This window comes from Hylemonella gracilis str. Niagara R, assembly GCF_000600295.1.
Classification (GTDB): domain Bacteria; phylum Pseudomonadota; class Gammaproteobacteria; order Burkholderiales; family Burkholderiaceae_C; genus Hylemonella; species Hylemonella gracilis_A.
This window is the reverse complement of the sequence record NZ_JEMG01000001.1, coordinates 476,283-532,419: the sequence shown is the minus strand read 5'-3', so window position 1 is coordinate 532,419 and position 56,137 is coordinate 476,283. Positions and strand designations below refer to the sequence as shown.

The window sequence follows — 56,137 nt, the reverse complement described above, 5'->3', positions numbered from 1 at the left end:
TGGGTTGGGGCTCAGCAGGCGGACGTGCAGCCGGCACCGGTGCCACCGGCAACGCCGCCGTATGCGACTTTGGTGGAGCGCGACATGCCGCCACCGCTGGAGCAGCGCAAGGGCAAGGTCTGCGAGGAATTCTGGATGCGGCTGCCGAACGTGACCTGGGCGCTGTGCGAAGCCGCCCAGTTACGGCCGAGCGAGGGACGCAGCGTGCGCGGTCGGCCGATCTATGTGCGCGACGTGGCGCTCACCGCGGAACAGCGCCTGCGCGTGCTGGTGATCGGCGGCACCCACGGAGATGAGCCATCGTCGGCCTCCGTGCCCCTGCACTGGATCCAGTACGCGCAGGGCGAGCCGGAGCGGGGCATCCTCTGGCGTTTCATTCCCGCCTTGAGCCCGGATGGCTTGTTCGACCGGCCGGTGCGCCGCATGAATGCAAACGGGGTAGATCTGAACCGCAACTTCCCCACGCCCAACTGGACGCACGACGCCACGCACTACTGGACGGTGCGCACGCGCAAGGACCCGCGTCGTTACCCCGGTCCTGAACCCCTGAGCGAGCCGGAATCGCGTTATTTGTTCGAGGAGATGCAGCGCTTCCGGCCGCATCTGATCGTCACCATCCACGCACCCTACGGCGTGCTGGATTTCGACGGCCCGCAGGAAGCACCGCGCAAGCTCGGGCGCCTGACCTTGAATCAGCTGGGCGTGTTCCCCGGCTCACTGGGGCATTACGCGGGCGTGCACAAGGGCATGCCCGTGGTGACGGTGGAGCTGGTCAGCGCTGAGTTGACGCCACGCAACGTGGAAATCCGCCGCATGTGGGACGACCTGCAGCAGTGGATGGGCATCACGCTGGCCCAGGCTGAGGCGGACGAGGACGTGCCACCGCGCCAACGCCGCTGACCCGGGACGGAAACAAGCGAAGCCGTGTGATAACGCACGGAGAGTTCACTGGACAAGGCCGTAGCCAGCTCACCCAGTGGTTTTTCGAGTTTGCCGCGCGCGTCTGCGACTCATCACCGTGGTCCGGGGCGAACGTTGGGTAGCGGGTTCATTCCCAGGCGATAGCAGTGGGCGCCTATGCGCCTGGCAGGCGCATCGCTTTCATGGTCCTCTCGAAGCCCAGGATGCCAAGAACGCACTTGAAGTCGTAGGCCAGCACACTCAGGCTCCAGCGTAATTCCACAATCAGCAGCAACAAAGAGATAGGGCGCCACGCTGGATGAGCTAGTGCTCCAACCGGCAATAGCAATAAACGAACTGCTGCTCGCTACCCCACGGAGTGATATGGGTGCTGACGCTATGCTCAAGAAGCTGGAAACGCCCACCGAACTCGCCGTGCAAATCGCCGGCGTCATACCGCTGCACCGGCAAACCACTGCAGCGCTCCGGCCCTGCAGGACCAAACGTGCCTACGATGCAGTGCCCGCCAGGCTTGAGCGTGCGCAGCACCTGCTGGACGTACGCGTCCCGATCTGCTGATGAAGTCAAGAAATGAAACACCGCGCGGTCATGCCAAACGTCGATGGAATGCGGCGTGAACGAATGCCGCAGTACGTCCGCGGCAAGCCACCTGACACCGTCCGCACGACTGCCCAATCTCCGTTTTGAAACCTGAAGTGCCGTTTCCGAAAGGTCGAGAACCGCGACGTTGTCATAGCCTGCGTTCAACAGATCGTCCACGAGTGTGGACTCTCCGCCCCCCACATCCAGAATCGCGGCAGACTTCGGTGCACCGGTTTTCTCGATGTAGCCGAGAGACTCCACAAGATGCGGGGCATACCAGCTCACCGAGTCCGGAGCTTTGGTGCCGTAAATTTGTTCCCAATGCAATTTTCCAGTCATGCTGCTACCTCACCACGCGTCAGCAGGATCGTACCTTTGTCGAAGCCTTTCTAGGCACCAGCGTGGCTCGCAGAGGATGACGGGCTCGATGCATCCATGAAAGACGCAAGAATGGCGCACTCATGAGAGGCGTCACCATCGCACCTTGCCCTCAGTGCCACGAGCTGTCGGTCCAGGTCGCGGAGTGCCTTGAGACGCTGCCTGACCTGCGCAATGTGCTTGTCCAGCAAGGCATTGACGTTGGAGCACGATTGCGAAGGTTCCGCTGCAAAAGCCAGTAGCTGGCGGATATCAGGCAGTGGGATATCGAGTGAGCGGCAGTGCCGAATGAAGCGCAAGCGTTCAAGATCGTTCCCGACATAACGACGGTGGTTCGATGGTTCCCTTGCCGGTGCTTGCAGCAATCCCTCCCGCTCATAAAAGCGAATCGTCTGCACGTCGCATTCGGCCTTGAGGGCCAACTCACCGATCTTCATGGCAATGGCTCCACAAATTGTTTCTCTGAAAACATCAGGTCACCCTGCGCTGATCAGCGTGCGCAGATCCGTCGCGACGTCCTCGGGCGACTGCTCGTGCCGGATCGCCAAACGCAGTTGCCCCTTGGGATCCAGGATGTAGGTCAATGCCGTGTGGTCCATCGTGTAGGAGCTTCCCGCGGGCACCTTGGAATAATAGATCTTGAATTCCTTGGCGACGTCCTGTGTCGCCTGCATGCTCCCGCGCAAGGCGATGAAACTGGGATCGAAATTCGCGGTGTAGTTCCGGAGAAGCTCCGGCGTGTCACGCTCAGGATCGACCGAAACGAGCAGAACTTGCAGCTTCTCGGCATCTGCACCCAGCAGGCGCCGCACTTCGACAGCCCGAGTCAGCGCTGTTGGACATACATCGGGGCATTGGGTGAAACCAAAAAACAGCATCACATAACGCCCTCGGAAATCTTCGAGCGTGCGCGTACGACCCTCCGGGTCTTGCAAGGAAAAACCGCGACCGAAATCCGCTCCCGTGAGGTCGATGGATTTGTAGCTAGGCTTGGCTCGATCACAACCTGCCAGAGCGGTTGCCAGCCAAGCGCCACCGGCCAGCAAGCAGGTTCGACGTGCAATTCGCGATGCACCCGGAGAGAGGAAAGGCAATGGATTCATGGTGCTTTGCGGCTTCGTTCAACTTCACTTTTCACCAACTCACGCAATACGCGCGGGTCTGGTTCCGACAATGGCTTTCCATTGACAAAGAAGGTCGGCGTCGCGCGCACGCCCACGGCAGTCAGGTCGGCGACATCCTGTTTCAACACCTTCTCAACGTCGCCCGACGCGACATGAGCGCGGGCTTTCTCCATGTCGAGTCCTGCGGCGCGAGCAAACTGCCAAGCCCGATCGGCTGTCGGCGCACTGTGACTGGCCCAGACCGGCTGCGATTGCAGCAAGGCTTCCATCATGGGTTCGAAACGTCCTTGCGCCCGGGCTGCTTCCAAGATCTGCACCCCGATCACCGAAGGCTCCCGGTGGAACGGCACATAGCGAATCACCAGGCGCACCTCGCGCGGCCACTCTGCGAGGATCTGTTTGACATAGGGATAGAAGGCCCGGCAAGCTTCGCAGGCAGGGTCGAAGAATTCGACGATGGTGACCGGAGCGGCAATCGGCCCGACAACGGGCGAATGAGACCGCACCATGACGCCGAATTGCGCCGCAGCTTGTTGAACAGCTTGCTGCCGCTCGTGGCGCTGATAGAGAAAGACGGCCGTAACAAAGGCCGCCACGGCAATGAATGCCGTGAGGATGACGATAACGGTACGTCGGGTCATGAAGAAGTCCTTGAACGAGCCAGAAAAAGCAAAACGGCGATGGCGCCGAAGGCAACCAACGCCAGCATGGGCAATGGCAAACCGCCCAGGATGGTCATGTCAGCGCTGGTACACGATAGGCCTTGGCTACAAGGCGTGATGCGCTCGGGAATCAATCCCAGGTAAAGCAGGCTATGGAAGCCCGCCACCAACAGGCCGGCACCGGCCAATGGCAGCGCATAACGCCAGCCCCCCGCGTCGGCGCGCAAGCTCGCCACACCGAGAACGATGGCCAAGGGGAACATGAAAGCACGTTGGAACCAGCATAAATTGCAGGGTGCCTGCCCCATGACTTCACCGACAAAAAGCACCACGAGCGACGCCAGCAATGCAATGAGCCATGCAGCGAACAACAGTGTCCAAGTTGCGCGGCCATGATCAGCAGTTGTCGTTTCAGTCATGCTTGGCCTCCCCAACGCGAATCAGCCGCGACGAGTTGGCGAGGATGCCGATATCCGGGATCGACTGCAACGCTGCCGCGTAGATCGGTGGCAACAGGCCAAAAGCCGCTAGCGACAAACCCAGAAGGTTGTACAGAGCAGTAAAGCCGATATTGGAACGCACCACCCGCATCGTTCGCGTGGCGATGCGTACCGATTCGGCCACGAGTCGCCAGTCCTCGCGCATCAGCACGATATGGGCGGCTTCCATCGCCACGTCCGTGCCCCCACCCATGGCGATGCCCACATCAGCCTGCGCCAATGCCGGGGCGTCGTTGACACCGTCGCCGACCATCACCACGCGATGGCCTTGCCGCTGGAACTCGCGCACGATGCCGATCTTGTCCTCCGGCAGCAAATTGGCGCGCCACGCCAGGCCGAGTGGACTGGCAATGGCGGCAGCCGTCCTCTCGTTGTCGCCGGTCAACAGTTCGATCTGCTTGATGCCCGCGGCGCGCACCGCCACCATCGCCTCGGCGATCTCCGGACGCAAGGTATCTTGCGCCGCGAACAATCCGGCCACTCGCCCATCCACGGCGACGAACAACAGTGTCTTTCCCTGGGCTTCGAAGCGCTGCGCAATCTCGGCCACGGCGTGGGCATCCGTCCAGGTTTTCAGCATTCTGTCGTTGCCGATCTCCACCGTCTTCCCACCTACCAAGGCACGCACGCCATGCCCGGGCAGGGATTCGAATTGCTCTGGCTCAAGTGCTGCCGTACCCCGCTCCATGGCAAACCGCCGCACCGCCTCGGCCAATGGATGCTCCGAATGGCGCTCGGCCGTGGCGGCCAGGCGCAGCAACTCGGCTTCGTCATGCTGGTTCAGCGACACCAGATCGGTGACCTGCGGCCGCCCCGTCGTCAGCGTACCGGTCTTGTCCACCAGCATCACGTCGCAGCGGGCCAGCGCCTCGATCACCTTGCCGCCCTTGATCAGAAGACCCTGACGGGCGGCGGCGCCAACCGACGCCATCATCGCGATGGGCGTGGCCAGCGCAAACGAGCATGAGCAGGCCACGACGAGCACGGCCACGGTGGCCAGAAGGTTGCCGCTGAGCCACCAGGTCAGCAAGGCGATGGTCGCCACCACCGGCAAATACCAAGCGCTGAAACGATCGGCGACGCGTTGCACCCGGCCGCGATTGGCCTCGGCGTCTTCGACCAGTTGCAAGGCACGCCCGAAAGTGGTGTCGCGGCCAACACGCTGAGCGCTCAGTTTGACGTAGCCCAGCTTCGCCAAGGTGGCCGCATACACTTTGCCGCCGACCTCGACTTCCACCGGCATGCTCTCGCCGGTGATGGCGGCCTGGTCGAACGTCGCCTGCCCTTCCAGCACCACGCCGTCCACGGGCACGCGCTCACCCGGGCGCACGATGACGACATCACCAGGCACCACGGCTTCAATCGAAACCTCGCGCTCCACGCCCTCACGCAGTACACGCGCTGTCTGCGGTGTCAACGCGGTCATCTCCTTGAGGAGTTTGCGGGCGCGCTCACTGGTGTGGCGCTCCGTGAATTCGCCAATCCGCATGAAGAACACGACGATGGCGGCCGTGGCCCACTGGCCAATGGCCAAGGCCGCGACAGCCCCCACGGTCATCAGGGTGTGGCTGGTCACCTCGCGCCGCAATGCGCTGCGGAGCACGTCCAGGAAGATGGGATAGCCGAAAGCCAGCACCACCAGCACGCCAAGCCACATCGGCACGCGGCTCGTGAGCTCTTCAAACAAGCCCAAGCCTTCGCCGATCACGACCACAAACAGAATCGTTCCGAACAGGATGCCCAGGATCGTGAAGAGTTGACGTTGCAGCGCCTTGGCTTCCAGCAGATGCCCGGATGGTGCTTCGGCCGCGGCAGGCACGGCTTGGGGCACGGAAAAGCCAACCTTCTCGATCGTCGCCCGCAGCGCATCGGCTGTCGCCAAGCCGGCATCGAATTGAATGACGGCTTTCTCCGCAGTGAGCAAAACGTCGGCGCTTTGAACCCCTGGCACCCGCATCAGCGCGCGCTGTGCCTTGCGTGCGCAGGCAGCGCAGTCCATGCCGGCGACCGGCAACTCCAGTGTCTGAATCACGATTGCGCCGCCGGTACGTCAAAGCCCGCGTCTTCAATCGCGGTCACAAGCGCCTGACGGGTGACGCGGGCCGGGTCTATCTGCGCCACGGCCTGGGCTGTATCAAGCGAGACATTCACCTCGCCGACGCCAGGCAGGGCGCGCAAGGCCTTGTCCACACTGCGCACGCAGCCGCCGCAGTCCATGCCGACCACCGGCAAGGTGATGTTTTGAAGATTCGATGGAAGGGTCATCAAAGCTCTCCTGAAAGAGGAAAAGAAACTGGCGCGCTCACAGCCAGCGGCGCACAGCTGCGGCATAGGCATCGAAATCGCCCCCGAAACGCTCGCGCAAGGCGCTTTCCTCGGGCTTGATCTGGAACACGGTCAGATACCAGACGAAAAGCGGCAATCCCGCCAAGGCCGACAATTTGGCCAAGTACAGCGCCCAGGCCAACAAGGCGAGCAAAAAGCCCAGGTACATCGGATTGCGCGTATGGTGGTAGATGCCTCGCACGACCAGTGACGTGGCAGTGGCTGGCCGGGTCGGGTCCACTGTCGTGCGGGCCTGGCGAAAAGCAAAGACGCCAGCCAAGCAGATCGACACCCCCAGCAGCGCGATCACAAGGCACCACCAGACATGCCAGGACCCGAGACGCGGCAAGGCGACCACTTCGGGCAAGAGCGCCATGACTGCAGCAAAAACCGCAAGCAATATCAGCGGCGGCACCTTCAACGCCAACTTGGACCGGGTTTGTTTTTGCGAGTGTTCCGTACTTCCCATGGCACTTTCTCCAGACATCGACACTACCCGCGAAGGAAAACGGGCGTCATTCCAAGGAACAGGAATGGCTTGACCGAAGCGGCACCACACCTGTTTCACCGGGAGCGGGATCAAGCATAAAACCTATAGCTAATATAGATTCAAGCGACACCCCGAACGCCAAGACTGGCATCAGGGTTATCGAAATTTTTCTCAGCAGACGAGTAAACGGGCCATGCCGAGGCTCACCTCGCGCATCAGAGCCGATCTCAGCGGTAGTACCCCGCATTGAGCGGATGGCAATGAAGCATGGTGTGCACCACAGCATGGCCGCCGCCTTCGTCAGGTCTGCAACGTGGAAGTTGCTGTGACGGGGGAAGGCGAAGCTGGCTGAGACACGACCTCGAAATCCTCGTCTTCATCGCGGCGGTGAGCCAGACGGTAGAGCACGGGCAGAACCAGCAAGGTCAGCGCAGTCGAGGAAAGGATCCCCCCGATCACCACGGTCGCAAGCGGTCGCTGTACTTCCGCGCCGGTCCCTGTCGCGATGGCCATGGGAACGAATCCCAGCGAAGCCACAAGCGCGGTCATGAGCACGGGACGAAGTCGGGTCAATGCGCCCTCGCGGACCGCCTGCTCCAAACGCACGCCCGATTCACGCAGGTTGCGAATGAACGCGATCATCACCAAGCCATTGAGCACGGCGACGCCTGAAAGCGCGATGAACCCGACGGCCGCCGTGATGGACATTGGAATATCCCGCAGCCACAGAGCCAGAACCCCTCCCGTCAGAGCGAATGGAATGCCGGTGAACACGATCAAGCCATCCTTGGCATTGCCGAACATGACGAACAGCAGCGTGAAGACGAGCAGCAGAGCGACCGGAATCACAATCTGCAACCGTGCCGTGGCGGATTGAAGATTCTCGAACTGACCACCCCAGGTCGTCCAGTAGCCGGTCGGAACCTTGACCTTCTGCTCCAGTGCCGCCGCGGCTTCCGTGACGAAGCTACCCAGGTCGCGGCCACGGACGTTGGCGCTGATCACGATACGGCGCTTGCCGTTTTCACGACTCACTTGATTGGGTCCGGGCGAAAGCTCCAGACTCGCCACCTCGGACAGCGGAATGAAGTTGGTTCGGCCCGCCCCCGAAGCCGGAAGCGCAATTGGCAAGCGTCCAATGGTGGTCACATCACCCCGCAGGGACTCGGGCATGCGCACGACGATATCGAATCGCCGATCACCCTCGAACATCGTCCCGGCTTCCGTACCACCGATCGCCGTCGCCAGCGTCGACTGAACGTCGGCGATGTTCAATCCATAACGGGCGACTTTTTCCCGGTCAACGTTGATGGTTAGCATCGGCAGACCCGTGGTCTGCTCGACCTTGACCTCGGCCGCGCCAGGAACTTCCTTGAGAACCTTCTCGATCTGCGCAGCGGTACTGTTCAGCACGTCCATGTCGTCACCAAAGACCTTGACCGCCACGTCGCTGCGCACCCCCGAAATCAGCTCGTTGAAGCGAAGCTGGATGGGTTGCGAAAATTCATAGCTGTTACCCGGCAGCTTCGCGGCCTCGGCCTGAACAGTCTCCAGCAATTCCTCTCGGGTGCGCCGTGGTTCCGGCCATTCGCTTTCGGGTTTGAGCATCACGTAACCATCCGAGATATTGGGCGGCATGGCATCCGACGCAATCTCGGCCGTCCCTGTACGCGCGAAAACGCGCTCGATTTCGGGGAATTTCTCTTTCAGTTGCTTTTCCAGCCGCTGCTGCATTTCGACGGACTGCGTCAGACTGGTCCCAGGAATCCTCAGCGCTTGAATGGCGAAATCTCCTTCGTTGAGGCTGGGGATGAATTCACTGCCAAGACGCGTCGCAAGAAGACCGGAAAGCACCACCATGACACCAGCGGCCGTCAGCACCACGGCCTTGGTATCCATCACGCGATCCAGCAGAGGCGCATAGATGCGCTTGGCGGCCGTCATCAGCCGGTTTTCCTTTTCCGCCACCCGCTTGCCAATGAAAAGCGCCACGGCTGCGGGGATGAAAGTCACCGAGAGAATCATGGCCCCCAGCAGCGCAATCACGACCGTGAGCGCCATCGGGTGGAACATTTTTCCTTCCACGCCGGTCAGGGCGAAGATGGGCAGGTAAACGATCATGATGATGAGCTGGCCGAACAGAAGCGGACGGCGCGCCTCTCTGGAGGCGGCAAATACCTCATGAAACCGTTCGCTTCGGGTCAGCGGTCGGCCGTGATGCTCCTGCGCATGCGCCAGCCGCCGGACACAGTTCTCCACGATCACCACGGCGCCATCGATGATGATGCCGAAGTCTAGTGCCCCCAGACTCATCAGGTTGGCACTGACCTTCTGGCTCACCATTCCCGTGAAGGTGAAGAGCATGGACAACGGAATGACCAGCGCGGTGATGATGGCTGCCCGGATGTTCCCAAGAAAGAGAAACAGAACGACGATCACAAGCACCGCGCCTTCAAGCAGGTTTTTCTTGACCGTTGCAATCGCTTTGTCGACCAGCACGGTTCGGTCGTAGACCGTGACGGCGTGAACACCAGTCGGAAGACTCTTGTTGATCTCCTCCATTTTTCGAGCCACCGCCTGCGAAACCACCCGGCTGTTTTCACCGATGAGCATGAAAACGGTCCCCAGCACCACTTCCCGCCCGTTGTCCGTCGCAGCGCCGGTACGCAGTTCCTTGCCGATCTCCACATCGGCAACATCACGCACGCGCACGGGCGTGCTGCCACTGCTCGAGAGGATGACATTGCGCAGATCCTCGACGTTGCGTGCCTGGCCGGGCGCGCGGATCAAGTATTGCTCTCCGCGCCGTTCGATGTAGCCCGCCCCCACGTTCGTGTTGTTCTGCTCCAGCGCCTTGACCACATCGCTCATGGACAGGCCATAGGCCGCCAGCCGCTCCGGGTAGGGTGCGATCTGGTATTCCTTGGCATAGCCGCCGATGGTGTTGATCTCGGTGACGCCCGGCACATTGCGCAGCTGCGGCTTGATGATCCAGTCCTGGATTTCACGCAGATCGGTCGAGGTATAGGGCGTGCCGTCTTCTTTCTTGGCACCTTCCTTGGCTTCCACCGTCCAGAGATAGATTTCGCCAAGCCCCGTTGAGGTGGGGCCGGCAAGCGGATGAATGCCTTCCGGCAACTGACCGCTGGTCGACTGCAAGCGTTCGTTGACCAGCTGGCGGGCGAAATAGATGTCCGTGCCATCCTTGAAAATCACTGTCACCTGGGACAGGCCGTAACGAGACATGGAGCGAGTCTCTTGCAGACCCGGCAAGCCCGCCATCACGGTCTCGACCGGGAAGGTGACACGTTGTTCGGTCTCCAGCGGCGAATAGCCTGACGCAGGTGTGTTGATCTGAACCTGGACGTTGGTGATGTCAGGGACGGCGTCGATGGGCAGGCGCTGGTAGTTATAGATTCCCAGAGCCGCCATGCCGAAAACGGCCAGCATGACAAGCCATCTCTGTTCGATGGCGAATTGGATGATGCGTTCAAACATGGTGTGCGTTTCCTGCTTCAATGGGCATGGGTTGCCGAACCCTTGCCCTGCTCAGACTTGACAATGAAACTGCCTGTTGCGGCATAGGGCACACCGGCTCTGAGCCCGCTGACGATCTCCACACGCCGTTCATCGCTGCGGCCCAGTTGCACGGGCTGGGGAATGAAGCCACCCCGTGTCTTCACGAAGACAACGGGCTTCTCATCGATCGTCTGAATGGCCGACGAGGAAACGGTCACCGGAGCCATCTTCTCCTCGGCAACGACTTCCACATTCACATAAAGACCGGGTCGCCATGCACCCTGGGGATTGGCCAGCGTGACACGCGCGCGGGCCGTTCGTGTCTGCTCACCGATCAGGACACCGACGTAGGACACGGATCCTTTAGCAGTTGCGTCAAAGGCACCGGAGCGCACGACGACTTTTTCACCCACGCGCACCTGCGGCAAGTCACGTGCGGAGATGCTCATCTCCGCCCATACGGTCGACAAGTCCGAGATGGTGAAGACGTTGGAGTCCTCTCGGACAGCTTCACCCTGCGCGATATGTTTTTCCACGACAACGCCATCGAAGGGTGCCCGCAGTTCAAAACGCCCCAAGGCACTGCTTTCTGGCGCGGCACCCAGCGCAAGCAATTTCTGCGTGGCGTTCGCCACGGCGATCTCGGCCTCCCGCAAGGTTTGTTGTGCCTGCAAAACATCCTGCTGGGGCGATATCTTTTCTTCCCACAGCGACTTCTCCCGCTCGTAGGTGGTCTTCGCCAGTTCCCGGCGCTTTTGAGCAGCCTGCAGTTCCGCGCGCACCTCCGAAACGGCGGTGCTGGAGATCACGGCCAGTACCTGGCCCTGCTGGACCTGCTGGCCCAAGTTGGCGCTGACGCCGTCCACCACGCCACTCACGCGCGGAACGATGTGCGCGGTGCGGTCCTCGTTGAATCGAATCTCGCCAGGAAATTGCTGGGCAGTCCGAATGCGCGCGGCTGCGCTTGTCTCCACCGCGATGCCGGACGATTGAATCTGAGCATCGCTCATTTCAACCTTGCCCTCCTCCCGGCTGAAGGCAAATTTGAACGACTGCTTCGGCGTTCTCCCCGTCACCGCAGCCTCGAAGACATGCGGCTCGGCAACCACTTGTTCGCCCTCGAGCAGATCGCCTCTCGGGATCAGCTTGATCTCCTGGCGCTCGCCACTGGGGCGCGTCAGGCTGATCGAAACCGAGCTTCCAGAAGGAGTGGTGATTGTGTTCTTGGTATACAGCCAAGCCTTGAATCGTGGCTCACCGCCCTCTTCTGCAAGAAGCAATTCAAGGGCGAAATCACCGTCGACAAATCGCTGGCCACCATTGGGGCCTTTCGCCTGCGCCTCGGACTCGTGCTCGCCTTCCTCTTCCGAATGACCATGGCTGTCACCGCCCTTGCCCTCAGCTTCTTCGGCATGCTCGGAATGCTCCTCGGACGCGGGGCCGGAAGAGCCATAGGAAAGAATCAAGGCGCCAATGACGATGCCGGCGACAACCAGGGCGGCAATGGCAAAAAACTGCTTACGGCCGGACTTGCCGGCGGACAGGGATGAAAAAGAGGGTTTCATTGGCGAATCTCGGGAAGAGTGTTTGAACGGGTGCTTCCGGAACTGCCCAACAGGCGGTCCAGGTCGGCGGCGGCGCGATGCACCTCGGCAAGCGCACGCAGGTACTGCGCACGCGCTTGCTGCAACGTGCGCTGGGCATCCAGAACGTCGAGGTATCCGAACTTTCCGAGCTCAAAGCCCTTGGCCGCAGCATCGAAGGCGATGCGGGCGCCGGGGATCACCTCATCCTTGAGGGTCGCCACTTCGGCAACCGATGTGGCGTACCTTCCCACGGCGATGCTCGCTTCGGCCCTAAGCCGCAGTTCGGTGGCGCGCAGTTCCTCCTCGGCCATGTCTCTCTGACGAAGAGCCTCCAGCAGAGCGCCGCGGTTTGTATCGAAGAGCGGTAGCGGCAAGGAAATCCCCACCACGGTCTGATCGCGCCCCAACTCCTCCGCGCGCTTGACGCCCACCATCAACGTCACGTCCGGAATGCGCTTAGCCGACTCAAGATCAACCAGAGCGGTCAATCGGTGCACATTCAGCTGAGCCTCACGCAGTGCGGGAGCATCATTGATCAGACCGGGAATTGCATCGGGCGCAACAACCTGGGGAAGGTTCAAGGCATCGCCATCCAGCTCTGCCGGTAGATGTGTTGCCCCCATCACCGCCAACAGTTGCTGCCGCGACGATTGGAGCTCCCCGCGCGCCTGGACCAGCTCCACCCGGACACCCGCCTCGGCAACCTTGGCCTTGGTTTCCTCGATGGGCGATATCTTGCCCGCGAAGACCCGCTTGCTGGCCGCCTCACTGCCTCGTCTGGCGACCTCCAGCGAAGCCTGGGCAAGATTGACTCGATCCTGCGCAACCAGGGCGGCAAAAAAAGCAACCGTGGCGCCAGCGCGAACGTCAGCGGTCTTCGCCTCGAATCGAGATCTGGCCATCTCGACGGCACGTTCAGCGGCCTCAATGCGAGCACCACGCTTGCCGCCCAGTTCGAGTGTCTGGCTGAAAGAGGTCGTTCTGGTACGGGTTGCCCTGCGCTCATCCTCCAATTGAATGTCCAACACAGGATTGGGCAGGGCTCCCGCCTGTATCCGGGCTCCTTCAGCGGCTTCGACCTCTCGCCTTGCCGCGATCAGTTCGGGGTTGCCTTGCAGTGCCTGCTCCTGCGCCGCACGCAGTGTCAGTGGCTGTATTGCTTCGATTAGCGCGGACGCAAGCGCATCAGAGTTTCTTGGCGCAACTGCGGCTTGGACCCATGCCGCATGGCCGAAAAGCAACGCAAACCCCATCGCGTGGGGTGCGAATTTCCTAAGCATCAAATTCTCCAGTCAGTTACAAGACAAAAGAATCCGATGCGGTGGTGATCAGGTGTTCTATCTCCGTCACGAAACCGCACCGGAATACCGGTGCGGCGCCCACTGAGGGCGATCAATGCTTTCGTGCAATCCCGATGGGATGAGTTTCATGGCCGAGGCTGTTGGAGCCTGCGACGTATCCTTGGTCTGGAGTCGGCCTTCAATTACGGGCAATACCGCGGTACTGTGGTGGCAGGTACTGCATCCATGATGCTCTCCCCCTGATCCGTGGATTTGGTTTTCAGCCTTACCGGCCTGTAGCTGTGATTTCCGTTCATCACACGGCTCCAGTAACACGGACATGCTGCCAAGAGGACTTAGATTGGTCCCGTACCAACTTGTGACGGCCCATACCGCCTGTAGAGGCAGTACGGCAAGCAGGAAAGCCATCAACCAAAGTCTCACGAACATCTCACATCAGAGTCGATGGCAAAGCAAAGCCATCAGCGCCGCATTGTCATGCGGCAACGTCCATCCCGAAGCCTGCATTCGCAGGCTCGAACCGCGGAGGTAACGACTAACCGCCCCTGACTCATTGGAGCATTGAACAATCCGTTCAAGCGTAGGCCCTCTGTTCATGAACTTACTAGCAGTCTTTCAGCAAGAATTTCTTAAAAAGCCACCGAGCATAAAGCCTGTAGTAGGTACAGGTGCAAGCCAGAGGTATGGCATCGAGAAACACCTATAGCCTAAAAGGGAGATAAAGCCCCCTCACCCGGCCCCGCCAAGTGAGAGAGGCAGCGCTTTATTGGCCGGTGAAGTTGGTGGCGATGAAGTTGCCCGGGTGTGAGAAGAACACGTACAGGTTCTGCTTCGTCTTGTCGGTGACGGCAGGGTTCGTGAAGATGACCTTCCACTCCTTGCCCTTCTTGCCATCAATCAGCTCCAGCTTCTCAAGCTTGGCGCTTTGCCAGCTTCCCTCGAGCTTGCCGTTCTTGACCAGGGCATTGCGCCGCTGATTTGCGCAATCCGTGACGACGGCCTCAGTGGCTGGCTTCTTGCCGTGGAAGTGGCAACTGCTGCCTTCATCCGCCCTGGCAAGCGGGCTGAACGGCAGCAAAGTAATCAGGGTAGCGGCAAGGATGAGTGATTTCATGGTGAGTCCTGTAATAAATAGAGGTTGATTGAGGGAAAGATTGAGAGGGGTTAGAAGTCGCTGCGGCTCTTGTCTTCCGTGTTTTCCACATCCATGTCCTCATGCGCATGACGATGTTCGGCAGCTGGGAAGCGGAAGCTATCAGGATGGCTGTCGTGCTGGTAGCCGTGCAACTGCGTGAAGAGCAGGTAAACACCGCCATAGAAAAGCGCCAGGTTGGCGGCATAGCTGAAGCGCTTGAACGATGGGGTGTGGCGCCACAGCGTCAAGGCACCCACCATGACTGTCAGCGCCACGATCTGCCCCAGCTCGACGCCCACGTTGAAGCTCAGGATGCGCCAGAGCATCGCCCACGGATCGTCGCCGAGCGGCAGTTGCTGCAGGCGTGTGGACAGGCCAAACCCGTGCAGCAAACCGAAGCCGAAGACCGCCCAGAGCAGATTGGGCGAAGCCATCGAGAAATACTTCTGGAAGCCGCCGTTGTTGTCGAAAGCCTTGTACATCACGCTGAACGCGATGACGGCATCGACCAAGTAGTAGTTCCAAGTGACTTTGAAGTAGGTCGCGAAGATCAGCGTGATGCAGTGTCCGATGGTGAAAACGGTCACGAACTTGGCCACATCGCGAAACGTGGTCAGAAAGAACACCACGCCGAAGAGGAACAGCAAGTGGTCGTAGCCCGTGAGCATGTGCCGGGCACCCAATTCGATGTATCGGAGGTAACCGCCTTCCAGCATGCGCTGCTGGTCCGCGGCCGAGATGCCATGCGCCCAGGCCAACAAGGGAGTCAGGCCGACGGCCAGTGCGATCAAACGCCTGAAATCAAGAAGTTTCATCTGTGAAATGGAATTGGATTGGGGACATTGCGCAAGCGCCGCCATCCCACTGAACGGTTCGCGCGCGCGGCAAGGTTCGCCACAGGAGCGGCGAAGTCTTAGTCAGGAGGCCAGTCAAAAGGTCAATAGAGCATCCGCTGCGCCAGTGGCAGCAGGACATGCACGCGAAATAAGCGCGGACCTTAGACGTTAAGCGTGGGCGCAGGGAGGCCGCAGCAACCCGTCAAGAAAGACGGTCGGTGGCTCACTGGATTGCCTAGCCACAGGGGTACTGACCAGAGGCGGGATCTCGATGTGGGCGGCCCAGGCGTTCATCCCAGCCGGCTGAAACCCGTTGTCGGCATGCAAGTGCAAGGCGCTGTCAGTGTCCGATGACAGGTGCAGCGACTCATCATCGTGATGATGATCCGTCCCCTGTTGATGGACGGCCATGTGCGTGAACTGCTCGCTGTACGCCTGAACCGCGAAAGGGGTCATCCACGCCAATGTCTGCCAGAGCATGATGGCAATGGACAGGAGGGCCTTGCGGGAGGGACGCATCGGGTCATTATGGCGCATGGAAAATCGGATGAAAGCGCCGACCCAAAGTGCCAGAACTAGTGGCTGTGCCGATGATGAATGTCCGGGAAGTGAGGGTGGCTATGTGTCATCTGCGCGTGGTGATGACTGTGCGTGTGCGGCCCCCTCCCGTCTTCCCCCTCTTCGTGTTCATGCTGGTGGTGCTCGTCATGCACATGCCGGTGGCTATGTTCCCTGGGGTCATGCATGTGCTCATGCGCATGCCGCTCGGTCAGATGCAACCAGACGCCGAGACCCATCAAGCCTGCCGCAAGCCAGAACAAGCCATCGGTCTGCTCCTGAAAGACCAGCACGGCGAGGGCCGCACCTATGAAAGGTGCTGTCGAGAAGTACGCGCCTGTGCGGGATGAACCCAGCCCACGCAACGCCAGCACGAACATGACCAAGCTGAGGCCATAACCCAGCAGGCCAAGCAGCATGGCGGACGCGATCGCGCCAGTCGATGGGAATCGCGCACCCAGCATCACCGCCAATGCGACATTGACGGCGCCAGCCACCAAACCCTTGCTGCTCGCGATGAAGAGTGCATCCGAAGCGGACACCTTGCGTGTCAGATTGTTGTCGATGGCCCAGCACAGGCAGGCGCCGATGATCGCCACAGAACCCAGCCAAGTCGTTGCTCCGACGTTCCCGCTGGGCCACGCCAGCAGAACACCCCCGGTCACGATCACTGCCATACCGAGCACGATGCGACGGTCGGCGTTTTCCTTGAAGACGACCCATGCCAGCACGGCAGTCAGCACGGCTTCAAGGTTCAGCAGCAGGGAGGCCGCTGCACCCGTCGTGTGTGTCAGCCCGAACATCAGCGCAACGGGGCCGAGAACTCCGCCAAAACCGATGGCCCCCAACAACCAGGGCCACTCTCGTGGCTGCAAATCGGGAGACTGCCAGCCTCGATCACGTATCCATCGGACGATGCCCAGCCCAACTCCACTGCCGAGGTAGAGCAGTCCTGCCAGCAGCACAGGGGAAATGTCGCCGACCAGTGCCTTGGCAAATGGAGTGCTAGCTCCGAATAGCGCGGCGGCCAGCAGGGCATGGATGGCGGATGTATTCATGAGTGCCAATGATCCTGGATCAGTCCAGTCTATTGCACCAGGGACGGTCCAGAGCTAATTGATAGGCTGCAGCCAAGATTGGTGCAGTGCGCATGGGAACCATAACATTCAAACATAAATTAGAATGTTTGAATGAAAAGGCACGAGCTCAAGGACCTGCTCTACGAACAAGTCTCCCGCATCGGAAAAGCCGTCTCGAGTCCGAAGCGGCTCGAGATACTGGAAGTGCTCGGCCAGGGCGAGAAAACCGTGGAGGCGCTGAGTGCAGAGTTGGGCATCGACATCAAGCTGACCAGCGCGCACCTCAAGACACTCCGAGAAGCGCGGCTGGTCGAAACAACGCGCGCGGGCAAATACATCCACTACCGACTCAGCGGTCCCGATGTCGCGAATCTCTGGGTGCGCCTGCGCGAAGTAGCTGAAGAGCATTTGGTGGAGCTGCGCCTGGCGGTGGAGCAGATGGTTGCCCAACCCGAGAAACTTGCTTCAATGGATGGTGCTTCCCTCATGGAGCGCGCAAAGCGCGGCGAAGTCATCGTCATCGACGTTCGGCCGCAAGCAGAGTTTCAGGCGGCGCATCTGCCCTTCGCCAGATCGATGCCTCTGTCGGAGCTGGAAAAGCGCCTGGCCGAATTGCCACCCGGCTCCGAAATCGTCGCCTACTGCCGTGGACCGTTCTGCATGCTGTCCGATGACGCATTGCAGTTGCTTCGGGCCAAGGGCTACAAGGCCCACAAGATTCTCGGCGGTGTGTGCGAATGGCAGGCTGCCGGCCTGCCGCTGGAATCCACGTGATGCAGCACGTTCCTCTTACGAGCCTTGGTGACGAGAAGCTCGCTGTCTTTGGCGAAACTCCTCTCGATCCAATCCTGCCCAATTACCCGTGAATAACCCATCCTGAGGTTCCCATGCTCGCCAAACCCATGCATCGCCAAGTCCTGCTGCTCGCCGTGACACAGGCACTTTTCCAGACCGCCTCCGTAATGGTGATGACCATCGGCGGACTCGCTGGCGCAACGATCGCCGCGGACCCCAAGTTTGCAACACTGCCCATCGCAGCCATGTTCCTCGGCACGGCGGTCTCCACCATCCCCGCCGCAGCATGGATGGCGCGTGTGGGACGGCGCACCGGATTCATGCTTGGCGCGCTCCTTGGTGTCGCCGCAGGCTTGATTGCGGCAACAGGCCTTTGGATCGGTTCTTTGTTGCTTCTCTCTACGGGGACGTTCTTGGTCGGTGCCTATCAGGCATTCGCGCAGTTCTATCGATTTGCAGCGGGAGAAGTGGCGGACGATGTGTTCCGTCCGCGTGCCATCTCGCTGGTGTTGGCGGGTGGCGTGGTGGCGGCCGTACTGGGGCCGTTGTTGGCTCGATGGGGCGGGCCACTGACATCAACCGCCTATGTGGGTGCGTTTCTGCTGCTGGCCGTTGTCTCGCTGATCGCGACTGGCGTGCTCCTCGGCTTGCGGATTCCTGCGCCAGTTGTCGGGACACAGCAAGGTGGTCGTTCGCTGGCGCAGATCATGAGCCAACCGGCTTACCTGGCTGCATTGTTCGGTGCGGCGACAGGCTACGGGGTGATGATTCTTGCGATGACCGCGACGCCTCTGGCGATGGTCCATCACCACCATGCGCTCTCCGATGCGACGATAGTGATCCAGTTGCATGTGCTCGGCATGTTTGTGCCATCGTTCTTCACGGGCTCACTCATCTCCCGGTTTGGTGTTCTGCGCGTCATGCTGGCAGGCATCGCCCTGCTGGCAGGGCATGTCGCCATCAGCCTCACAGGTACGAGCTTCCACTCCTTCGCCGGTGCACTGGTATTGCTCGGGATCGGATGGAATTTCCTCTACATCGGCGGCACGACCCTACTCACCACGACCTACACCTCGGCCGAGAAGGGACGTGCGCAGGCAGCAAACGATCTCTCCGTCTTCGTCGTGGGCCTGCTGTCATCCCTTGCCGCCGCACCGCTGTTGCAGGTGCTTGGATGGCAGAACTTGAACCTTGTGCTTCTGCCTTGGTTGGGAGCGGCAGCATTGCTGCTCAGTGGCTTGGGTCTCGTTCGCGCACGCGCAAGGTGAGATTCGCGACATAGGCGAATCCGTTCTATCTAGCGCGCATCCACCATCGGCGCATCGATTGCCTTTTTCTCTTCCAAGCCCGCGACATGCGCGGCCAACCGCGCCCGGTACTCCGGGTGTTCGGTGCCGCACCAACGATCCCACCAAGTGAAGTACAGGGCATAGTTTCCATATCCGTACGCGTGGTGCATTTCGTGATGCAGCGTGGTGGTCAACCATCGTCCCCACCAGCCCGCCAACCACCGGCGCGGAAGCAACTCGGTTCCGCTATGACCCATGACATTGCGCAATACCATCCAGATCATCCACGCGAAGATCACCGACTGGTGCGCCGGAATGACAAGAAGCACCACTGGCAGAAACAGCGCCTGGACGAATGCCTCGACCGCTGAGAACGAGTAGGCAGTCCAGGGTGTCGGTGCGACCGATAAGTGATGCGTACGATGGACATCGCCGAATAGCCTAGGCCAGTGCATCAAGCGATGCGTCCAATAGAACCAGGCGTCATGCAACACCACGATGACCGGAAGGCTGGCCACCAGCCACATCCAACCGTAAGCGAGAGGGTCTTCGTAGACGCGGTGGATTCCCAGTCGATAGCCAATGAACACGGACGTACCGACCAACGAGAAGATCACCACGGTTCGCAGCGAGCGCAGGAACTCGCGCCAGGGCTGACCAGCAATGACCCGGCGGATTCGGACCAGGCGTCGTTCAAGCCAATGCGCCGATGCCAGATCGAAAACGATGAGGATGGCGGCGACGCCGATCAGATAGCGCAGCAGATCCAGTAACCAGATCATGGGCCATGCCTGGACGGCCTGGGCAAATACTTCGTGGATGCACATGAGGGACCTTTCTGTGAGGCCCACTACCTTAGGTAACGAGCCTCGCGCAGTCTCGTCAAAACCGACGGATGTTTGCCGTTTCCCGAAAAAGGCCTGAAATTTCGAAATTCGGCGAGAAAGCGAGGCCGATTTGGGAGAAGCTAGCCACCTATGAACGTTACCCTGGATGTCCTTCTGCGCGTTGGTGGTGCCGCTGTCGGGTTGGTGTTCCTGATGGTGGTGGGGATGTCGGCCGGATGGCGACGACGCGCGGATCTGATCTTGTTGATCTTTTGCGCCGTTGCGTACCTGCTGTGTTCCTCGCCGACACGACCCTGCTGCGCGTCTCCTTGGGCTTTGCCACTCTTGATGGGAGCGGCTGGATTTCCGTTTGCGTTCTGGCGGCTGGCCAGGGTTGTGCTGGAAGATGAAACCACGATCACCCCGCAGGCCTGGGGCGGGCTGGCCCTGCTCCTGGTCAGTGCAATCATGACGGCTCCGGACTACCTCCAGATTTCCGAAACTACGAGGATAGTGGCGGCCATAGCGAACAAGGTGGCGGCGCTCGGCTTTGTCGGCTCCGCTCTTTGGAGGGCGTGGCGTAGTTGGGAGGGGGACTTGTTCGAACCGAGACGACGCCTGCGCAGATGGTTGATGGGCTACATCGGTGTCTATGGCCTGATGGTCATGGCAGGTGAGATCTACTTCCTCGGCGCACGGCCACCCGCATGGCTGGACCTGATCAATGCGGCAGCCATTGACGCCACGTTGCTCGCAACATTGCTGTTCTTCGTTCAGTTGCGGCCGAGGGCGATGGATACCTTGTTTGCACCGCGCTTGATTTCCGCATCGATCCTGTCGTCAGAGACCATTTCCGAGCCGAGGACAGCTGACCCATCTGCGGACGAGCGACTGCTAGGGAAACTGCATACGCTGATGAGCGACGACAAGTTGTATCGGGACCCCGATCTTTCCGTTCGCATGCTTGCCGCACGAGCGGCAATACCCGAGTACGTGCTGCGTCGGCTCATCAACGAGAAACTTGGGCACCGAAACTTTGCCGAGTATGTGAATGATTTCCGGCTTTGCGAAATCGAGACACGCCTGCAGGACCCGCAATGGACCCGACGGCCGATACTGACGCTCGCCTTGGAAGCAGGTTTCGGATCGGTTGGTCCCTTCAATCGTGCCTTTCGCAAACGCTACGGGAAGACTCCCACAGAGTTTCGAGCAGAGGGCACGGAAGGTCCCCGAACTGTTGCAGAGTCTGCCTAGTCAACGAGCGGCGCAATATCTATCAACCATGACGATATGGTTGAATGATTGAATTCATGAAACGGACCACCGTTCGTCACAGCGACCGCCCACTGCGGCACCATCTGCTTCACATGACCCGAGCCGAATCCCCTATCACCGCCACTCGCCCTGACAGAGGTAGTCCGTTGGAAGTGTTGCTGGCCTTTCTAAAACTGGGGCTGACCTCGTTCGGCGGCCCACTAGCGCACCTCGGCTACTTCCGTACTGAGTTCGTGGAGCGCAGGCGATGGCTCGATGACAAGAGCTACTCTGACCTGGTCGCACTGTGTCAGCTCCTCCCTGGTCCGGCGAGCAGCAAGATCGGCATGGCTCTGGGGCTTGGACGCGCTGGTTGGTGGGGTGCCTTGGCGGCATGGTTTGGCTTCACCATGCCGTCAGCGGTGGCGCTCATTCTGTTTGCCTATGGTGTTTCGCGCTGGACTTCGCTTGCAGAGGCAGGGGCTCTACACGGTCTCAAGATCGCCGCTGTTGCGGTGGTCGCGCAGGCTGTTTGGGGCATGGCCAAGGTGCTGTGCCCCGACCGCCTGCGTGCCGGCATTGCGATTGCGGCGGCGCTGCTCGTACTGGCCATGCCTTCGGCACTCGGGCAGATCGCGGCCATTGCTGCAGGCGCGCTTGTTGGACGGCAATGGCTGCATCTCGAACATCTGGCTCCATCGGGACATCGAGACTACGGCGTGAGTCGACGCATGGGCATCGCCCTCTTGATCAGCTTCGTCGCATTGCTGTTCTTATTGCCGGCCATCGGGGCCGCAACGAGTTCGCCGCTCTGGTCTGCCATCGCGGTCTTCTACAAGGCAGGCTCACTTGTCTTCGGTGGCGGACATGTCGTGCTGCCGTTGCTTCAAAGTGGAGTGACCCCGCCAGGCTGGATCAGCAACGATCACTTCCTCGCCGGGTACGGCGCGGCGCAGGCAGTACCGGGACCGTTGTTCTCGTTCGCGGCCTATCTCGGAGCAGTGATGCAAGTGCCACCCGGCGGCTGGCTGGGCGGACTGCTCATGCTGACGGCCGTCTTCCTTCCAGCCTTCCTGTTGATCGCCGGCGCGCTGCCATTCTGGGAAGCACTCAGGCAACGGGAGGGCATCCAGAACGGACTGGCCGGCACAAACGCAGCCGTCGTTGGTGTCTTGTTGGCGGCGCTGTACGACCCAGTCTGGACCAGCGCCATCCATGCGCGCGCGGACTTCGCGTTGGCGCTCGCCAGCTTTGGCCTACTAGTCTACGCGCGCGCATCGCCCTTGGTCGTCGTGGCGCTATGCGCTGCGGCCGGCTGGGCAATGGCCCTGTGAACGCGAACAGAATTCGACCATGTCATTCCGCTCCGCCGTTCCGGTACTTGCTGCAGCGTTCTTGTTCAGCACCAGTAAGCCGCTGGCCAAGCTACGGGTCGGCGAAATGCCGCTACCGCTGCTACAAGGAAAGCACTGACCGGCGCGTACTTCTTCGTTGCGCCATTCGTGGACGTCATTGTGTCATTCGTGATTTGGCCCGAGCCTCCACGCCTTTTCTTCTGGATGTACGTGAATGGCAGCTTCCGGATTATTGCGAACGCTTAGTGCAGCGAGGTATGGGTCTGCAATCGCTGCACAACAGCCGTTCGATTGATTGACGTCGACTAAAGGCTGACACATCAAATGTGCTTTTCTCAATTGGAATTCAGGACGCGGACGACAAGCGACTATTTCATTTATTCGCCTGATTTCGCCCAGCCGATATCCCGTAGCAGAAATCCAAACGCGTCCAAAGCGAGTTGAGCGTCTTCCTCGGTTGGAACTCGTAAATCTCTCGCGTGCTGTTCGTTTCCTTTCCCCCTTGAGTGAAGCTTGGCCACTACTTCCGCCAAGCGCCCTGCTGCGGTCATTGGACTTGACAGCCCAAGAGCAGCTTTCGCAACCTCTCCAAGGTCCTTCGAGAGGATTGATGTATCTGATTTTTCTTGTGCGATCCACCGCGCCAACGTCACCGAGATGGCATTTCTGCACTGGTCAATCACTGATATTGGAGTCTCTCTGAATGCCGAATCCAATGTTCGGTCCATCGCCTGTTTTACAGCTTCTCGATGGGTTGGATCGATTTTTTCTAAGTCGAGCTCCGGTAGGATTCCGAATGCGCTCAAAGACTTCAATGTAATCAGGATGCTTCGATCCGTCAGCATCTCCGTTTGGACGATGCGCCAGATGGAATAGGCAGATTCGGTGCCCAGAACGAGCTTCATGCCTTGACCGCGCCTGGGACTGCTGAGTAGCTGGCTGCAACCGAAGTATGTGATCAGTTGCTTTGGAACAATTCCGCTTAGGTGATATCCAGATACCGCCGGGCGATCAGAGGGATGTGGGGTAACAACGTACTGCCCGGATCCTGACGGGGTATAGAGCCGACCGCGGCGGGTTCGAGTCACTGGATCGAAGGTGTCTTCGCGAAAGATCTTGGCTTTTTGGGTGTCAGAGATGGTTGAGGCGAGACTTTTCCAATCTACCTCGCCCTCAATCAGTACGGCACGAGTGATGTAGGGGTTGGTAGCAATAGGATGGATGGGTTGATCGACTCCCTCATAGACAAACCCTGTTGTTTTGTCGATTCCAAGGTGCATGATGATCCTCGCGCTGGTGGGTTAGATGCTGATCAGCAGATTCGGATTCCAAGCCGAATTCTCAAACACAGCATCTCCCATGTCATCCGATTTCTGAATCTCAGGGCCATTCTGGATGTACCCCGTCGGGTTGGATACCACCCGGCATCGTCCAACCCGATAGTCAAAGCTGTCATGGCAATGCCCGTGCAGCCACAAGTCGGTTTGAAACAGGAGTGGTGTGAGGTCACTCACAAAGCATCCGTTGAGTGGGTCGCCGACAAAGCGCCTATGCACACTCAGCGGGTGCGGCGCATGATGCGTGATCACGACCGTCTTGCCTTCAAACGGCTTGGCCAATTCTGTTTCCAGCCACTTTCGGCTGATCAGATGGGCTTCCAGTGTCTGTTGCGGCGTGAGTTGGCCCGTACTGGTCTCAATCCGATAGAAATCAGCTAGGCGCTGACTGCCCGCCAGCATGCTCTGTTCCTGGGTAAGCCCGCGCTGCTGAAAGTCAGTCCAGAGTGTGGTCCCAAGAAAGCGCACCCCGTCGAGCACGAGTTCGTCGTCATCGAGGAAATGAATGCCGACTTCCTCACAGGTCTGTCGAAGCTCCAGACGGGTTTGTTCCCACTTCCGAGAATAGAACTCATGGTTGCCGGCCACGTAGATCACAGGCACTGGCCAGTCACCAAAGAGCTTCACCGCCTGTGAGCCGCGATGTATGTCCCCAGCCAGTACCAATACATCGGCACCGGGTTCAGGGTGAATGATCGTCTCGCGGCCGAGTTCGCTTTTATCTCCCCCAGACTGCTTGACCAGGACCTCCAGATGCAGATCGGACGCAAGCTGAATCTTCATGTTGTGTGACGGTGCCGATAGGTGAAGAGATTTCCAGGAATTCGCATGAAAACGCAGGTTTCTTCTTCGGGGGGTCTCGTTGGGGCCAGTTCAAACCCGGGCGATTCACAATTGTCATTGCGCGATCCAAGCGCGGGAGAATGCCAAGAGGTCTTTGTGCCGCGAGTCGATATGAGCCAGCAACTCACCGGAATTCGGAGAACCATTCACCTCGCGCGTGATGAGCGCCCGATGGATGCCGGCATCCACGCCGACGAAGTAGGGCAAATAGTCGTCGACAAATGCGACCGGCCTGAGCGCATTCAGAGTATCAGCCTTTGGGCTCACAGGGGTTGCAACGTTGTCCGTCGAGTGCACCATGTCGATCGGAAACCCATGGGCTTGCAGGTTGCGCTCGCGCGCCATACGGAACTCGTCTGGCAGCGCTGTCACGCAGACCAATTCGAAACCCGCGCTTGCGAGCAACTGACACGCTTCGATGGCTCCCGGAACCGGCGGTATAGCCGCCCAGAAGTTCGAGTCGAAGGCGCTGCGGAACTGGGCCAGCCGATCACCTTCCAGGCGCTCCACCTGCCACCGATCCATTGGCCAGTAGGCCAATGGATCCCGTTCCTGGGGATACACACCAAAGGCTTTCTGCCAGGCACTGGCATATGCCAGACCGTAGTCAAGAAGCACGCCGTCGGCGTCAAGTGCGATGATGCCTTTGCTCATGTACTGGCGTTTTTCGAGGGAGCCTTTTCAAGCTCGTGCTCAATTCAGTCTCGCCCTTTCTCGATCCAGCCCTTGAGTTCGGCATCGGATACGGGCAATGAGAGCGTTCGATCTTGCATGTACTGCAGTATGTCTTGGGCTGCTCGAGTTCGATCTGGCAAGTCTGACTTGCCTCGCTTGGTCAGAAGCGAGTGCTTGACCTCAGACATTCCCACTGTGGCCGGTCCGATCAGAACCGTCCAATCCTCGAAAACACTTCGATCCAAGCCCAGGGTACCCAATGAATGTTCCTTGTTCACGAGGAACTTGGGCGAGGCTCGCCTGGCGTCGTCGACCAGGCTCGCTGCCGGGTACACGTTCAACGACGTGCCAACGACGATAAAGACGTCTGCTTTGGACACGATCTCTTGTGCCACCGGAATCAATGGGACATCTTCTCCGAACCACACGATGAACGGACGCAGTTGGCGTCCGGTGGGTCCCAGGTCCTCGACCTTCAGAGGGTTTGCATAGGGGTAGGTCGCGCCCTTGTCGTGCTGTTCGCAGACCTTCATCAATTCGCCGTGCAGGTGAACGATCTTTGTGGAGCCGGCGCGCTCATGCAAATCATCCACATTCTGGGTGATCACGGTCACATCGTAGGCCTGCTCCAGCTCCGCGATGGCGTAGTGGGCGGAGTTGGGCTTCACCGTCTGGAGTTGTTTCCAGCGCTGGTTGTAGAACTCAAGTACCAGCGCCGGATCGCGCCTCCAAGCTTGGATGCTGGCGAGTTCTTCGGGCCTGTGGCTGTTCCAAAGGCCGTTCGCATCCCGGAAGGTGGCGAGACCACTTTCGGCAGAGATTCCTGCTCCGGTGAAAACAACGAGCGAAGGCTTGCGTGGCGTCTCCATCACGAGAATCCTTCCTGGATTTTTACCAGCACGCCTCCGACCGACTTGCGATCTTCAGGATTACTCATCATGTCGATAGGCCTGGTGCATCCCAAGGAAACCACCTCGGTACGCATCCACTTCTGGGATTTCTCCTTGGTCCCGAAAACTTCCTCGGCAAAAGCTTTCGGCTGGTCTACATCCCAGTCATCTCGCTCGCCAGAGAGTTCTTTCATGATCGATGAATGCGTTGAAGCGTGAGATCGCTCACTAGCCTTGCATCAGGCATGGCGTTGCTGAGCCGTTCTGATGGCCTCCGACTTGGGTGTGAGGCCGCGTAGATCTGTGCAGCCTGGATATGTTCCTCCGTCAGGAAGGAATAAGCCACAAGCAGGAACTCCATGTCGATGGATTGTTCTATCGAGCCGAGAACGTTGTCGATGGGAACCCGCGTCCCGGCGAAGCACGGGAGACCACCCATCACATCAGGATCTACGGTGATCATTTTTCTGGCTCCCAATATGGATCTTCAGGTTAGCCACGCACGCAGTGCGTCCTGGACGCGGGCCTCGGATAGTCCTCGTCGACCATCACACAAGATCAGTTCAGCCGGCGGCGGCTCTGGAAACTCAAATGCCTGGTCATCCAATATCCGGAATGACTTGACCCACGGGCGGCCTTTCGTCCATTCCTGGATTGACGGCCATCGATCCAGGGTAGGTTTCGTGACGCCTAGGTAGATATCTTTTCCGAATCCGAGGCGTGTACGCAGGAACTCCGCCGAAGAAGTGCGTCGATACGATGCGTGGACCACAATCCTAAGATCAGTATGGCTAGAGATGAGACTCTTAAGGATAGGCAACCAGACGAATTCACGCATGTTTGCACCTGGCCCCGAATTCGCGTGGAGTACACCATCGAAGTCCAAGAAAAGTATCTTCGCTTCAGTCATCCCAGTCTGCCTAGAGTGATGTAGTCACTGCAGAAACTGCCCCTCGAACAGACTTTCGAGCAGCGATGGATTACGATTCCGCAACAAGCGGAGAAATGGCCGCGTTATCTCCCTAGCCTGCACATTCCACTCGCGCACCCACAGATCGAAGACGAACGCAGCATCCAAGTCGTCCCGGGTGGGCCCATGGATCAGATACTGACGACCCGACTTAGTCGTGAACGAACCGGTCGCCAGATCTATGGTTTTGATCTCTGAGCAAGCCCTACCGCGGTTGGAGTGGACAGTTCTTCCAATCAGGTGCCGGGTCGTTCTTCCATCTGGCCATCGGACCCGGAACATCTTCCAGTTCACCAAATCTACCTTTGGGACTTGGCTAAGCGAAGAGGCCAGACGAACATCTCCAGACTGCAGGTAAAACCCCAGCGCATTCTGCTCGCTTGCTCCAGTGGACTGCGGTCTTTTTTTGACGTCCATAGTTATCCTCTTTTCTCAAGAAGAAGTGATTTCTTACGCATCGAATGCTGCACCCATATGAAGCATGAGAGCTATTACCAAACAAGCCTCATAAAAAACGGACGCTTGATCGCTTGATACAACGCGGAAGAATTAACTTGATCGCTGGAAAGCAGTGCATGCAGGACACGTGCCGCATCGCGTCGCCCCCATGTCCAGCAAATCAGGCTTGGCGCAATGAATAACAGCCAAGAACACACCATGCTGCCACCTAAGACGTTACATGCATTGAATTGGCAGTCGCTGAGTAAATCGATCGCTACTTGCACAGCGAAGAGGAGTGCAATCAAGCTAAGAAAAATTCCAGCTACCAGTCCCACTGCCGCCACGGGCAGGGACAGTGGAGCCGGCTCCAGACAGTCCTTCTCAATTCGGCAGCCGACAGAATGAAGTAGCCGCCAAGCATCGCGTGCTGTCAGCACCCTAGCTCTCAAAAACCGCCTTAGATGATCTGCCGACGCACGATCCACATGCAGGCCAAACTCGATCCGAGTCACCAATCGGTTCAGGCGATGCCAGTCATCTCTTTCCAACTGGGCAACGGACGCAACATCAAAACGACGCCTCTCCCGGTTGAAGCGCCACGCATGCCACGGGCTGCTCAAAACCTGCCACCAAGTAAAGCGGGTCTGGAGCAGGCCTAGGTACTGCTCCTGCATTTCATGCCGCTGAATATCGCGGACTTGCTCCAGCGCTTGAGTGGCCTCTACCGGACCTTCCACCCGGGCCCAAAGTGAGCGCAATTCAATCAGAACTGAGGATAGCTTTGCAGAATCCGCATCCTCTGGTTCTGACGGATCGTTCACTTCGTCAACTCCTCGATCAGCTTGTCTAGCGACTGCATCCGAATCTTGGAGCCGCTGGCTGAGCTATGAGCATCCTTCAGTACCTGCAATATCAGCCTCCCATGTACTTCTTCGGATGGACTGAAGTGATGCTTGTCCAGAAGGTCATCGATCACGGCTAGAGCACGTCCCAGCAGAGCTGCGTCATCGAGGCCCAAAACGACCATGCTCCGTTTTCCATCCAACACATATCCCACATCCACACCAACAGCCTCGACGGCGACCAGAAAGGAAAGCGTGGGCAGATGTGCCCCCCCCTCATACCGAAAAACGGTGATCTTGTTTGCTCCTGCCGCAACGGCCAACTGTTCTTGCGTCAAGCCTAGTCGCTCGCGCTCCGCGCGCAACCGAATTCCGATGTCATCAAGCTCCACTGTTGGCCCTTGTGAAAATTATCATTAATGTATATTATCGCACTCAATTATGTATGACGCAGCCGAGCAGATCAACGACCTTGACGAAGTTCGAAAAAAGTTCAAAGAGGACGGGGTCAGTGTTGCCTGCTGGGCGCGCGACCGAGGATTTTCGCTGCCGCTCGTTTACGCAGTTCTGAGTGGTCGCAATCAAGCAACTCGAGGGGAGAGCTACAGAATTAGTGTCGCGCTTGGGCTGCGGCCGGCGCCACGCCATGACGATTTCTTCCGGCCCAAGAGCGCCCGTTCGGGTGGGGCAAGTTCGTCTATCTCACTCGTGGAGAACACCATGTAGAAAACAAAACGCCGCTCCAAAGAACGGCGTTGCCGAGAGGCTGGTGAGCACTTCTCTTAGGTTTCGGACCCTGGGACAAGTATCCCTCCAACTTCCGGTGACGTCAAGTGCCATCACGTGGCGCTGGCGGGAGCCTGCGCCAAAAAGAAGCTGGAGATGTACTTGGATACCTCACCTGTGGGCAGCCACGCCCAATCTTCGACCGCGCCCGATGCACAGGCACGCAAGAAGGAGCCACGCGAACTGAAGTGGCAGCGCCAGAAAATTAAGCAAGGACGTGGGACAGGGAGTGGTCCAGACTATCTGCCATTTCTGCAGATCGAGCGAACCGGGTTTCAGTCCCATGGGCGCTCCCATCTCATTTTCAACCAGAAAATCGGGCGGCAACACCACCTCCTCAGCGATCTCGAACTCCTGAATTTTCTATTGGCCTGGTCACTGAAGCCGAACGATATCCGTGAACAGTTCCCGCTTCAGGCCTTTGACTTTGATCCGCAATTCTCCTTACTAACGCCGTCGGCAAGAGGATCAATACAGATCGCAAGGGATCTTGGTATTCGCCACCCTCAAATCACGAGGGACTGCCCGAGGGTTATGACGACAGACCTGCTGGTCTCTTTCGCTGATGGCTCTCACTTGGCAATCCATGCCAAATACTCGAAAGAGCTTTCGAACAGCTCAGACAGAGCCATAGACCTTCGGGCCATCGAGAGGCAATATTGGTTAGACCGCAAGGCTCAATTCATTGTAGTCAACGAGAACCGATTCACCCGGAGGCTTGCGGATCTGATGATGTGGGCGCTCGATGGAATGAATTGGGCAGAAGATCCGAATTGCCTAGAGGAAATCTTGGCAGTAATAGACCAAACGCCAGCACACCAATCACTTGGAGAACGACTGACGTACTGTTCAGCCAGGCTGGGCATGGGCAAAGAGATCGTCGTACGAGCTTTCAAGCATGCAATTCTCACCAGACGCTGGCGGCCACTGCATCTCGATCAGGAAATGGACTTGTCACGCCCCTGGCCTGGTCGGAAATCCAATGTTCAGTCTGCGATCACCGCACGCATCGCTTACGGGCCACGCAGATGATGAAGCCCAACCAGCTTGTCCTGGTTCCACCGGGAGTAGCCAATTTCAGATCCGGCTTGCACAGGATTGTCTTAGCCTCCCAGAAAGAGGACGCGGTCGCGTTGTTCTGGATTGGCAATAGCGCAGAAGACGGCTCTCTGAAACCCTTCACCCATTGCAGAAAGCCGCGCGTATACCCCTGGGATATCGTCGCCGAGAATTTGGGGAAAGGCCTGTTTCAGTCAGCGCCGGAAATCCAGATCGATGAGCCAACCAACCGACAGCGTGAAACCGTCACGATGCGCAAGCGGTATGAGGCTAACCGGGAAATCCTCACTTCACTCGTCGATCCTGAAACGCTTTCAGCAATGCTTTGCGGCGGCAGGTGGAATTCGAATATCAAAAAAGCTGCGACCAAACACCTGATCGACATCACGACTGTGCTTCGGCTTCTGGCTCGGTTCTTCACCTTGTGCATGGATGTTCATTGGGCAAGTGAAGACCGCTACTGGGTCAAGGGAAAGCGGCGAAATATCAAGCACAAGCTGGGCCGACCTTCTATGCGGGCAAAAAGCGAGCACCGCCCCTCCGCAGTTGGTCGCAATGTGACCGAAGACGACAAGGAGTCAATAAAAGTCTTCTACGAATCCCTCGAGAACCAATCAATTTCTCAGGCCGAGATGTACAGAAAGTACGAAGAGAACTTCAGGCCCAATAAAGTCCTGACGTCGGCAGATGGCGGATTCAAGGTCAGTTCGGACGCAACAGAATCATTTATCACAGAACGGCAGTTCCGGTACACACTCGCCCAGGTAACGGGACAGCTTGCGCTTCTACAGGCAGCAGCGGGGAAACGCCGCATACAGCTCTCTCATCGTCCCGCACTAGGCAGCGCACGGGACCGCATCCCCTATCCAGGGCACACGTACGTGGTGGACGCCACTGTGGGTGACATTTACTTGGTGAGTTCTTTCGATCGGCGACGTCTGATCGGACGGCCAGTGATCTATCTTGTCGTGGACGCTTTCTCTTCCTTGATCGTCGGCTTACACGTTGCCCTAGAAGGACCCAACCTTGATCAAGCACGGATCGCACTGTACCGGGCCATCGCTGATAAGAGTCGCTGGCTGGCCTGGTTGGGAGTGTCCGATTTGCATCACTTACTTCCCCAAGGCTGTGTTCCAACATTCTGGTTGGCGGATCGAGGTGAGTTGCACAGCAAGGGAAGCTATGGGGTGCAGTTGGAGCTTCGAACCAATCTCAGTATTGCCGCAGCTTACCGTGCAGATTGGAAGTCGCTAGTCGAACGGATGTTCGGAATTCTGAACACTCACATACATTGGCTGCCTGGTGCAGTTGTCCAGCGAGATAGAGAGCGAGGGACACGCGACTGTAGATTGGATGCTGTACTGACTCTGAAAGAGTTCACTCGACTACTCGTAAGGCGGATTGCAATTCTGAATCTCACACGCGACATGAGTCAGCATTTAAGTGCCACGTTCATGACGAACGACGTGACTCCGAATCCACTGGGGTTCTGGAACTATGGGATCGCCAACAAACACGGCAGTGCGACCTTTCTGGATCATCAAGCAGCAATGCGGAAAACGCTCCTACAGAAGGAAGCGATGCTGACCCGTTATGGGGTGCTGCATCAAAAAATCCGGCACACGGCCCCGTGGATGTTGGAGCATCCCGCCGTTCAATTGGCGGGCTTTGGCAATCAATTGCCTATCAAACTCATTGATTCGCCCGATGATCCCTCTACAGCGTGGTGCCTGCTGCCAGACGAGGCAGCCATGCGAGAGGTCCAGTTGCAGAAGCAGGTTCAAAATTACCGCGACTTTTCTTCTGAAGATTTTATGGAGATGAGCAGCTTTTCCAAGTCCCTTGGACAAGACCTGGCCGACGATACGGCGGACGAGCGGCTCGCGATCCAGCGGGCCAGTAGCAAGGAATTGGAGCAAGCACAAGCCGACACCGCCGCTGCAAATCGCGCGGCTCCAGTCAGTAAGCGTGCCAAGACGACGGGGGTACGTGCCAACAGGATGACCGAAACCGCGAGCAGGGGCATGGAAGAGATAAAAGATTCTCCAGCTCTACCAGTGCAGAACTCCACTGCTGACGCCGAAAAGGAAATTCCAACACCAACGCCCGTCTCCTCAGAAACACAAGAGTACTTCGAGCGGATGTCAGAACAGCTGAAGTCGTGGACTTTGAAATGAAAACCAAAGCCACTTATACGACTGATGGGTTGCCCGAGTTCTACCTGAACAACCCGCTGATCGAAGCATTGCCGTCAATCATGAGTCGTGATGAGCTCGAGTCAACGCTGCTAACACCACCTTCAGCAAGTGTTGCTGAAGCGCGAAGACTACCACCACATCTGCGGATCCACGCCATGTCTGCGCTGGACTCCTTATTCGTTCCTCGACCAGAACTGGTAGCAATCGAGTCAGAAATCGGCCTCCTGATGAGATCTGGGTATTTGCGGCGCAATCCCACCCTTGGGTCCACAACGAAAGAAATTTACACCGCGCGCGAGCGAATGCGAATGCAAGGAGGTCAGTTCTCACCTTTGCCCCCTTGTCTGATGGTGACAGCGCTCAGCGGTAGTGGAAAGTCGCGCAGCATCCGCTCCATTTTGTCGCTTACTCCTCAAGTCATCCGGCACACGCGATACGCTGGAAAGCCGTTCTCTCATACACAGATCACTTGGCTCTCACTGGATGCTCCTATCAATGGCTCCCCACGCGGGCTGTTGCTACGCGCCTTCGCTGCTGTAGATCGCGCGCTCGGTCTTGACGGCCCGGCGAGCTATGTCAGTCAGTATGGACGGGTAAAGATGTCCGTCGACCAGAAAATCGAGGAGTTCGCTCAGATTGCGACGACATTTCACCTCGGACTGCTGCACATTGATGATCTGCAGCGCCTGACAGAAGCGGGCAGGAAACAGGGAAGTCAAGTTCTGAATTTGCTGATTCAGCTGGCCAACGTGGTGAAAGTTCCTCTGGTGTTCAGCGGCACTCATCAGATGGCCAGAGTGATAGCGGGCTCCCTGGAAGCCGCTCGTCGAAGCTCTTCCGGAGGGATCGAAGATCTCCCACTTCCCAAGACAAGTGGAGACGTTCACTTCAGGTTGCTGGTCAAAGCGCTCTCCACGCACCAGTACATGGATGAACCGGTCCCTTTTGATCAATCCTGGGAGAAAAAGCTCTTCGAATTGTCGCTTGGACTTCCTGCCGTCCTGATTTCCGTTGTCACTCAGGCTCAGAAAATTGCGCTTCGCGAGGGAGCGCGCCGCCTTGAACTGGACCACCTCGATCAAGCTTTCGAGAAGAACTGTGGTTTGCTCAAGCCCGCACTGCAGGCATTGCGCAGCGAGGACCCAAACCGCTTCCTCATCTATGAAGATCTCTTGCCTTCGAAGACTCAGCTTGCCGCAGAACACGCCCGGATTTTCAAGTCCACCCGCCCATCAACTCTGTCAACTTGATGCAAGTGGTCGTCCCAAACCTTGCAGAGGCGCGACTGGCGTTGTGCGCACATTTCCCGTCCCCTTTGGCGGAAGAGACTCTTTATAGCGTCTGTGCCAGATTCCACTCCCTTACTGCGGTCCGTCGCCAGGCACTGACAGGCCTACTTCTTTTTGGTACTCATCGAGCCAGTACCAAACGCTGTATCCCCGTGGGACTTTCCACGCTTGTCCGTTGCCTACCCGAATTATTCCCATCCGAGTTGTCTGTGCTTCAGCAGCACACGCACGCCAGCCTGTACTTCCGTTTCATGTCATCCGATCAGGCATCTCGTGCAGCCGCTGTGTGCGCAGGGCCTATGCATCTGCGCGAGCGGCTTCCTTTCAACTGGGCCAGCGCACAATTTGAACGGCAACATCCTTTGCGGTCTTGCCCAACATGCATCGCTGCCGACTCCGATCAGCTCGGTTTTGCATATTGGCATCTTGATCACCAACTCCCCGGAGTCTGGGTCTGTCCGGAGCATGGAGATTTACTGCGTATAAACCTATCAAGCAGGCCGAAATCCTCATGGGTTCTACCTTCATTGATCGAGAGCGTGGTTCCCACCGAACTGCCTCATGCTGAGCACGATCTACTTGGATTGTTGGCGGACACAATCAAACGACTTTGCGGAAGCCGCCCAGCAGATCTGGCTGGACTGCGCGAGCACGTTTGCAAAAACCTAGAGCAAGCCGGTATGGTACAGGCAGGGAACGCGCTCAACGCATCAAAGGTGACCCGTTGGCTGATGCATCGACTCGGTGGATTACCAGAGACGCATTTCCATGCGTTTGACTCAGCAGCTGAATGCGAGTGCATTGTTGGGGCGCTCGGAAAGAAGAAGGCCCATCATCCCTTGCGTTGGGCAATTCTGATGGCATGCCTGCGCAAAGAAGGCGCGAAGATCGAAGGAATGCTTCAAGCAGTGGATGGTCCCAACCAACCTGGGCTTCCAGGATTCCCGATTAGGAAAGCTCCAACGGCACCAGATCGCGCGTATTCACTCATGCGCTCGGGCGCGCATATCGTCGAGGTCGCCCAATCCGCCGGTGTAACGCGCGGTGTTGTTCAACGGTGGCTGACGGATCCAGAGCTCCACGTCCTCTGGACGACGGCCAGGCTCGATCAACTTCGGACACACCATTTGACCTCGATCCATGAGGCGTTGACGTCCGGAGTTGCGAGTCGGCAAGAGCTGCGCTTGAAAGCAAATGCAGCCTATCTCTGGTTCCAGCGGAATGAGCCCGAAATACTCGAAGGCCTCATTCCACGTTCGCTCGAAGACAAACAGCTCCCCTTGTGGAAATAGCATGAAGCAGCCTCACATCCATGTCCCGCAGCCAGAACCGGACGAATCCCTGCACAGCCTGTTAATCGCTGCTTTCCGATTCTCGGGCCATGCAAATTTCCGCGACTTCACGGAACTAATCTTCCGCAGGCCGTCGGACGGAAGGGGATGGTCCTGGCGCTACAAGTCCATCGGTTACTACCTGGACCCATGCCGAAAGACAGGTTTGGCCATCTTGCAAGGGACACTTCAATTGCCCTATCTAGTGCCCTTCACAGATCCGGAAGTTGCGCGCCAAGGAGAGAACCGACTAGATGGCGAGACACGTACCGACCCTGTTGCACTGCGGTCAGCCTGGAAAGCCAACAACGGTCGACCACTCAACTATTGCCCTATATGCGTGGCATTGCATGTCCGCAGGATTGGACGGTCACTCTGGCTACGCAGTCACCAGCTTCATCATGTAAATGTCTGCTGGCGGCACGCCGTTCGGCTGATCAGGGTTCAACAGCGGTTTGGTTCTCCATTGTTGCCCCATGAATTCGAGAATCAGAAGGCCGAGTACTGCTTCAACAAATCGGATATCTGGTGGGCGCAGCAGGCACGGGAACTTCTTCTGGCCAATCACGGACCTTCCCTTGCCGAGCACCGCAGGGAGGTCTATCGGAATCGTGCAATGCGACTGGGATATGTCAAGTCAGGACGCATAGACGCCTGGGCCATTGCCTCCGACCTCGAGAAGCGTTTTGACCGCGCTCTTTTCGAACGCGTTTGTGGGAGCTTTAATCGCGAACGATTGGCCGGCATCGTTCACCGAGTTGTCTCGGGACAAGAATCTGGAATCCAACCAAGCAACCACATCTTGTGCATTGACGCGCTCTTTGGTGAGCAAAATCTTTTCTTTCAGCAGCTTAGGAATGTCCAGTCAGGCCAGAAATCTGAGGGCCAGCCACTCAGCGGCGTGAGTGGCAGACAGGATAGAAGCGCACTCGTGCACAGAGAAATCTTCATGCGTGAGCTGGGGGAGAAAGGGCGAGATGTCATGCGCCACTTAGACGATCAGTTCCCATTGACGCATAGTTGGATTCTGCAGAACGCATTAGCATGGTCTCGGCGAAAAATTGCCCAACTGGGGTCGCACAGTCCTGAACGGGTCAGTATTCTTCGCACTGCCGCGCTGGGAAAGCGGTTCGAAGAAACCGTCAATCGCAACTCACGCATTGGTGTCCTCTCTGCTATTGGCAGCGAGTCATATCCAGTAGTCATCCCGATCTACGGGGGTGATACATCCGAACACGGATTTTATGGTCTAGCGGATGGATTGATCTCTTCTTGAAATTTTCACGACTGCTCCGGGAAGCACATCAGATGATCAGGTGTAAATAGATCCTGCTAGGAAGCATGTTACCTCCCGCTCAGAGGAAGCTCGTTTTTATTTTTGAACACAGTTCTCAATTTTCATCGATTAGTCAACAATATCTCTCGTAGAAATTTATTTGTCGTTCAATGTACAAACGTCCATCATGGAAACATCAAGTACAGAAAATCTCTACAGAATTCTGCCTTTTGATCGGGCCGTTGAGGTTTTGAAGGGGTCTCTATATTTTTCACACCCATCGATGTGGGATGATCCTTACGAAACAATCGTGGATCACGACAAAGCACACGCTATGTTCGCTCAATGCTGGTGTATGAATGGTGTTTCTGACGCGATGTGGCGAATCTACTCACCTAATTCCTTGGGAGTCCGCATTCGAACAACTCGATCGAAGCTCGAAGCTGCAATGAAAAAAGGGATGAAGCGTGGCTACAAGAAACGAATTAAGGAAGTCGAATACGAAACGACCATGGAGGTCAAAAAGAAGGCTGAGAAAATTGCGAAGGAACTGAGCCAAGTCTTTGATCCGAAGAAAGCCGCCGATTTATTCTTTATGAAACGATCTGCTTTCAAGCACGAACAAGAGGTACGTGCACTTCTGTTCTGCGAGGATGCGCCCGCCAATCAGCCCCAAAAAGGATGGACGATCAACGTTGATGGGTGCGAACTTGTCGAATCCATTCTTCTTGATCCACGCGTTCCTGAGCACTTCGGCGCCGCCATGAAAAACTATCTCAAACGAGAGATCCGCTTCAATGGCTCGGTACAAAAATCTGCCCTTTACTCGAAACCACCCGTCTTCGACGGAAGAGTCCCCGCTGAGGACCTGTGATGGAGTGAGAATCTCGAAATGAATTCAGCGGAGCTCTGGCAAGAAGTCTTTCAAAACCTCAGCAAGAATGCGGAGGTATATCTGTCCTCTGAAAAGATTCGCGATAAATACAAGGACCCAAAAACATCCATCATTTTTCTTGTGGATGATCTCGATCACGGAGTTAACGCTTGTATCCGCCGGACTGCTCAGAGCACATACGAGATTCGCATTCTCGCTGGCTTAGTTGGTGCGCTAGAGCGCTTCAGTGAGCAAGCAATCTTCTCGTACCCAAGCCTATTTCAAAGCCTGGATCGTCACGATCAAAAGAAAGTCGATGCCACACGCTCGTACCTTCTTTACTTATGGCTGGATTTTGTTTTTTGCCATGAATGGGCGCATGCCTTATGCGGTCATCTCGACTTCGATACGCGAGTCCACGAGTGGTATGAAATGGAGAACGAGGAATTTGCTACCAAAGGAATTAAAGATGAGATATGTCAGCGCATGGAGGCAGAGGCCGATTCATTTGCCGCCAAATTTTCTTTAGCCAGATTCTCGACATACTGGGATAGTCTATCTAGAGATCTTTACCCAAGTCATGATGGTCAAGCTGCTCTTCGCGACTATGTAATGGCAATACTCTTACTTTTTCGCTTCTTTGAAGAACTTAGATCCAAAGGGACGAAGCCAAAGAATACACACCCAACTCCATTTACCAGGGCATTCATCTTCATGGCGTTCTGTCTCGGGGAGTATAAAAACATTCCTAGACTGCCCATTCTTTCATCAAAAGAAAAGGATAGGTTGTTTGGCGTTGCAGCAATGGATTTTTATGTCACGGCGCTTGGAATTACTCCCGCTGCCTACCTAGCTAAACTTGTCGAAGCGACAAATTTCACCGCATCAGTCGGCACTGTGATCGACAAAATCGGGCTACAGAACTTCCGAATTACCAAATAACTCAACCGTACTTAAACAGCCAATCACACAGCCCAACGGATGCTATTTTGAATCACGCGCAAGCTGTCGCTGTGAAATTGCACTGAAGCCTGCCCCAATCGTTCCATCAATTCTTGACCCACAATACTCTTTGTGAGTTGAAGGTGTCTATTGGAACCGGGGCGATTCATTCCTCAACCGGCGCAAATATCAGTGGGTCACTTGCTGCAGGTACTAATCGGACGTGGAGAACGTCTGTGCCAACTATCACGGCAAGCATAGGGCGCCCATCTTTGCGAGCCCTGGCCTTCTTCTCCCATTCATTCAAATCAGTTCCCGATGGAGTCGGAATGGATTCCGGATGCGTGTGCCACTCACCCAAGTAGCGCAACTTGCCACCAGTCGAAACCCATCTTGCCTTGGCGATGAGTTCATGTCCCTGAGGGAACCGCTCAAAGAGATAGCGAAGACGTTGGTCCCAAGCCGTCGGTCGCGTCGCCTCTACCACCTCTAGGTGATCACCACGAACATATCCCAAGAGTATCCCGCCAGCCTCAGGTAAGGCCGCTTCCTCTTGCCGGAACTCTTCAAAGACCTTCAGAACGCCTTCGCTGAAGGTGAGTAGATGTCGGTAATCTGTAACTGCCCACGCTGTCATGAACCGCATACTGGGCATTTTTCATGCGGCTCAGGAGTGCAGTCTGGCGTCACTAGCGACAATGATTTATCCAAGAGACGAGTCTGCAACTTGTCTTCCAGTTTTTCGTTGACCCAACCCAACGCCATTTCTGCACCAAGGCTGGATGCCTGAACTGACACCGAAGCTGGGAAGGGGACATACATCCCCTCGCATCCTTGACCAGCCATTACAGACGGAGCACCGCCAAGCACGGCTTGATAGCGGCCTTCTCGGGTATGTTGACAGAGGCATCTGTAGCACGCGGTGGCGGCCTTATCCCAAAACAATCCACGTACTGCCGTACCGGGTCCGTCAACCCAAACCGATAGCATCGGTGACAAGGTCTTCACTCTGTTTGCCAGCCAATGACCAAGAGCTTCTTCTCCTGTCGCATCAATTATCAAATCCTGCCCCGCAAGATTCGCCATTCGAACATCTACTTGCAGGGCTCTAATCTTCGCGGAAGGTAGTCCAAACTGCAATTCAACTGACAATGCATATGCCTTGTTCCTGAATAGAGCAGCGAAGCCTAAACGATGACGCCCCAGGTTGTTGGGCATCAGTTTGTCATTGTCAATCAATGTCAACTGACCACCACCAGTTCCTGCGCCTGCTTTCACGAGCATTTCAGCCAAGTAACCACCAATAGTTCCACAACCGACAAGGGTGATTTGCTTGCCTGCCAAGGTCTTCTTCCCTGGCATGTTTCTTCCTACAAGATACCGGTCATCAATCCTCGTGACAGAGCATGGAACGACCTGGGCTGCGTACGGCTCATTCAATGCGCTGTTGGCTTTGTTTTTTTCTCCACCATTCTGGTCTTCGTTGAAACGGACAACTACCCCATATGTCAGGAGAGGAGACTCAATTAGCAGCAGCGCTTCGCTGGCTTTTTTTGATTTGGCCTGGGCAATTCTTTCACTGAGTTTCTTTCGGCAAGCCATATCCAGTGAGCCTTGCCAATAAAGCAGTTGAGCTACTGTTGTCGGCGGCCATTCTGTTTGCGATGGTTTCGGCTTCGCCTGTGTTTTGACCCTATACACGGGGACTGTGGAATCAGAAAATTTCCAACCCACGACCCTGAGCTTTGCCTTAGTGAGCTCAGGATTGTCGCAGGCGACAAGAGCCTTGAGCTCTCCAGAACCTACCCATATTGCATGCTGCGCCCCAAGCACGGTATCGTTGAAATCTGTAAGACAGATTTCCCCATGCCAAAAGGCGAAGAACTCTTCTTCCATGTCTTCGAGCATCTCATGCTTGAGCAACTTATCGAGGACAAACTCTGCTCGCACAATGAATGCCAGGGTCTGACCTACAGGATCAAAGATGTCGACGACTACGGAATTCTTCGCCAGATAGCAGATACCTCCATCATCGGCGATGTGGGGGGCTACCGGCCTAAGCGTGGCCGGAACCGTGGTGAGCGTGATGGCCGGGAGATCATGGAACTCGGGGTCAATCAAAATCTGGCAAGCGTGCACTCCACCATCTGCATTGAGACCGCCCGCGAATCTTAGCCATCCACCGTCGACTGTTCCGAGGTAGTCAAACCCTCTGCCCCGAAGAGCATCGACCACCTCATCAACACCTGCCTTGAGTTCTTTCATCCAGCTTTTGTGCGGCCAATGATTTCTGATGGGCCAGGCTGTGCCGGCGCAGCAGCCACAGTTGCGGCCACTGTGACTGACTTAATGCGCTCGGGTTCGTTGGGAAAGCGATGCCCGAATTTCTCCACCAACCAAGTGCAAGCTTGGGCTGCATTGCTGGCGTTGATGGCCCCACGCAGATAGCGTTCGAGTTCTTCAAACGCCTTGGCAGCTTCTTCAACTTTTTGGGGACCGAGACGAGCTGTCAGTGACTCTGCCGGATCGATTGGATTGAAAACACCCCTGCGAAGTGCTCCAGGAATCTTGGCAACCACATCCAGCAAAGCCACATCATCACGGCGCTCACGCTTCTCGAAGTTCGGCGTTGCCGCTGCCATCAAAAGAATCGATGAAGGGCCGTCTGTCGGCCATTGCCAGTCACGGAAAGCCTTAATGAAGCGAATAATGCGGCGCAACTGTTCACCTTTGACCAATACTTCACGCTCAAACCATTTCTTCACTGGGCGAGGGTCCGATTCAAGCCAGTCTTCTTCTCTATGGGCCAGTAGAACACTATGGCGAGGCAATGCCCACCAGGCATCCTGTTCAGCCTTTGCCATAACCGCTTCGCGAATTTCGTTGTAGCCATGGTCCATCGCCATCTTGGCGAGAGTGGTGAATTCCTGATCAGGAATGGCATACAGAGGAATGTCGACGTGGGCATAGTCCGAAATCACAACCCGGACACAGGTTGGTTTGTCAATGATGAGTTGCCAACCTTTGTTGGCATCGACCAGGAGCTTTAGTGCCGCCTCTGCAGCCTTAAAGAAGATGGCGCTGGCCATGCTCGGTCGTTTTGTCTGCGAAACGAAGCTGAGCGGCATATACGCGCCATCATCAATATCTGCCTGTTGCGGTTTTTGAGCAGGCGCATTGAGTGTCTTGTACGCCCAGGACCCTTGCGTGAAAAAACGCGGTTCAGGCACTGGGCCAGGATAGCCAGCTTTTTTCAGTTCTTGCGGAATCCCTGTTCGAAGTCGTTCTCGGATGACCCTCTTCGCTTCCCCAATGTATTTTTCTTGAGGACTCTTGAGGTTGAGGTTCTGCAGCAGGTTTGCGTCGCCTGCGTCTGTGTAGAACAGAGTGCTAATGTTCAGCATGATTACTCCTCGCAGTTGCGATTTGGGCCGTGGTAGAAAACAGGCTTCATCGCAATGTGCTCACGAAAGGCCTGGAAACGCTGATCACCAAGTGACTTTTGTGCCGCATGCATGGCACGGTCTCTCAGCGTATTGGTCGAAGCTTGTGTGACGACATCCAGGTCCTTCACATCCTTGCTCTGGTCTGGTGTCGCTTCGTCATCAATCAGAAAATAGTCTGTACCCAGTGACTGGAGCAGCATGTAGTTCACAGACGATGCTTGCGCTGAAATCACCAGATTGAAAAGCCCCGCCTTCCAGCGAAGGAGTCCTTGGTCTAAAGGAGCATTCCCTCGAATGGTTGCGCCAATCGTCATCGTCCCGATTGACATGACGCGTACGTTTGCGACCTTTCCATCTGGAAAGAAGGTCCGAATTTCATGCAACCCAAACAGACCAGGGGCGTTGCCAACAAGACCTCCGTCTGCGAACACTCCTCGGTGGTTGCGGAATAAGGGGAAGTACACAGGTGCGGCGGCAGTTGCCAGCGCTGTGTCCACCAGCGACATGTGCAGGTCTGTCTCGAAAGTCTTGTAATGCGGCGTCTTGAAAAATTGACCACGACCTGTGGTGTAGTTGACCGCGGGGATGAGCACTGGATGTTTCAGATGGCCAATCAGGTCGTCCTTGAACGTATCTTTCAGAACAGTGCGCAGCCCATCGTGCGTATGTTTCGCCTTCCACCAGAAGCCCAGAACTCGACGAAGCAAGGTGCGCTTTCCGAAAATCTCACATCCCCGCTTTTCGAAGAGTGCCTTGAGGTCTGCCGCGGAGATTTCTTTTGCCAGACCAAGTGCCAGCAGTCCACCAACTGATGTGCCGCAGATGAGGTCAAAGTGCTTCGCCAGCGGTTTCCCCAGAGCTCGCTCAAGCTCGGCCAATACCGTGGCCGTGTAGAGGCCACGGTAACCACCGCCCGAGAGCGCGAGGACGTGATACGTGGGGACGCCACTCATGCCTACTCAGCCCGGAGGGGGAAAGGGGTCGTTGCCGTAGCTGTCCTTGTCGCGAATCTGCCCGTTGGGACGGTGAATCACGACCTCGGAACCCTGGTTTTTTGCGATTTCACGCGCAACCCCAGCCGCCTGAGCCTGAGTCGGCTTGACCGCCGTCGCCGTCTTATTGCCTTCGCCCTTGACGGCCCAACCGTCCTTGTGGGGGACTACATGCTGATTTTTACCTGTCATTTCGTTACCTTTCGGGCCTTTCCGGCCTGTGAACGGAACGTAATATTAATCTAACGAAATCAATCTCGTCAACTGTTGTGTAACGCAGCGTCAGATATATACTCCTGGGCTGGGCAAACAGCCCAGTTTCGGAGAACCTATGTCACTTGGAGCCAGGCTGACCGAGCTTCGGTTACGCAAAGGCGCATCGCTGCAGGACGTAGCCGACGCAGTTGAAGTATCAAAGACCCACATATGGGCTCTTGAAAAGGGTGGCACTAAGAACCCGTCACTCGATTTGTTGAAAAAGCTAGCGGAGCACTTCAACGTAACAGTCGAGTACTTGGCGGGTACAGGCGACGCCGAGTCGCTAGTTGAAGTCGAAGCACAGCAGTTTTTTAGAGACTTCAAGTCACTTTCTGATGCAGAAAGATCTCTATTGCTGCAAACTCTCGAGGTGTTCAAAAAGAAGAATGCCCGGGGAGATGCTGAAACTTGACCTCATAGAACTCGCGGACCTTGTCCATCCCGAAAAGCTTGTTGATGAAATCATCAAGCAGAACCCGGGAATCCCAACACCGATTCCGGTGGAGGAGATCGCTCGCCTCGCAGGTATCACGAAGATTCAACCGCTTACCAGTGACGGCTTTGAAGGCACACTCATTGCGAACGCCGAAAAGTCGGACGGCGAAATTTTCTACAACTCCACCAGGCCGAGATCAAGGCAGCGTTTCACCATTGGCCATGAACTCGGCCACTTTCTTTTGCCCTGGCATCGCCAGACCACATTCCAGTGCACGACCGAAGACATTTCGGCCCGCACGAACAATGACTGGGAAATTCAAGCCAATCAGTTCTCAGCTGAATTGCTTCTACCGCGACTCCTCATATGCCAAAGGCTTCAGAAGTATGGCTCGCCTGAGATGAGCCATATCCAGAAACTCGCTGAGGATTTTGAGACCAGCATTGAGGCCACTGCCCGCCGATTTGTCGAACTCTCCGAGTATCCATGTGCTGTTGTTTTCTCCAAAGACAACTTCGTGCGATACAACGTGAAGAGCGAATACTTTGAAGAACAGCTGAGTGTCTGGAAAGGAGACATATTGCCCAATCCCAGCATGAGTCGACAGGCAACGTCTAATCCTGATGAATGGCATGAGATTGAGGCCTACTGGTGGCTTAAAGAACGTAAAGGGCACGACTTCCCAGAGTCTGTGTATGAACAGACCCTATGCCAAGAAATTGGCTACAAGGTGACACTACTCACATACGAGTAACGCTTAACTGAACTAGTGATAGCCCATTTCCACCACACCCGGTTTCGACCGCTTCGTAACATCTGGGGCCATTCTTTTTCAAGCATCGATGAATTGATTCCTAGCTAAGCATCGCTCCATGCGCTCGCCCCAAGCGACGGGCCAGCTCATTATGTAGATCTGCTTCAGATTGCGCCGCGGTTCCCGCAGTTTTGTTGCCTCGATTCCTAGCCACGTGGTCAGCTTCTCGGTATTGGGACCTAGCTTGCTTGGACTGACCCGCCTTGTGTAGGTGGGCTCGATCTCATCCCACCGCAGGTACTTCTTCTTCCACGTGTAGAACGTTGCTTCCGATACGCCAATCTGCCGACATACGTCCACTACCGGCATGCCGCTTTCGGCCAGCCGCAACGCGTAGGCAATTTGCTCCTCGGTGATTTCGATTTCTTCATCGCTTCTCCTCGCCCCGCTCGAGGCCAGGGGAAGCAACCGTACCTCTAGTTTTGATCTGTGTAGGTTTTTCGGGGCACGTTAGGTGGCTTAGTTCTGATCAACTCGGCGGTCCAACCCGAGGGGTTCACTGCAAAGACTACAGGGGAACTGCGGTAGGTGTAGAGATGCAGCCAGTCAGCGATCATGTCTTTGACCTTGTGCAAGCAGTCGAACACATATATCAACTGCAAAAGCTACTCGACAAATGAAGTAATTGTCGAAAAGGCTGTCCGACAATTGATTTGCAAACAAAATTGCTGACTCCACATGGAGTCTTGGGACTTCTAGAACGCCATAAGTCTTTGATTTATATAACACAAAATTGCTGACTCAATTGTCAGCGACATCATGAACCTCGCCACCAAGCTCGTAGCCGCTTCCAGCCTCGCCGTCGCCGCCGCCACGGCGGTCGCGGCCCCTCCGGCCGCGGCGCCCGCGCCTGTTCAGGCCGCTTCACAGTTCATTGCAGCCAACGACGGCACCTTGCTGTACTACAAGGACTGGGGCCCCAAGAACGGGCCCGTGGTGGCCTTCAGCCATGGCTGGCCGCTGAGCTCCGACAGCTGGGAATCGCAGATGCTGTTCCTGGCGGAGAAGGGTTTCCGCGTGATCGCCCATGACCGCCGTGGCCATGGCCGCTCTGGCCAAGCCTGGTTGAACAACACCATGGACCAGTACGCCGACGACCTGGCATCGGTGCTGAACGCTCTGAACGTCCGCGACGTCACCTTGGTCGGTTTCTCGACCGGCGGCGGCGAGGTGGCCCGCTACATCGGCCGCCACGGCAACGCTCGCGTCAGGAAGCTGGTTCTGGTGGGTGCCGTGACGCCGATCATGGTCAAGACGGCCGACAATCCGAACGGCGTTCCGATGGAGGTCTTCGACGGCCTGCGCAAGGCCTCGATCGACAACCGGTCACAGCTCTACAAGGATTTGGCCAGCGGCCCGTTCTTTGGCTTCAACCGCCCCGGGGCGAAGAGCTCGGCCGGCCTGATCGACAACTTCTGGGTCCAGGGCATGCAAGGCAGCCACAAGTCGACGTACGACTCCATCCAGGCCTTCTCGGAATCGAACTTCGTCGAGGACCTCAAGCGCGTGACCGTTCCGACGCTCGTCATCCACGGCGCCGATGACCAGATCGTTCCCATCGAAACCACGGGCCGCGCCACGGCCAAGCTGGTCAAGGGCGCCAAGCTGATCGAGTACGCCGGCGGCCCGCACGGCATCACCGACACGCACAAGGACCGGCTGAACCAGGATCTGCTGGACTTCATCAAGTAAGCGTCCAAGGACGTGAAGGCGCAGACCGGACAGGTCTGCGCCTTCTTCGCCTGTCAAAACCGGGAGAGCACATGCCGGCTAAGGGCCGCACCGCATGTGCTGCGGCAGGCGTGGCGCGCGGTGCATGGGTCACCAACAAGCAAAAGGCCCGTCACCCATGGGCGACGGGCCCGATTCCTGTTCGATCTGAAAGTGGGCTTTAAAAAGGAATATCGTCATCCATGTCGTCAAAGCCCGAGCCGGCAGCCGGCGCGGACTTGGCTGCGGGGGCCGAGCGCTGAGGCGCGGCCGCAGGACGTGCGTAACCGCCCTGCCCCCCCCCCGACGGGGCCGCGGCGCGCGCGGGCCGACCACCGCCGCCGTAGCCGCCAGCCCCACCGCCACCTTCCTCGTCCGGATTGCCCATCCCCTGGCGACCGCCGAGCAATTGCATTTCGCTGGCGATGATGTCGGTGGCGTTCTTCTCGATGCCGTCCTTGTCGGTGTACTTGCGGTAGGTCAGGCGGCCTTCGACATAGATGGGGGTGCCCTTCTTGACGTACTCGCCCACGATCTCGGCCAGGCGCTCAAAGAAGGTGACGCGGTGCCACTGGGTTTCTTCGACCATCTCACCGGAATTGCGGTCCTTGCGGCGGCTGGTGGTGGCGATGCTGATGTTGGCCACGGCGCCGCCCGAGGGCAGGTAGCGGATTTCGGGGTCGCGGCCGCAGTTGCCGACCAGGATGACTTTGTTGACGGATGCCATGGCTAACTCCTGATTCCTAGATTCCTGAATGCGTGGGTACCCACGCATGATGGGGCCGATTATCCCGCCAATGGCCGGGCGGCAAACCGGCCTGATGTTTCACACTTGGTGGATTCTGAACATCTGATCGGCGACCCGTGGCTTCACCGACTTCCTGCGTCCCCGCGCCCGGGCGTCTGCATGGGCCAGGCCACCCAGAGCCACAAAACCATGGCCCCGGCGCACGCGAGGAACAGGGTCGATGGACCGCCCTGCTGAGCCAGCCAGCCCCCCGCCGCGCCGCCCACGAAGAGGCCCAGCGATTGCACGGCGTTGTACACGCCCAGCGCCGTACCGCGCGCATGGGCCGGTGCGATGCGCGAAACGAGGCTGGGCTGCGTGGCTTCCAGCACATTGAAGCCGCAGAAGAAAACGAATAGCAGCAGGCCAAGCAGCAACACGCCCAGCAAGCCACGCCAGTTGTCGGCACCCGTCACATGAGCAGCCTCGGGCAGCACCACGACGGCGGCCAACAAGCCCAGCTGCGCCAGGCCGATCAAACCGATGGCGGCCAGGAACACGGCGCGCAGGTAACCGCGCTTTTCGAGCGGGAACAGGGTGGCCATCATCACAAAGAAGGAGGCCAGCACCGCGGGCAGGTAGACCCACCAGTGGTGAGCAGCCACCAGGCCGGCGCGCACCAGCAGGGCGGGCACGGCCATCCACATGGCGAGTTGCACGGCATGCAGCAGGAAAACGCCCGCGTCCAGCCGCAGCAGGCCGGGATGGCGCAGCACCTCGCGCAAGCCCGCGCGCAGCGAGGCGGGTGCAGACTCACCCGCAGGCGCGTGTTCCCCCGACACCGCGACCGGCGCCTCTGGCGGCACGACCCAGATCACCACGGCCACGCCCCCCAGGGCCAGCAGGGCGGTGAACCAGAACAGGCCGCTCAAACCAATCCAGGCCGTGAGCACCGGCGCCAGCAGCAGCGAGAGCGCGAACATCAGCCCGATGCTGGCGCCGACCAGGGCCATGGCCTTGGTGCGCACCGCGTCGCGGGTCTGGTCGGCCAGCAGGGCCGACACGGCGGCTGACACCGCGCCCGCGCCCTGCAAGGCGCGCCCGACCAGCAGGCCCAGCAGATGGTCGGCCAGCGCGGCCACCAGACTGCCCAGCGCGAACACCAGCAGCCCCAGCACGATCACGCGCTTGCGACCATAACGGTCCGAGGCCAGGCCGTACGGCAGTTGCAGCAGCGCCTGCGTGAGGCCGTAAATGCCCATGGCCAGGCCAACCAGGGCCACGTCTTCGCCGCCGGGATAACGCTGCGCCTCCAGGGCGAAGACGGGCAGGACGAGGAACAGCCCCAGCATGCGCAAGGCAAAGATGCCAGCCAGTGAGAAACTGGAACGCCGCTCCGTGGCCGTCATGGCGGTGGACCCCGACCCGGGTACTGCATCGCGCGCCGACACCAGGGGAGCGGGCGACGAGGAGGAAGACGAGGGAGGAAGGGAGGAACTCGACACAGGCAGGCGGTGAACAGCGGGAGCGCGACGAGGGCGCAGCCCGCCATTGTCCATGATCTGACGTGCCACAATGGGCCGGCGCAGGGGCCATGCGCGCAAGCATCGATGCCGATGCGCCGTTGCGCCCTCATCCATCCGATTTCGCCTGTTTCCACCCGAACCCGATGCATGACGCCCAGCCCCCCGACCCGAACCAAGACAAACACGTGAACAACGCGCGCGACAACCCGCGCGACGAACCCCAGACCGACTTTCTGCAGAACTTCCAGGACGAGCTGTCCAATGGCCGGCAATGGCTGGAACGCGCCATCGTGCTGGCGCACGCCGTGGTGGCGGGCCTGGCCGTGGTGGGCTTCACCTTGCTGTCGGACGGGGCCTTCAGCCTGTTCCAGGCACTCTACGCCGCCATGCCCTGGGCGGTGTTGCTCTGGATGCCGCTGCTGACGGGCGCCATCGTCTGGCTGACCCGTCGTTACGCGCCGGGTGCGGCGGGCTCGGGCATTCCGCAGGTGATGGCCGCGCTGGACCCGATGCTGCCGCCCGGGGCGGGCCACCGTTTCGTTTCCCTGCGCCTGGCCGTGAGCAAGATCGGGCTGGGCGCGGCGGGTCTGCTGGCGGGCCTCTCGGTCGGACGCGAGGGCCCTTCCGTGCAGGTGGCTGCAGGTGTGATGCAGAACGCGCAACGCTGGCTGCGTCCCGGCTCGGGCATCGACCGCCAGGCCCTGCTGGTGGCCGGCGGCGCGGCCGGCATCGCGGCGGCCTTCAACGCGCCGCTGGCCGGCGTGGTGTTCGCCATCGAGGAACTGTCGCGCAAGCTGGAGTCGCGCAGCAGCGGCCTGGTGCTGGCCGCCATCGTGCTGGCGGGGCTGATGAGCGTGTCGGCCTTCGGCAACCTGAGCTACTTCGGTGTGATCCGCGTGCCGCGCCAGGGTTGGGACATGCTGCTGCCCGGCCTGCTGGTGACCGTGTCCTGCGGCCTGCTGGGTGGCCTGTTCGCCCGCCTGCTGATCGCCTCGCTCACGGGCGCGCCCAGCCGCTTCAACCGCTGGCGGGCGCGCTGGCCGGTGCGCTTCGGCATGGCGCTGGGCCTGGTGTTGGCGATCATCGGCCTGGTCACGGGCGGCGCCACCTTCGGCGCGGGATCGGAAACAGTACGCGAGATGCTGGCCGGCGAGGAACAGGCCGTGTCCGCGCCCTTCTACGTGACACTGAAGTTCGTCGCAACCTGGCTGTCGTCCTGGGCGGGCGTGCCGGGCGGCATCTTCGCGCCGGCCCTGTCCATCGGCGCGGGCATAGGCAACAACGTGGCCCAGTTCCCGCTGGACGGTGCGGCCGGGCTGGCGCCCGCGCTGATCGCCATGGGCATGGCCGCCTTCCTGGCCGCCGTGACGCAAGCGCCGTTGACGGCCTTCATCATCGTGATGGAGATGGTGGACGGCCACGCCATGGTGCTGAGCCTGATGGCCGCGGCCATGCTGGCCAGCCTGATCTCGCGCCTGATCAGCCGCTCGCTCTACCTGGCCCTGGCCGAGTACATGGTGAACGCGGTGCTGGCGCCGCCCCCGGTGCCGGCCAGGCATGCACCCGAACCCAGGCCGCCCACGAGCCCGCCGCACGCTTAAGGCGCGCACGGCTGAAACGCGGCGCGTGCCGATGGTCGGGGTTTTCTCTATCATGGTGGGTTTCGCCTTCCCCACTGGTGAGCTGACCCGCGACGCGAACTGCGCAAGCAGGGAACAGCCCAAGAGCCCACGGTCCACGCCCCATGAACCAGCCTGTCACGCCCGACGAAGGGCGCTACCTCGCCAACGCCTTGCAGCAGCAGGCCATCCACATCCGCGGGGCGCGCACGCACAACCTCAAGAACATCGACCTCGACATCCCGCGCAACCAGCTGGTGGTGATCACCGGCCTCTCGGGCTCGGGCAAGTCCAGCCTGGCCTTCGACACGCTGTACGCCGAGGGCCAGCGCCGTTATGTGGAGAGTCTGTCGACCTACGCCCGGCAGTTCCTGCAGATGATGGACAAGCCGGAGGTGGACCTGATCGAAGGCCTGTCACCGGCCATCGCCATCGAGCAAAAGGCCACCAGCCACAACCCGCGCTCCACCGTGGGCACGGTAACGGAAATCCACGACTACCTGCGCCTGCTCTACGCCCGCGCCGGTACACCGCACTGCCCCGAGCACAACCTGCCACTGCAAGCCCAGACCGTGAGCCAGATGGTGGACGCGGTACTCGCACTCGCGCCCGAGGAGCGCCGGGCCGCCCCAAGCGACGAGCGCCCCCTCGGGGGGCAGCGAGGACACGGCAGTGCCGAGCGTGGGGGCGAACAATCCTTGAGGATCATGTTGGTCGCGCCCGTGGCACGGCAAAAGAAGGGCGAGTTCAGCGAACTGCTCACCGACATGCAGGCTCGGGGTTACGTGCGCTTTCGCATCGATGGTCAGGTGCATGACTTCAACGACCTGCCCACGCTCAAGAAAACCGAGAAACACGACATCGACGTGGTGATCGACCGACTGCGCGTGCGCTTGGCCGCGGAGGGCGATGACGCCGAACAAGTCCGCGAAGCGGCCGCACTGCGCCAGCGCCTGGCCGAAAGCTTCGAAGCCGCGCTCAACCTGGCCGAGGGCCGCGCCATCGTCGTGGAAATGGACGGCGCCCAGAAAGAACACCTCTTCAACGCGCGCTACGCCTGCCCGCTGTGCAACTACTCCATCGGCGAGCTGGAGCCGCGCCTGTTCTCCTTCAACTCGCCGCAGGGGGCCTGCCCGGAATGCGACGGCATCGGCCAGCAGGAGTTCTTCGACCCCGCGCGCGTGGTCGCCTTTCCGTCCCTGAGCCTCGCGAGCGGTGCCATCAAGGGCTGGGACCGGCGCAACAGCGTCGCTTTCGCCATGGTGGAGAGCCTGGCCAAGCACTACAAGTTCAACGTTGAGTTGCCGTTCGAGGAACTGTCCCCTCACATCCAGCATGTGCTGCTGCACGGCTCGGGCGAGGAAGAAATCAAGTTCAGCTACACCATGGGTTCGGGCAGCTTCGCGGGCAAGAAGGTCAGCAAGACCCACGCCTTCGAGGGCATCCTGCCGAACATGCTGCGGCGCTGGCGCGAGACCGACTCGGCCCTGGTGCGCGAGGACCTGGGCCGGCTGCGCAGCATGCAGCCCTGCCCGGCCTGCGCCGGCACGCGCCTGCGCACCGAAGCACGCTTCGTGCGCATCGGTGATGGCGCGCAGTCCCGCGCCATCTACGAAGTCAGCCGCGCCACGCTGCGCGATGCGCAGTCCTATTTCGAGACGCTGCAGATGCAGGGCGCGAAGGCCGAGATCGCCGCCAAGGTGGTGCGCGAAATCCGCCTGCGCCTGCAGTTCCTCAACGACGTGGGCCTGTCCTACCTCAGCCTGGACCGCAGCGCGGATACGCTCTCGGGCGGCGAGTCCCAGCGCATCCGACTGGCCAGCCAGATTGGCAGCGGTCTGACCGGCGTGATGTACGTGCTGGACGAGCCCAGCATCGGCCTGCACCAGCGCGACAACGACCGCCTGATCGCCACGCTGCAGCACCTGCGCAACCTGGGCAACAGCGTGCTGGTGGTCGAGCATGACGAGGACATGATCCGCGCCGCCGACCACGTGATCGACCTCGGCCCCGGCGCGGGCGTGCACGGCGGGCGCATCCTGGCCCAGGGCACGCCCGGCGAGGTGGAGGCCAACCCGGCCTCGCTGACCGGCCAGTACCTCAGCGGCACGCGCGGCATCGCCGTGCCCGCTGAACGCCACAAGGCGACGAAGGAGGTGCTGCGCATCGTGAACGCCACGGGCAACAACCTCAAGGGCGTGACAGTGGACATCCCCGTGGGCCTGTTGACCTGCGTGACGGGGGTCAGCGGCTCGGGCAAGAGCACCCTGGTGAACGACACACTCTATGCCGCCGCGGCCAAGCAGATCCACCGCGCCCACGAAGAGCCGGCGGCGCACGACACCATCGAGGGCCTGGACGGCTTCGACAAGGTCATCAACGTCGACCAGTCGCCCATAGGCCGCACGCCACGCAGCAACCCGGCCACCTACACCGGCCTCTTCACGGCCATCCGCGACCTGATGGCCGAGACGCCGACCGCGCGCGAGCGCGGCTACGGCCCGGGCCGCTTCTCCTTCAACGTCGCGGGCGGCCGCTGCGAGGCCTGCCAGGGCGACGGCGTGGTGAAGGTGGAGATGCACTTCCTGCCCGACGTCTACGTGCCTTGCGACGTCTGCCATGGCCAGCGCTACAACCGCGAAACCCTGGAAGTGCAGTGGAAGGGCTTGAACATTGCGCAGGTGCTCAACCTGACGGTGGAACAGGCCCATGCCTTCTTCAAGGATGTACCCGCCATCGCGCGCAAGCTGCAGACCTTGCTGGACGTGGGCTTGAGCTACATCCAGCTTGGTCAGAGCGCGACGACACTGTCGGGCGGCGAGGCGCAGCGCGTCAAGCTCGCGCTGGAGCTGTCCAAGCGCGACACCGGCCGCACGCTTTACATCCTGGACGAACCCACCACCGGCCTGCACTTCGCCGACATCGAGCTGCTGCTCAAGGTGCTGCACCAGCTGCGCGACGCGGGCAACACCATCGTCATCATCGAACACAACCTGGACGTGATCAAAACCGCGGACTGGCTGATCGACATGGGCCCGGAGGGCGGCTCGGGCGGCGGGACGGTGGTGGGAGTGGGGACGCCGGAGGAATTGGCCGCGAACGCGGCGAGCCACACAGGCAAGTATTTGGGACGGCTCCTGAAGGTTTGAGGCCCAGCGCCTCAGCTCAGCCAATCCTCAATCCGCAGCCCCGCCACGCGCTGAAACTCTTTGATGTTGTTGGTCACGACCACCAGACCGCATGAGCGCGCATGCCCGGCGATCATCTGGTCATACGGACCGATCTGCGTGCCGGCCTTGCGCAGTTCCGCACGTATCTGCGCCGTGTGCGCCGCAGCTGGCTTGTCGTAGTCCAACACCTCCAGCCGGGCGATGAAACCTTCCACGTCCGTTAGATTGCGTTGCGGCTGCGCGGACAGTTCCACGCCATACAGCAACTCCATCACGGTGACGGTGCTGATGCACATCTGTCCGTGATGCCGCTGGAAAGCCGCACGCGCCGCGTCCGGCCTGTGGCGTATCGTGGCAATGCTAATGTTGGTGTCGAGCATGAAACGCAGCATGAGGCGCCTCCCTCAAAACGCTTCCCGTTCCTGCTCCGCAGGCTGTTCACGCTCGGCCATGAAATCGGCGCTGACGCCAGGGCCGTCAAACCAGCTGTCCCAGGCCTCACCCACGGGGGTGATGATGCGCACGCGGCCGATGGCCACCACATCCACGCGTTTCACGTCTTCCGGCAGAGCGACGGCCTTCGGCAGGCGGATCGCCTGGCTGCGGTTGCTCAAAAAAATTGCGCCTTGTTCCATCATCACACCTCCATTCACATATCCCACCAGGATATACAGCGCGCAAGATAGTCCGAATTGCGGGATATGTCAACGGGATATGCCAGGTGATCTCGACTGCTCATACGGACGGCTCCTGCGCCGCCTTGCCCGGCCCCACACGCGGACCTCCGGATAAGGCTAGACTCGGCCCCCGCTGGCTCTAAGCCCTTACGCACTGCGTGCACTGCAACGCCCCCTCCTGACCTGATCCACCGCGTTCGGCCGATCGGCACCTCCACAACGCCGAACCCCACGCCACACCCATGACCCCACAAGCCTCCGTCTTCACCAACCGCAAGGTCGTCTTCCTGCTCGCCACGCTCTGCTGCCTGCTTTGGGGCAGCGCCTACCCGGCCATCAAGAACGGCTACGCGCTGTTCCAGATCGCGCCGGACGACATTCCTTCCAAGCTGGTGTTCGCGGGCTGGCGCTTTGTCTTCGCTGGCCTGGTGCTGCTGATCGTGGCGGCGGCCACGCGCAAGCCGGTGTTCGCGCTGGACCGGCGCGGCATGGGCCAGGTGTCCCTGGTGGGTTTGGCGCAGACCACGGCACAGTACGTGTTCTTCTACATCGGGCTGGCCTATGCCACGGGTGTGAAGAGTTCCATCATGAACGCCACCGGCACTTTCTTCAGCGTGCTGCTGGCCCACTTCATCTACCGCAATGACCGCCTGAGCTACAACAAGGCGCTGGGCTGCGTGGTGGGCTTCCTGGGGGTGATGGTGGTGAACTTCCACGACAGCCTGTTCAGCCTGGACTTCACTCTGCTGGGCGAAGGTTTCGTGGTGATCGCGGCCTTCGTGCTCTCGGCCGCCAGCATCTACGGCAAGAAGGTCTCGCAGCGCATCGACTCGGTGGTGCTGACGGGCTGGCAACTCGGCATCGGCGGCGTCGGTCTGCTGGTGTTGGGCTTCGCCTTTGGCGGCCACCTGAGCCTGCCCAGCGCGGCGGCGTTCGGCATCCTGGCCTACCTGGTGGCGCTGTCGGCGATCGCCTTCTCGCTCTGGACCATCCTGCTCAAGCACAACCGCGTGAGCATGATCACGGTCTTCAACTTCATGATTCCCATCTTCGGCACCCTGCTCTCGGCACTGTTCCTCGATGAACGCTTTCTGGAGTGGAAGAATGCCCTGGCCTTGGTGCTGGTCTGCGTCGGCATCTGGCTGGTCACCAAGGAAGAAAAAACGCCCGCCCGTGCGTGACGGTCGGGCGTGGGGCGTCAACGTGATGTCGTTGAGAGCGAGTCGCTGAAAGCGGCTCAGCGGACCTCGCTCACGAAGTCCTGGCGACTGCGGCGCACCTTCTTCTGGTTGACCAGCCAGTCGCCCTCGTCGGCGCGGTAGCCCAGGGGCATGATCACCACGCTGCGCAGGCCGCGCGCCTTCAGGCCGAGAATCTCGTCCAGGGCCGCCGGATCGAAGCCTTCCATCGGCGTGCTGTCCACCTTTTCGGCGGCCGCGGCGATCAGGGCCGTTCCCACGCCAATGTAGGCCTGGCGCGCCGCATGCGCGTAGTTTTCTTCCGCGGGACGCGGGGGATACAAGCTCAACAGCTTCTGGCGGTAGGCCTCGAAACCTTCGTTGGTGGAGCCCCGCTCGTCGTTGGTGAGGTCGAACATGGCGTTGATGCGCTCGGCCGTGTAGTTGTCCCAGGCGGCAAAGACCAGCAGGTGCGAGCCGTCGGTGATCTGGGCCTGATTCCAGGCGATGGCCTTGATCTTCTCGCGCACCTCTTTGTTGGTGACGACGATGACTTCATAAGGCTGCAGGCCGCTGGAACTGGCCGTCAAGCGCACGGCTTCCAGGATGCGGTCGACCTTGTCCTCGGGCACCGCCTTGGACGGGTTCATTTTCTTGGTGGCGTAGCGCCACTGCAATTGCTCGATCAACTGGGACATGGGAAACACGCAAAAAAAGTTGAGGGTTCATGTATCTGGCCCCGAACCCAGTTTTTGCAAGCCCATTTTCCTGACGCCTGCGTAAAGTTGGCGCCCCGCGATAATCCCGGCCCATGTCTGCTTCCTTTTCCCATGCCGCCACGCCTGCGGGCACCGTGCGGCTGATCGGCGCCCCCACCGACATCGGCGCGGGCGCGCGCGGCGCCTCCATGGGCCCCGAAGCCCTGCGGGTGGCGGGCATCGCCGAGATGTTCGCGCGGCGCGGCTTGGCCGTGCACGACACGGGCAACCTGCACGGGCCGAACAACCCTTGCCTGCCGCCGCAGACCGGTTACCGCCACCTGGACGAGGTGGTCGCCTGGAACCAGGCGGTGCACGACGCTGTTCATGCGGCGCTGAACGCGGGCGAGTTGCCGGTGCTGCTGGGCGGTGACCACAGCCTGGGCATCGGCTCCATCAGCGCGGTGGCGCGCCACTGCAAGGCCGCGGGCCGCGAGCTGCGCGTGCTGTGGTTGGACGCGCACGCGGACTTCAACACCCACGACATCACGCCCTCGGGCAATCTGCACGGCATGCCCGTGGCCTGCCTGTGCGGTGACGGCCCTCCCGCCCTCGTG

56 protein-coding genes and 2 pseudogenes (2 of these 58 only partly in view) are annotated in these 56,137 nt (G+C 58.9%); 21 read left to right on the top strand and 37 right to left on the bottom strand.

The genetic code is table 11. The features are described 5' to 3' along the window. Positions 1-900: the 3' portion of a M14 family zinc carboxypeptidase gene (locus AZ34_RS02485; protein WP_231495442.1), read on the top strand. The gene continues 60 nt to the left of window position 1, outside the view; only the last 900 of its 960 coding nucleotides appear in the window; the start codon falls outside the window, past its left edge; it ends in the stop codon at positions 898-900. A gap of 324 nt (positions 901-1,224) precedes the next feature. On the opposite strand, the gene AZ34_RS02480 is transcribed toward AZ34_RS02485, so the two are convergent. The 15 genes from AZ34_RS02480 to AZ34_RS02410 all read right to left on the bottom strand — a co-directional run bounded on the left by AZ34_RS02480 (position 1,225) and on the right by AZ34_RS02410 (position 16,975). Next, positions 1,225-1,842 carry a class I SAM-dependent methyltransferase gene (locus AZ34_RS02480; protein WP_035604440.1) on the bottom strand — a complete coding sequence of 206 codons (618 nt, stop codon included), beginning with the start codon at positions 1,840-1,842 and terminating at the stop codon, positions 1,225-1,227. Positions 1,843-1,892: 50 nt separating this feature from the next. Continuing rightward, positions 1,893-2,318, bottom strand: coding sequence for a Cd(II)/Pb(II)-responsive transcriptional regulator (gene cadR / locus AZ34_RS02475; RefSeq protein WP_035604438.1), 426 nt, complete (start codon positions 2,316-2,318; stop codon positions 1,893-1,895). Positions 2,319-2,357: 39 nt separating this feature from the next. Further along, positions 2,358-2,984 carry an SCO family protein gene (locus AZ34_RS02470; protein ID WP_035604435.1) on the bottom strand — a complete coding sequence of 209 codons (627 nt, stop codon included), beginning with the start codon at positions 2,982-2,984 and terminating at the stop codon, positions 2,358-2,360. Further along, positions 2,981-3,646, bottom strand: a complete 666-nt coding sequence (locus AZ34_RS02465) for a DsbA family protein (protein ID WP_035604432.1) — start codon at positions 3,644-3,646, stop codon at positions 2,981-2,983. Before AZ34_RS02465 ends, AZ34_RS02470 begins: the two co-directional genes overlap by 4 nt. After that, complete coding sequence (locus AZ34_RS02460; protein WP_051509469.1) at positions 3,643-4,086, bottom strand: disulfide bond formation protein B; 444 nt, start codon at positions 4,084-4,086, stop codon at positions 3,643-3,645. Before AZ34_RS02460 ends, AZ34_RS02465 begins: the two co-directional genes overlap by 4 nt. Next, positions 4,079-6,199 carry a heavy metal translocating P-type ATPase gene (locus AZ34_RS02455; protein ID WP_197026487.1) on the bottom strand — a complete coding sequence of 707 codons (2,121 nt, stop codon included), beginning with the start codon at positions 6,197-6,199 and terminating at the stop codon, positions 4,079-4,081. The genes AZ34_RS02460 and AZ34_RS02455 overlap by 8 nt, the downstream gene beginning before the upstream one ends. Beyond that, a complete protein-coding gene (locus AZ34_RS02450; protein WP_035604429.1) occupies positions 6,196-6,432 on the bottom strand; it encodes a heavy-metal-associated domain-containing protein in 237 nt (78 codons plus the stop codon). Before AZ34_RS02450 ends, AZ34_RS02455 begins: the two co-directional genes overlap by 4 nt. A gap of 37 nt (positions 6,433-6,469) precedes the next feature. Continuing rightward, positions 6,470-7,075, bottom strand: coding sequence for a methyltransferase family protein (locus AZ34_RS02445; protein ID WP_231495441.1), 606 nt, complete (start codon positions 7,073-7,075; stop codon positions 6,470-6,472). A 207-nt stretch (positions 7,076-7,282) separates the two neighbouring features. Continuing rightward, on the bottom strand, positions 7,283-10,480 hold the full coding sequence (locus tag AZ34_RS02440; protein ID WP_035604428.1) for a CusA/CzcA family heavy metal efflux RND transporter: 3,198 nt from the start codon (positions 10,478-10,480) through the stop codon (positions 7,283-7,285). A gap of 17 nt (positions 10,481-10,497) precedes the next feature. Then, positions 10,498-12,066, bottom strand: coding sequence for an efflux RND transporter periplasmic adaptor subunit (locus AZ34_RS02435; protein WP_035604427.1), 1,569 nt, complete (start codon positions 12,064-12,066; stop codon positions 10,498-10,500). Then, a complete protein-coding gene (locus AZ34_RS02430) occupies positions 12,063-13,367 on the bottom strand; it encodes a TolC family protein (RefSeq protein WP_051509467.1) in 1,305 nt (434 codons plus the stop codon). The genes AZ34_RS02435 and AZ34_RS02430 overlap by 4 nt, the downstream gene beginning before the upstream one ends. Before the next feature lie 784 nt (positions 13,368-14,151). Next, complete coding sequence (locus AZ34_RS02425; protein ID WP_035604419.1) at positions 14,152-14,502, bottom strand: DUF6488 family protein; 351 nt, start codon at positions 14,500-14,502, stop codon at positions 14,152-14,154. Between the two features lie 50 nt (positions 14,503-14,552). Beyond that, positions 14,553-15,338, bottom strand: coding sequence for a HupE/UreJ family protein (locus AZ34_RS02420; protein ID WP_035604417.1), 786 nt, complete (start codon positions 15,336-15,338; stop codon positions 14,553-14,555). A gap of 189 nt (positions 15,339-15,527) precedes the next feature. Then, positions 15,528-15,878 (bottom strand): hypothetical protein, encoded by a 351-nt coding sequence (locus AZ34_RS02415; protein ID WP_035604415.1) that lies wholly within the window; start codon positions 15,876-15,878, stop codon positions 15,528-15,530. A 56-nt stretch (positions 15,879-15,934) separates the two neighbouring features. Beyond that, on the bottom strand, positions 15,935-16,975 hold the full coding sequence (locus tag AZ34_RS02410; RefSeq protein WP_035604414.1) for a DMT family transporter: 1,041 nt from the start codon (positions 16,973-16,975) through the stop codon (positions 15,935-15,937). Between the two features lie 132 nt (positions 16,976-17,107). Here AZ34_RS02410 and AZ34_RS02405 point away from each other — a divergent pair, with 132 nt between their 5' ends. Both AZ34_RS02405 and AZ34_RS02400 read left to right on the top strand, forming a co-directional pair. After that, on the top strand, positions 17,108-17,770 hold the full coding sequence (locus tag AZ34_RS02405) for an ArsR/SmtB family transcription factor (RefSeq protein WP_035604412.1): 663 nt from the start codon (positions 17,108-17,110) through the stop codon (positions 17,768-17,770). Between the two features lie 113 nt (positions 17,771-17,883). Continuing rightward, entirely contained in the window at positions 17,884-19,059 is a 1,176-nt protein-coding gene (locus tag AZ34_RS02400; RefSeq protein ID WP_035604410.1) for an MFS transporter, read from the top strand. Positions 19,060-19,088: 29 nt separating this feature from the next. On the opposite strand, the gene AZ34_RS02395 is transcribed toward AZ34_RS02400, so the two are convergent. After that, positions 19,089-19,907, bottom strand: a complete 819-nt coding sequence (locus AZ34_RS02395) for a sterol desaturase family protein (RefSeq protein ID WP_035604408.1) — start codon at positions 19,905-19,907, stop codon at positions 19,089-19,091. A gap of 150 nt (positions 19,908-20,057) precedes the next feature. Here AZ34_RS02395 and AZ34_RS17490 point away from each other — a divergent pair, with 150 nt between their 5' ends. Both AZ34_RS17490 and chrA read left to right on the top strand, forming a co-directional pair. After that, positions 20,058-21,161, top strand: coding sequence for a helix-turn-helix domain-containing protein (locus tag AZ34_RS17490; protein ID WP_051509466.1), 1,104 nt, complete (start codon positions 20,058-20,060; stop codon positions 21,159-21,161). A 113-nt stretch (positions 21,162-21,274) separates the two neighbouring features. Further along, entirely contained in the window at positions 21,275-22,495 is a 1,221-nt protein-coding gene (gene chrA / locus AZ34_RS02385) for a chromate efflux transporter (RefSeq protein ID WP_035610658.1), read from the top strand. A gap of 398 nt (positions 22,496-22,893) precedes the next feature. On the opposite strand, the gene AZ34_RS18155 is transcribed toward chrA, so the two are convergent. The 10 genes from AZ34_RS18155 to AZ34_RS17480 form a co-directional block, all read right to left on the bottom strand. After that, positions 22,894-23,796, bottom strand: coding sequence for a hypothetical protein (locus AZ34_RS18155; RefSeq protein WP_035604406.1), 903 nt, complete (start codon positions 23,794-23,796; stop codon positions 22,894-22,896). Positions 23,797-23,817: 21 nt separating this feature from the next. Then, the gene (locus tag AZ34_RS02375; protein WP_035604404.1) at positions 23,818-24,636 is read right to left on the bottom strand and encodes a metallophosphoesterase; all 819 of its coding nucleotides are present in this window, start codon (positions 24,634-24,636) and stop codon (positions 23,818-23,820) included. A gap of 114 nt (positions 24,637-24,750) precedes the next feature. Next, the gene (locus tag AZ34_RS02370) at positions 24,751-25,350 is read right to left on the bottom strand and encodes an HAD family hydrolase (protein ID WP_035604401.1); all 600 of its coding nucleotides are present in this window, start codon (positions 25,348-25,350) and stop codon (positions 24,751-24,753) included. Positions 25,351-25,394: 44 nt separating this feature from the next. Continuing rightward, a complete protein-coding gene (locus tag AZ34_RS02365; RefSeq protein WP_081767045.1) occupies positions 25,395-26,240 on the bottom strand; it encodes an NAD-dependent deacylase in 846 nt (281 codons plus the stop codon). After that, positions 26,240-26,455, bottom strand: coding sequence for an MbcA/ParS/Xre antitoxin family protein (locus AZ34_RS02360; protein WP_035604399.1), 216 nt, complete (start codon positions 26,453-26,455; stop codon positions 26,240-26,242). The genes AZ34_RS02365 and AZ34_RS02360 overlap by 1 nt, the downstream gene beginning before the upstream one ends. Continuing rightward, positions 26,452-26,724 (bottom strand): DUF433 domain-containing protein, encoded by a 273-nt coding sequence (locus AZ34_RS02355; protein WP_051509464.1) that lies wholly within the window; start codon positions 26,722-26,724, stop codon positions 26,452-26,454. The genes AZ34_RS02360 and AZ34_RS02355 overlap by 4 nt, the downstream gene beginning before the upstream one ends. Positions 26,725-26,748: 24 nt before the next feature. Beyond that, positions 26,749-27,171, bottom strand: coding sequence for an HAD domain-containing protein (locus tag AZ34_RS19005; protein WP_197026486.1), 423 nt, complete (start codon positions 27,169-27,171; stop codon positions 26,749-26,751). 24 nt (positions 27,172-27,195) lie between these two features. Further along, entirely contained in the window at positions 27,196-27,648 is a 453-nt protein-coding gene (locus AZ34_RS18505; protein WP_035604397.1) for a hypothetical protein, read from the bottom strand. A 74-nt stretch (positions 27,649-27,722) separates the two neighbouring features. Then, positions 27,723-28,493 carry a hypothetical protein gene (locus AZ34_RS18150; protein WP_155831697.1) on the bottom strand — a complete coding sequence of 257 codons (771 nt, stop codon included), beginning with the start codon at positions 28,491-28,493 and terminating at the stop codon, positions 27,723-27,725. Then, entirely contained in the window at positions 28,490-28,906 is a 417-nt protein-coding gene (locus AZ34_RS17480; protein WP_051509463.1) for a helix-turn-helix domain-containing protein, read from the bottom strand. Before AZ34_RS17480 ends, AZ34_RS18150 begins: the two co-directional genes overlap by 4 nt. 49 nt (positions 28,907-28,955) lie before the next feature. Here AZ34_RS17480 and AZ34_RS19000 point away from each other — a divergent pair, with 49 nt between their 5' ends. The 9 genes and pseudogenes from AZ34_RS19000 (at position 28,956) to AZ34_RS02315 (ending at position 38,269) form a co-directional block, all read left to right on the top strand. Then, a complete protein-coding gene (locus tag AZ34_RS19000) occupies positions 28,956-29,240 on the top strand; it encodes a hypothetical protein (RefSeq protein ID WP_081767044.1) in 285 nt (94 codons plus the stop codon). A 156-nt stretch (positions 29,241-29,396) separates the two neighbouring features. After that, complete coding sequence (locus AZ34_RS17475; protein ID WP_051509462.1) at positions 29,397-30,332, top strand: TnsA endonuclease N-terminal domain-containing protein; 936 nt, start codon at positions 29,397-29,399, stop codon at positions 30,330-30,332. Next, positions 30,329-32,536: a hypothetical protein gene (locus AZ34_RS02335; RefSeq protein WP_035604394.1), complete on the top strand. Its 2,208-nt coding sequence runs from the start codon at positions 30,329-30,331 to the stop codon at positions 32,534-32,536. The genes AZ34_RS17475 and AZ34_RS02335 overlap by 4 nt, the downstream gene beginning before the upstream one ends. Further along, positions 32,533-33,807 (top strand): ATP-binding protein, encoded by a 1,275-nt coding sequence (locus tag AZ34_RS17850; RefSeq protein ID WP_081767043.1) that lies wholly within the window; start codon positions 32,533-32,535, stop codon positions 33,805-33,807. Before AZ34_RS02335 ends, AZ34_RS17850 begins: the two co-directional genes overlap by 4 nt. Continuing rightward, positions 33,807-34,307, top strand: a pseudogene (locus AZ34_RS18995) (TniQ family protein); the annotation flags it as partial. The gene AZ34_RS17850 and the pseudogene AZ34_RS18995, both read left to right, overlap by 1 nt. 78 nt (positions 34,308-34,385) lie before the next feature. Next, the gene (locus AZ34_RS18605) at positions 34,386-35,138 is read left to right on the top strand and encodes a hypothetical protein (RefSeq protein WP_231495440.1); all 753 of its coding nucleotides are present in this window, start codon (positions 34,386-34,388) and stop codon (positions 35,136-35,138) included. 1 nt (position 35,139) lies between these two features. After that, on the top strand, positions 35,140-36,453 hold the full coding sequence (locus AZ34_RS17840) for a TniQ family protein (protein ID WP_197026485.1): 1,314 nt from the start codon (positions 35,140-35,142) through the stop codon (positions 36,451-36,453). 187 nt (positions 36,454-36,640) lie between these two features. Then, positions 36,641-37,327 carry a DUF2971 domain-containing protein gene (locus AZ34_RS02320; RefSeq protein WP_051509461.1) on the top strand — a complete coding sequence of 229 codons (687 nt, stop codon included), beginning with the start codon at positions 36,641-36,643 and terminating at the stop codon, positions 37,325-37,327. 18 nt (positions 37,328-37,345) lie between these two features. Beyond that, on the top strand, positions 37,346-38,269 hold the full coding sequence (locus tag AZ34_RS02315; RefSeq protein WP_035604385.1) for a hypothetical protein: 924 nt from the start codon (positions 37,346-37,348) through the stop codon (positions 38,267-38,269). A 166-nt stretch (positions 38,270-38,435) separates the two neighbouring features. Here AZ34_RS02315 and AZ34_RS17835 read toward each other — a convergent pair whose 3' ends face one another. The 5 genes from AZ34_RS17835 to AZ34_RS02295 are packed head-to-tail and all read right to left on the bottom strand — an operon-like array spanning position 38,436 to position 42,899. Next, positions 38,436-38,906 (bottom strand): Mov34/MPN/PAD-1 family protein, encoded by a 471-nt coding sequence (locus AZ34_RS17835; protein WP_231495439.1) that lies wholly within the window; start codon positions 38,904-38,906, stop codon positions 38,436-38,438. Beyond that, positions 38,903-40,534 (bottom strand): ThiF family adenylyltransferase, encoded by a 1,632-nt coding sequence (locus tag AZ34_RS17830; RefSeq protein ID WP_081767039.1) that lies wholly within the window; start codon positions 40,532-40,534, stop codon positions 38,903-38,905. Before AZ34_RS17830 ends, AZ34_RS17835 begins: the two co-directional genes overlap by 4 nt. Beyond that, positions 40,531-41,673, bottom strand: a complete 1,143-nt coding sequence (locus tag AZ34_RS02305) for a CBASS cGAMP synthase (RefSeq protein ID WP_035604383.1) — start codon at positions 41,671-41,673, stop codon at positions 40,531-40,533. Before AZ34_RS02305 ends, AZ34_RS17830 begins: the two co-directional genes overlap by 4 nt. Before the next feature lie 2 nt (positions 41,674-41,675). Beyond that, positions 41,676-42,668 (bottom strand): CBASS cGAMP-activated phospholipase, encoded by a 993-nt coding sequence (locus tag AZ34_RS02300; protein ID WP_035604380.1) that lies wholly within the window; start codon positions 42,666-42,668, stop codon positions 41,676-41,678. Between the two features lie 6 nt (positions 42,669-42,674). Continuing rightward, entirely contained in the window at positions 42,675-42,899 is a 225-nt protein-coding gene (locus tag AZ34_RS02295) for a DUF2188 domain-containing protein (RefSeq protein ID WP_035604379.1), read from the bottom strand. A 139-nt stretch (positions 42,900-43,038) separates the two neighbouring features. On the opposite strand from AZ34_RS02295, the gene AZ34_RS17825 reads away from it, so the two are divergent. Next, entirely contained in the window at positions 43,039-43,377 is a 339-nt protein-coding gene (locus AZ34_RS17825; protein WP_081767038.1) for a helix-turn-helix domain-containing protein, read from the top strand. Continuing rightward, positions 43,364-44,155 (top strand): ImmA/IrrE family metallo-endopeptidase, encoded by a 792-nt coding sequence (locus tag AZ34_RS02290; RefSeq protein WP_197026484.1) that lies wholly within the window; start codon positions 43,364-43,366, stop codon positions 44,153-44,155. The genes AZ34_RS17825 and AZ34_RS02290 overlap by 14 nt, the downstream gene beginning before the upstream one ends. A gap of 297 nt (positions 44,156-44,452) precedes the next feature. Here AZ34_RS02290 and AZ34_RS18990 read toward each other — a convergent pair. Further along, positions 44,453-44,586, bottom strand: a pseudogene (locus AZ34_RS18990) (transposase); the annotation flags it as partial. Between the two features lie 388 nt (positions 44,587-44,974). Here AZ34_RS18990 and AZ34_RS02280 point away from each other — a divergent pair. Further along, the gene (locus tag AZ34_RS02280; RefSeq protein ID WP_035604375.1) at positions 44,975-45,907 is read left to right on the top strand and encodes an alpha/beta fold hydrolase; all 933 of its coding nucleotides are present in this window, start codon (positions 44,975-44,977) and stop codon (positions 45,905-45,907) included. Between the two features lie 199 nt (positions 45,908-46,106). Here the strand turns inward: AZ34_RS02280 and ssb are convergent, their stop codons facing one another. Together ssb and AZ34_RS02270 are read right to left on the bottom strand one after the other, a co-directional pair. After that, on the bottom strand, positions 46,107-46,652 hold the full coding sequence (gene ssb, locus AZ34_RS02275) for a single-stranded DNA-binding protein (protein ID WP_035604373.1): 546 nt from the start codon (positions 46,650-46,652) through the stop codon (positions 46,107-46,109). A gap of 143 nt (positions 46,653-46,795) precedes the next feature. Further along, positions 46,796-48,061 (bottom strand): MFS transporter, encoded by a 1,266-nt coding sequence (locus AZ34_RS02270; RefSeq protein WP_035604371.1) that lies wholly within the window; start codon positions 48,059-48,061, stop codon positions 46,796-46,798. A 260-nt stretch (positions 48,062-48,321) separates the two neighbouring features. On the opposite strand from AZ34_RS02270, the gene AZ34_RS02265 reads away from it, so the two are divergent. Together AZ34_RS02265 and uvrA are read left to right on the top strand one after the other, a co-directional pair. Then, a complete protein-coding gene (locus AZ34_RS02265) occupies positions 48,322-49,779 on the top strand; it encodes a chloride channel protein (protein ID WP_081767287.1) in 1,458 nt (485 codons plus the stop codon). Positions 49,780-49,922: 143 nt separating this feature from the next. Then, positions 49,923-52,946 carry an excinuclease ABC subunit UvrA gene (gene uvrA / locus AZ34_RS02260; RefSeq protein WP_035604369.1) on the top strand — a complete coding sequence of 1,008 codons (3,024 nt, stop codon included), beginning with the start codon at positions 49,923-49,925 and terminating at the stop codon, positions 52,944-52,946. 11 nt (positions 52,947-52,957) lie between these two features. Here the strand turns inward: uvrA and vapC are convergent, their stop codons facing one another. Both vapC and vapB read right to left on the bottom strand, forming a co-directional pair. Then, the gene (gene vapC / locus AZ34_RS02255) at positions 52,958-53,359 is read right to left on the bottom strand and encodes a type II toxin-antitoxin system tRNA(fMet)-specific endonuclease VapC (RefSeq protein WP_035604368.1); all 402 of its coding nucleotides are present in this window, start codon (positions 53,357-53,359) and stop codon (positions 52,958-52,960) included. A gap of 12 nt (positions 53,360-53,371) precedes the next feature. Then, positions 53,372-53,602 carry a type II toxin-antitoxin system VapB family antitoxin gene (vapB, locus tag AZ34_RS02250; RefSeq protein ID WP_035610645.1) on the bottom strand — a complete coding sequence of 77 codons (231 nt, stop codon included), beginning with the start codon at positions 53,600-53,602 and terminating at the stop codon, positions 53,372-53,374. 284 nt (positions 53,603-53,886) lie between these two features. Between vapB and AZ34_RS02245 the strand changes: the two genes are divergently transcribed. Next, positions 53,887-54,825, top strand: a complete 939-nt coding sequence (locus tag AZ34_RS02245; protein WP_035604366.1) for a DMT family transporter — start codon at positions 53,887-53,889, stop codon at positions 54,823-54,825. 56 nt (positions 54,826-54,881) lie between these two features. Here AZ34_RS02245 and AZ34_RS02240 read toward each other — a convergent pair whose 3' ends face one another. Then, positions 54,882-55,520 (bottom strand): NAD(P)H-dependent oxidoreductase, encoded by a 639-nt coding sequence (locus AZ34_RS02240; RefSeq protein WP_035604364.1) that lies wholly within the window; start codon positions 55,518-55,520, stop codon positions 54,882-54,884. A gap of 113 nt (positions 55,521-55,633) precedes the next feature. Here AZ34_RS02240 and rocF point away from each other — a divergent pair, with 113 nt between their 5' ends. Next, positions 55,634-56,137 carry the 5' portion of an arginase gene (gene rocF, locus AZ34_RS02235; protein WP_035604361.1) on the top strand. 447 nt of this gene lie beyond the right edge of the window, so the window shows 504 of its 951 coding nt (coding positions 1-504); its start codon is at positions 55,634-55,636; its stop codon lies beyond the right edge, outside the window.

Bases quoted from the DNA above. Each gene is read 5' to 3' on its own strand.
- AZ34_RS02395 (WP_035604408.1), bottom strand. From the start codon at position 19,907: ATGTGCATCCACGAAGTATTTGCCCAGGCCGTCCAGGCATGGCCCATG.
- AZ34_RS02430 (WP_051509467.1), bottom strand. From the start codon at position 13,367: ATGCTTAGGAAATTCGCACCCCACGCGATGGGGTTTGCGTTGCTTTTC.
- AZ34_RS02295 (WP_035604379.1), bottom strand. From the start codon at position 42,899: ATGACAGGTAAAAATCAGCATGTAGTCCCCCACAAGGACGGTTGGGCC.
- AZ34_RS02335 (WP_035604394.1), top strand. From the start codon at position 30,329: ATGATGAAGCCCAACCAGCTTGTCCTGGTTCCACCGGGAGTAGCCAAT.
- AZ34_RS02400 (WP_035604410.1), top strand. From the start codon at position 17,884: ATGCTCGCCAAACCCATGCATCGCCAAGTCCTGCTGCTCGCCGTGACA.
- AZ34_RS02415 (WP_035604415.1), bottom strand. From the start codon at position 15,878: ATGCGTCCCTCCCGCAAGGCCCTCCTGTCCATTGCCATCATGCTCTGG.
- AZ34_RS18155 (WP_035604406.1), bottom strand. From the start codon at position 23,796: ATGCACCTTGGAATCGACAAAACAACAGGGTTTGTCTATGAGGGAGTC.
- AZ34_RS02315 (WP_035604385.1), top strand. From the start codon at position 37,346: ATGAATTCAGCGGAGCTCTGGCAAGAAGTCTTTCAAAACCTCAGCAAG.
- AZ34_RS02265 (WP_081767287.1), top strand. From the start codon at position 48,322: ATGCATGACGCCCAGCCCCCCGACCCGAACCAAGACAAACACGTGAAC.
- AZ34_RS02405 (WP_035604412.1), top strand. From the start codon at position 17,108: ATGAAAAGGCACGAGCTCAAGGACCTGCTCTACGAACAAGTCTCCCGC.
- AZ34_RS02300 (WP_035604380.1), bottom strand. From the start codon at position 42,668: ATGAGTGGCGTCCCCACGTATCACGTCCTCGCGCTCTCGGGCGGTGGT.
- AZ34_RS19000 (WP_081767044.1), top strand. From the start codon at position 28,956: ATGTATGACGCAGCCGAGCAGATCAACGACCTTGACGAAGTTCGAAAA.
- AZ34_RS02365 (WP_081767045.1), bottom strand. From the start codon at position 26,240: ATGGAGACGCCACGCAAGCCTTCGCTCGTTGTTTTCACCGGAGCAGGA.
- AZ34_RS02240 (WP_035604364.1), bottom strand. From the start codon at position 55,520: ATGTCCCAGTTGATCGAGCAATTGCAGTGGCGCTACGCCACCAAGAAA.
- vapB (WP_035610645.1), bottom strand. From the start codon at position 53,602: ATGGAACAAGGCGCAATTTTTTTGAGCAACCGCAGCCAGGCGATCCGC.
- AZ34_RS02410 (WP_035604414.1), bottom strand. From the start codon at position 16,975: ATGAATACATCCGCCATCCATGCCCTGCTGGCCGCCGCGCTATTCGGA.
- AZ34_RS02470 (WP_035604435.1), bottom strand. From the start codon at position 2,984: ATGAATCCATTGCCTTTCCTCTCTCCGGGTGCATCGCGAATTGCACGT.
- uvrA (WP_035604369.1), top strand. From the start codon at position 49,923: ATGAACCAGCCTGTCACGCCCGACGAAGGGCGCTACCTCGCCAACGCC.
- AZ34_RS19005 (WP_197026486.1), bottom strand. From the start codon at position 27,171: ATGACTGAAGCGAAGATACTTTTCTTGGACTTCGATGGTGTACTCCAC.
- AZ34_RS02370 (WP_035604401.1), bottom strand. From the start codon at position 25,350: ATGAGCAAAGGCATCATCGCACTTGACGCCGACGGCGTGCTTCTTGAC.
- AZ34_RS02290 (WP_197026484.1), top strand. From the start codon at position 43,364: ATGCTGAAACTTGACCTCATAGAACTCGCGGACCTTGTCCATCCCGAA.
- ssb (WP_035604373.1), bottom strand. From the start codon at position 46,652: ATGGCATCCGTCAACAAAGTCATCCTGGTCGGCAACTGCGGCCGCGAC.
- AZ34_RS17490 (WP_051509466.1), top strand. From the start codon at position 20,058: ATGAACGTTACCCTGGATGTCCTTCTGCGCGTTGGTGGTGCCGCTGTC.
- AZ34_RS02360 (WP_035604399.1), bottom strand. From the start codon at position 26,455: ATGAAAGAACTCTCTGGCGAGCGAGATGACTGGGATGTAGACCAGCCG.
- AZ34_RS02270 (WP_035604371.1), bottom strand. From the start codon at position 48,061: ATGACGGCCACGGAGCGGCGTTCCAGTTTCTCACTGGCTGGCATCTTT.
- vapC (WP_035604368.1), bottom strand. From the start codon at position 53,359: ATGCTGCGTTTCATGCTCGACACCAACATTAGCATTGCCACGATACGC.
- chrA (WP_035610658.1), top strand. From the start codon at position 21,275: ATGACCCGAGCCGAATCCCCTATCACCGCCACTCGCCCTGACAGAGGT.
- AZ34_RS17840 (WP_197026485.1), top strand. From the start codon at position 35,140: ATGAAGCAGCCTCACATCCATGTCCCGCAGCCAGAACCGGACGAATCC.
- AZ34_RS02460 (WP_051509469.1), bottom strand. From the start codon at position 4,086: ATGACTGAAACGACAACTGCTGATCATGGCCGCGCAACTTGGACACTG.
- AZ34_RS02420 (WP_035604417.1), bottom strand. From the start codon at position 15,338: ATGAAACTTCTTGATTTCAGGCGTTTGATCGCACTGGCCGTCGGCCTG.
- cadR (WP_035604438.1), bottom strand. From the start codon at position 2,318: ATGAAGATCGGTGAGTTGGCCCTCAAGGCCGAATGCGACGTGCAGACG.
- AZ34_RS02425 (WP_035604419.1), bottom strand. From the start codon at position 14,502: ATGAAATCACTCATCCTTGCCGCTACCCTGATTACTTTGCTGCCGTTC.
- AZ34_RS02375 (WP_035604404.1), bottom strand. From the start codon at position 24,636: ATGAAGATTCAGCTTGCGTCCGATCTGCATCTGGAGGTCCTGGTCAAG.
- AZ34_RS02245 (WP_035604366.1), top strand. From the start codon at position 53,887: ATGACCCCACAAGCCTCCGTCTTCACCAACCGCAAGGTCGTCTTCCTG.
- AZ34_RS17830 (WP_081767039.1), bottom strand. From the start codon at position 40,534: ATGAAAGAACTCAAGGCAGGTGTTGATGAGGTGGTCGATGCTCTTCGG.
- AZ34_RS02355 (WP_051509464.1), bottom strand. From the start codon at position 26,724: ATGATCACCGTAGATCCTGATGTGATGGGTGGTCTCCCGTGCTTCGCC.
- AZ34_RS02320 (WP_051509461.1), top strand. From the start codon at position 36,641: ATGGAAACATCAAGTACAGAAAATCTCTACAGAATTCTGCCTTTTGAT.
- AZ34_RS17835 (WP_231495439.1), bottom strand. From the start codon at position 38,906: ATGACAGCGTGGGCAGTTACAGATTACCGACATCTACTCACCTTCAGC.
- AZ34_RS02450 (WP_035604429.1), bottom strand. From the start codon at position 6,432: ATGACCCTTCCATCGAATCTTCAAAACATCACCTTGCCGGTGGTCGGC.
- AZ34_RS02305 (WP_035604383.1), bottom strand. From the start codon at position 41,673: ATGCTGAACATTAGCACTCTGTTCTACACAGACGCAGGCGACGCAAAC.
- AZ34_RS02280 (WP_035604375.1), top strand. From the start codon at position 44,975: ATGAACCTCGCCACCAAGCTCGTAGCCGCTTCCAGCCTCGCCGTCGCC.
- AZ34_RS02440 (WP_035604428.1), bottom strand. From the start codon at position 10,480: ATGTTTGAACGCATCATCCAATTCGCCATCGAACAGAGATGGCTTGTC.
- AZ34_RS17825 (WP_081767038.1), top strand. From the start codon at position 43,039: ATGTCACTTGGAGCCAGGCTGACCGAGCTTCGGTTACGCAAAGGCGCA.
- AZ34_RS17475 (WP_051509462.1), top strand. From the start codon at position 29,397: ATGTACTTGGATACCTCACCTGTGGGCAGCCACGCCCAATCTTCGACC.
- AZ34_RS18505 (WP_035604397.1), bottom strand. From the start codon at position 27,648: ATGGACGTCAAAAAAAGACCGCAGTCCACTGGAGCAAGCGAGCAGAAT.
- AZ34_RS17850 (WP_081767043.1), top strand. From the start codon at position 32,533: ATGAAAACCAAAGCCACTTATACGACTGATGGGTTGCCCGAGTTCTAC.
- AZ34_RS02480 (WP_035604440.1), bottom strand. From the start codon at position 1,842: ATGACTGGAAAATTGCATTGGGAACAAATTTACGGCACCAAAGCTCCG.
- AZ34_RS02435 (WP_035604427.1), bottom strand. From the start codon at position 12,066: ATGAAACCCTCTTTTTCATCCCTGTCCGCCGGCAAGTCCGGCCGTAAG.
- AZ34_RS02465 (WP_035604432.1), bottom strand. From the start codon at position 3,646: ATGACCCGACGTACCGTTATCGTCATCCTCACGGCATTCATTGCCGTG.